Genomic DNA, 56934 nt, shown 5'->3' on the forward strand with positions numbered 1-56934 from the left:
TACAAGACCGCGTAGTCGTCCCAGGCCGGTGCTCCTCGGTGGCGTCCGGGCCGGTTCGGTGCCGCCCGGGCCGGTTCGGTGTCGCCCGCTGGGCGGCGGGGCGGCCGGACGGGCGCGGGCGGGCGGACACGTGGACAGCCGGCCGGGCGGCCGGGTGCGGTGAGAGCGGTGTGGGGGCGCGGGCGGTGCCGGTGGCGTGAGCGGAACTAGACTGCCGGAGACAAAAGCCGCCGTCCCCCGCCGCAGCTCCAGGAGTGTGTCCACGTGTCCGAGACCGCAGCCGATCTGACGAAGCCGGACAGCCCGGTGGAGAGCACGGCCGACGTCATCGTGGTCGGTGCGGGCCCGGCCGGCTCCACCACCGCGTACTACCTGGCCCAGGCCGGGCTGGACGTGCTGCTGCTGGAGAAGACCGCCTTCCCCCGCGAGAAGGTCTGCGGCGACGGCCTCACCCCGCGCGCCACCAAGCAACTGGTCGACATGGGCATCGACGTCTCCACCGAGAACGGCTGGCTGCACAACAAGGGCCTGCGCATCATCGGCGGCGGTGTCCGGCTGGAACTCGACTGGCCCGAGCTGTCCTCCTTCCCCGACTACGGCCTGGTCCGCAAGCGCGCCGACTTCGACGAACTGCTGGCGCGTCAGGCCGAGAAGGCCGGCGCGCGGCTCTACGAGCGCTGCAACGTCAGCGGGCCGGTCCTGGACGACCGCACCGGCCGGATCATCGGCGTCACCGCCAAGCTGGGCGACGAGAAGCGGCCGGTCACCTTCCGGGCCCCGCTGGTGGTCGCCGCGGACGGCAACTCGACCCGGCTCTCGCTCGCCATGGGCCTGCACCGGCGCGAGGACCGACCGATGGGCGTCGCCTACCGCACCTACTTCACCTCGCCGCGCCACGACGACGACTACCTGGAGTCCTGGCTGGAGCTGTGGGACACCCGGGACGGCCAGCGCAAGCTGCTGCCCGGCTACGGGTGGGTCTTCGGCATGGGCGACGGAACCTCCAACGTCGGCCTCGGCATCCTCAACTCCTCGCCGGCCTTCGGTGAACTGGACTGGCGCGAGGTGCTCAAGGCCTGGTGCGCCGGCATGCCGGAGGAGTGGGGCTACACCCCCGACAACATGACCGAGCCCATCCGCGGCGCCGCGCTGCCCATGGCCTTCAACCGGCAGCCGCACTACACCCGCGGCCTGCTGCTCGTCGGCGACGCGGGCGGCATGGTCAACCCGTTCAACGGCGAGGGCATCGCCTATGCGATGGAATCCGGCCAGATCGCCGCGGGCGTCATCGTGCAGGCGCTCGCCCGGGTCACCGACGGCGGCCGGGAGCGCGCCCTCCAGGCCTACCCGCGCACCCTCAAGGACGTGTACGGCGGCTACTACACGCTGGGCCGCGCCTTCGTGAAGCTCATCGGCAACCCGAAGGTGATGCAGATCGCCGCCCAGCGCGGCCTCACCCACCCGATGCTGATGCGCTTCACCCTCAAGCTGCTCGCGAACCTGACCGACCCGCAGGGCGGCGACGCGATGGACCGCGTCATCAACGGTCTCGCCAGGGTCGCGCCGAACGCCTAATCCGGGGCTGCCGCCGATTCCTTCGCGGCTTCCTTCCCCGCTCCCGGCGCCCCCTCCGGCCCCTCCGACCCCTCCACCTTCGGCGTCCCCTGCACTGCTTCCTCCTCCGCCGCCTCTTCCGCTTCCGGCCGACAGTCCTCGCGGCCGCTGCGGGAGGCGGCGGAGCGCTGTTCCACGTAGGCAAGGCGGTCGGCGAAGACCCGGGCCGCGTCGGGGGTCAGCGTCCGCAGCGCGACGAGGGCGGAGAAGACGACGTCGCACAGCTCGTGCTGGACGTCCTCCCAGGTGTGGGTGACCCCCTTGCGCGGGTTCTGGCCGGTGGCGCCGATCACGGCCGCGCCGACCTCGCCCACCTCCTCGGAGAGCTTGAGGATCCGCAGCAGCCGCTCCTCCTGGGGCGACTGGGTGCTCTGCCCGTCCAGCCAAGCGACCAGCTCGTCGACGCTCTCCCAGATGTGGCGGTCCATACGCGGCGCTGCTCCCGTGCGGTGTGGTTGGTGCTGCCACCGTACGGGAGCGGCGCGGCGTGTGGGGCGGGGCAGGGTGAGCGGCGGTCGGGCCGGGTGAGTGGCCGGGTGAGTGGCCGGCTGGGCGGTCGGGCTGGGTGAGTGGCCGGGTGGGTGGGCCGGTGGTCCGGGTGGCGGGGGCGGTCGGGCTGGGCTGGGCTCGGTCAGCGGGTGCTGATCTTCACCTGGCGGATGTTCACGGGGAGGTTGGGGAAGCCGTCTCCGGGGCTGTTCTGGTCGTCCTCGCCGCCGGCGGCGATCTTCTGCAGGACGTCCAGGCCGGCCGTGATCCGGCCGAACGGCGTGTAGGCGGGGGAGAGCTTGGTGTCCTTCCAGACGAAGAAGAACTGGCTGCCGTTGGTGTTCGGGCCGGCGTTGGCCATGGCCACGGTGCCGGCCGGATAGGTGGCGCCGGTCAGGTTCTCGTCCGGGAAGGAGTAGCCGGGGCCGCCGCTGCCCGTCCCGGTCGGATCGCCGCACTGCAGGACGTAGATCCGCTGGGTGGTCAGACGGTGGCAGTGACTGCGGTCGAAGTAGTCGTGCTCGGCGAGGAAGCGGAACGAGAAGGTGGTGCAGGGCGCCTTGTCGGTCAGTGCCTCGAAGGTGATCGGGCCCTGGCTGGTCCGCAGCGTCGCGCGGTAGGGCTGGGCCGCCTTCTTGGCGTTGAAGACCGGGATGCCCTTGAAGTTGTCCGCCGGTACGGCCGGTGTGTAGGCGCAGCCGGTGGCGGGGGTGGCCACCGCGGGGGCGGAGGTGTCCGCGATGGCGGTGCCGGTGCTCGCCATGAGTGGGAGGGCGGTGGCGGCGGCGACCAGCGCCCAATGCGTGCGCTTCACGTGACGGGCCTTCCGGGGGGTGGTGGACGGCTGGATTGTCATGGAGGCATCATCCACGCCCGGGTGGGGATGCGGAAGGGGCGGACGGGTGTGGTGCGCCGGTTCGGGATGTCACTGATGATCAGTCAGCTGCCGTCCGGGGTTCGGGAGTCCTGCGCTTCCGCCGGTCCGGGTGGAGCCGCTGTTTCCAGGGCGTCCTGTGCGGTGGATGTTGCGGACCTTGCGGATCTTGCCGGGGCTGCGGAGGTTTCCGGTGCGGTGGGGGATTCTGGGGTGGTGGTGAAGAGTCCGGCGCGGGCTGCCAGGGCAGCGGCGTCGGCGGCCCGCTCGGCGGTGCGGGCGTCCAACGGCTCGCCGGTGACGAACAGACGGTAGTAGAGCGGGGCCGTGGCGGATCGGACCACCTCGGCGCCGTCCGTTCCGGCGGGCAACTCGCTCCGGGTGATGGCTCGTTCGGCCACCTCGGCGGCCTGTCGGTGTCGGGCTGCGAAGAAGGCGCGCAGGGCGGCCGCGCCGATGTCCGAGCGCTGGGCGGCGGAGATCAACGCGGTGGGTGTGGGGCCCGTCTCCGGGTCGGTGAAGACGGTGAACACCTCCTGGGTGATCCGGCGAAGGTCCTGCCGGAGGTCTCCGGTGTCGGGCAGGGGCCATGGCTGGTCGGCGGAGGCGGTGAGGGCGTCCGCGATCAGGCCGTCCACGCCGCCCCACCGTCGGTAGAGGGTCGCCTTGTGGACGCCGGAGCGGGCGGCGACCGCCTCGACGGTGAGGCCGTCGTAACCCTTTTCGGTGACCTCGGCCAGCGTGGCGGTGACCACGTCCGCCCGAACCCGTGTACTGCGACCGCCCGGGCGGGGCGTGGGGGTGTGGGGTGGCTGCTGGGGGTGGACGGATACGGTCAAAGTCGACTCCAGTCGCTTTAAGGCTTGCTGTGGGGTGGTGGTCGTGCCATGCTCATACTAATGCGACTCAAGTCGCATTACGAGAGGAGCGTGAATGACCACCGCCGCCATCCCCGACCCCACCGTGCTCCACCCGCTCGCCGGCCACGATCGGGTCGTCCTGCTGCGCCCGCTCGTCACGGACCCGCGGATCGAGGTGGGCGAGTACACCTACTTCGACGACCCCGACGGTGCCACCCGGTTCGAGGAGCGCAACGTCCTCTACGCGTACGGCCCCGAGCGGCTGGTGATCGGAAAGTACTGCGCGATCGCCACCGGGACCCGCTTCCTGATGGCCGGAGCCGCCCACCCGGCCATCGGCGTCTCCACCTTCCCGTTCACGATGTTCGGCGGCAGTTGGACCGAGCGAACGCTCGACATCGTCTCGGGCCTGCCCAGTCGGGGTGACACGGTGATCGGCAACGACGTCTGGTTCGGCTTCGGGGCGACCGTGCTGCCCGGGGTCCGAATCGGCGACGGCGCGATCATTGCGGCCGGCGCGATGGTCACCGCCGATGTCGAGCCGTACACCGTCGTCGGTGGCAACCCCGCCCGCCCGATCCGCCGCCGCTTCGACGACGCCGACGTCGAGCGGCTGCTCCGCGCGGCCTGGTGGGACTGGCCGGTCGAGCTCGTCGCCGAGAACGTCCGCGCCGTCATGGCCGGCACCCCGGCCGACATCGAGGCGATCGCGGAGGCGAACGGCCTGCTCGCCTTCTGACAGTCCGGTGTCCGGACGGGCATTGATCACCGGCGCTCCGGTACGCGAGGATGGCGCCTCCCCGCCCCACGCCCCACGCTCCGCACCGTCCACCGCCGGGCCTTCCGCCCGGCCGCTGGGTCCGTCCGACGCCGTACGGAACTCGCGCCTGCCGGTTCCGTTCGCTCGGAGGGATTCTCCTCATGCCTGCCTCCCCGTCCAAGGGCCAGCCATCCTCGGCCCTTCGTGATCTTCCGGTGCTGCTCGTGGCGGTGGTGTGGGGGTCGAGCTTCCTTGCCGTCCAGCGGGTGGCCGAGCCCGGGACGGTCGTGGCGATGCTCGTACTGCGGTTCGGGCTGGTGCTGCCGCTGCTCGGGGTGGTCACCTGGCGGGCCCTGCGGGGGTTGAGCCGCGCCGAATGGCTCGGGGGCGCCGCACTCGGGCTGGTGCTCAGCGGGATCTTCCTACTGGAGACCTTCGGCGCCGTGCATACCTCCGCGACCAACGCCGGGCTGATCATCAGCCTCGCGATGGTGCTCACCCCGCTCGGAGAGAGCGCCCTCGGCCGGACCGCACCACCGCGGGCCTTCCTGGCGGCTGCGGGGACGGCCGTCCTCGGAGTCACCCTGCTCACCGGTGACGGCGGGCTGCGACCTCCCACGCTCGGCGACCTCCTGGTGCTGGGTGCGGCCCTGGTCCGCTCCGGATACGTCCTCGCGATGGCCCGCACCCGAGCCCTGCGCGACACCGACATGCTCGCCGTGACCTGGGTCCAACTCGCTACCGCCACTGCGGTCTTCTCCGTCGTCGCGCTGTCCGTGGGGCCTGCACCGTGGACGGTCGCCCGCTCGTACGGGCCCGGCCAGTGGGCCTGGCTGCTGCACCTGTCGCTGTTCTGCACCCTGTTCGCCTTCTTCGTCCAGATGTGGGCCGTCCGGGCCACATCGCCCTCCCGGGTGAGCCTGCTGCTCGGCACCGAGCCGCTGTGGGCCGCCGTTTTCGGCATCACCATGGCCGGGAACCGGATGGGCCCCCTCGCCCTGCTCGGCGGAGCGCTGGTGCTGGTCGCGACGGAGTGGGGCCGACGCACCGCCCCGGCGGCCGCTCCCTCGCCGCACCCCGGCGAGGCGACGGTCATCGAGCCGATAGCCGAGACCGCCACCGCCGGGACCGCCGGGACCGCCGGGACCGCCGATGCCGCCGATGCCGCCGAGACGGCCGGGACAGCCGGGGTGGCTGTCGGGGACCGGGATCCGCGGCCGGAGCCGGCGACGGCCTGAGCTGCCTGAGCAGCCTGAACCGCCACCGCGGGCCTCACCGGCGCCCCAGGGTGCGACGGGCGTAGTCGACGGTGACCGCACCGAGCAGTGGGCCCCAGGCCACCAGGGGCAGGTAGGCGAGAGTCATCACCACCATGGCGAAGCCGTGCGGGGAATCCGGCTCGGCCATGTTCCGGGCCCAGCCGCCGGCCAGCGCGGCCATGCCGAGGGCGGTGATGATCAGCGAGCCGAGGGCAGCGGGGACGATCGCGGCGAGGGGGCGGACCCTCCGGCCGCCTATCAGCGGGATCCAGGGCGGCGTCACCTGGCCCCAGGGCCGGACCAGGCCCAGGGTCAGGAAGGCGAGTGCCTCGGCCAGGACGCTCAGCGCCACGCAGTAGGCGGTGCCCCAACCCGGCTGGTGCGCGCCGTACGCCGCGGCGGTCGCGCCGGTGAAGCCGACCGGGACGCCGAAGCCGAAGGCGATCCGCCACAGACCCGAGGGGACGGTGGTGAGGACGGTGGCCCTGGCGGCGATCTCGGCCCAGCGGCGGGCGGGCGGTACGGCCGGGACGACGAGGGCGGCCGGGGCGGCCGGGGTGGCCCGGTGGGCGCCGTTGCGGACGGTGAGCATGAGCTTCGACATGATGGTGTTCTCCCTTCGGCCCGGCATCTTCGGCCGGTGCGATGGCTCAAGACTGGACGCCCACCAAGGGTTCGCGGCAGATGCCGATCGGGCTGTTCCACCTGGTCAACCTGCCTTTGAAATATGCCGATCGGCACAAGCGCACCCTCCGGACCGCGTCGTAATGTGACGGCAGTCGAAGAGAGGCGGTGACGATGAGTCAGCTCCTGTGCCTGGTTGTCCCGGTCCTGCTGTTGCCGGCCTGGGCGGTCCGCGGGCGGCACGGTGCGGCGGCCGCGACGACCGTGCTCGGTGCGGTGTCGGTGGCGGTCTCGGTCGCCGTCTGGTTCACCGGACGCTGGTCGGAGGCGGATCGCCGGCCCGGGGCGGTCGGGCTCGCCGAGGTGGCCGTGCTGCTGCTGGCGGTGGTGCTGAGCCTGCGAGCCGAGGACGGTCCGCGGTGCGCGTCGGCGGTGTGGACGGCGTGCGGAGCGGTCGCGCTCTGGCCGTCCCGCTTCCTGGTCGTCGAAGGCCCAGCGGACACGCTCACGCTCTTCGGCTTCGGATCGATGCTCTCCCTGCCGGCCGTGTTGACCGGGCTTTACCTGCGGGGCCTGGACGACGGCCGGGCCCGCGCGGTGGCCGAGGCCAAGCGGGCTCAGCGGCTCGAACTGGCCCACGATCTGCACGACTTCGTCGCGCACGACGTCAGCGGAATGGTCGCCCAGGCTCAGGCGGGGGCGTACCTGGCCGAGATCGACCCGGCACGGGCGGCCGAGATGTTCGAACGGATAGAGCAGGCCGGGCAGCGGGCGCTGGCCTCGCTGGACCGGACGGTGCAACTACTGCGCAGCGAGGAGGGCGGCAGCCGTGGCCCGCAGCCGGGTCTCGCCGAACTCGTGCAGGTGGCTGAGCAGTTCACGGCCGCTGGCGGCGCGGAGGTCCGGCTGGAGCTGCCGGAAGGGCCGGTGCCGCGCGAGGTGGAGGGCACCGTTCACCGGATCGTGGTGGAGTCCCTGACCAACGTCCGGCGGCACGCCCCAGGTGCGCGGAGGGTGGAGATCCGGGCGCGTCGCAGTGGCGGACGGCTGGAGTTGAGCGTCATCGACGACGGCGGGGCGTCGGCTCCGGGAGGGCTCCTGCGCCGCGGCGGCGGAAGCGGGCTCCCGGGGCTGGCTGCCCGGGTGGAGGCCCTCGGCGGCTCGCTGGAGGCGGGCCCATGCCGGAGCGAGGGCTGGCGGGTGAAGGCCGTGCTGCCGTTGGACGGAGCCGCGGAGGGGCCGGGACGATCGCGAGGGCCGACCCGGGTCGGCACCGGGGAGGTGCGGGGATGAACAGCGGTACGGGGCCGGTCCGGATCCTGATCGCGGACGATCAGGCGGACGTCCGCAGTGCGTTCCGGATGATCCTGGACGCCCAGCCGGACATGGCGGTGGTCGCGGAGGCGGTGGACGGAGCCGCGGCGATGGCGGAGGCCAGGAGGTTGCGGCCGGACGTGGTGCTCGCGGACATCCGGATGCCGAAGTTCGACGGCCTGGAGGTCACCCGGCAACTGGCCGGTCAGTACAAGGTGATCGTGGTGACCACCTTCGACCTCGACGAATACGTCCATACGGCGCTGCGGCACGGAGCGGCGGGCTTCCTGCTGAAGCGCTCGGGGCCTGCGCTGCTGATCGAGGCGGTCCGGGCGGCGATGGCGGGGGACGCGTTGATCAGCCCGCAGGTCACCGTGCGGCTGCTGCGGCACATGGCACTTCCCGGAGCAGGGCCGGAGCCGGGGCCGAGGTCGACGCCGAATCCGGGGGCGGGATCCGGACCGGGGGCGGCCTTCGGGTCGTCGGCGGCGGGGACGCTGGCAGCCGGACCACTGGAGGAACTGACCGCGAGGGAAAGGGAGATCGCCGAGCAGGTGGCGAACGGGGCGACCAACGCCGAGATCGGCGCCGGGCTGTTCATCTCACCAGGGACGGTGAAGAACCACCTCGCCAGCATCCAACGCAAGCTCGGTGCCCGTAACCGGGTGGGCATCGCGGCCTGGGTGTGGGAGCAGGCGGCCGGCGGCAAGCGATAACCGAACGACTTGCCCCCAGTACGCGGGGCCGGGAGCCCCGTGATGCGACGGCGCCGCAGGGGCCGGACGAGCGCCCCGCCGAGCACCGAGTTCGCGCGCTTGTGAACGAAGGGTCAAGCGAGCGTTCGGAGCCCGCCACCCCTGCGAGTGAGCCGCTATAACACGTCAACCTGGCGCCTCGAAATTTGCTTCGGTCGACGCATAGTTGATATAGGAGCACGCCTCTGACCAGCCGCTTCACAAGTAAATGCGACTGGTTGTGACCATTTGACTTCTTTGCGTTGGCAAGTCTGGGCATGTTCACATTCGCCACCATTCACATGGTGTCGTAGATCACAAAGATGGCGGTGAACTGCGTGTCGCAGATCACAAGCCGACGGGCATAGGATGCGCTCGTTCCAGGGTTTGTGAACTGCCTCACATGAGGTGGATCTCGGGAACTGGAACGCGGGTTCACCTCAGCGTGACCCGTCGGTTCCGATCTGCAGTCAAGGACGACTGGACGGAGGGAGCGGGGGCTATGAATGCCTACGCGCCGATCCTCGTACTCGGTGCCATCGCGGCGGCGTTCGCGGTCGGCTCCGTCGTGATGGCCTCACTCACCGGCCCCAAGCGCTACAACCGGGCCAAGTTGGAGGCGTACGAGTGCGGCATCGAGCCGACCCCGCAGCCCGTGGGCGGCGGTCGGTTCCCGATCAAGTACTACCTGACGGCGATGCTTTTCATCGTCTTCGACATCGAGATCGTCTTCCTCTACCCCTGGGCGGTGACCTTCGACGCCCTGGGGATCTTCGGGCTGGTCGAGATGCTGCTCTTCATCGCCACCGTCTTCGTCGCCTACGCCTACGTGTGGCGCCGCGGCGGCCTGGAGTGGGACTGAACCCGGGGTGGGGCCCGAGCCCGGGCGAGGGGCGGCCGCCGGCCTTGTGAACCGGCGGACAAGCCCCGACGGGCAGGACGTACCACAGGACTTGAGGGCATTGAGAGGGATCTGATGGGAATCGAGGAGAAGCTGCCGAGCGGCTTTCTGCTCACGACCGTGGAGACGGCCGCCGGCTGGGTGCGCAAGGCGTCACTCTTCCCGGCCACCTTCGGTCTGGCCTGCTGCGCGATCGAGATGATGACCACCGGCGCCGGCCGTTACGACCTGGCCCGGTTCGGCATGGAGGTCTTCCGGGGCTCCCCCCGGCAGGCCGATCTGATGATCGTGGCGGGCCGGGTGAGTCAGAAGATGGCCCCGGTGCTGCGCCAGGTGTACGACCAGATGGCCAACCCCAAGTGGGTCATCTCGATGGGCGTCTGCGCCTCCTCCGGCGGGATGTTCAACAACTACGCGATCGTGCAGGGCGTCGACCACATCGTCCCGGTGGACATCTACCTGCCCGGCTGCCCGCCCCGCCCGGAGATGCTGATGGACGCCATCCTGAAGCTGCACGACAAGATCCAGCACGAGCCGCTGGGCGCGAACCGGCGCCGGGCCGAGGAACTCGGCGAGGCGCTCGCCCTCCAGGCCACCCCGATCAGCGAGATGCGGGGGCAGCTGCGATGAACGAGCAGGTCCCCGAGACCCGCCGCGAGCGGCCGGTCCGCGAGATCCCGGTCGAGGTGGTCGACCGCCGCCAGGGCATGTTCGGCGCCAAGGGCAGCGGCGACACCTCCGGCTTCGGCGGCCTGAGCGCCCCGGTGGTGCTGCCCGGCCCGAGCGAGCGCCCGTACGGCGGCTGGTTCGACGAGGTCGCCGACGAACTGGAGGGCGCCCTGGAGGAGCAGGGCCTGGACCCGGCCGAGGTGATCGAGAAGACCGTGGTCGACCGCGGCGAGCTGACCTTCCAGATCGACCGCGCGCACCTGCTGCAGACCGTCCGCACCCTGCGGGACGACCCGGCACTGCGGTTCGAGCTGTGCCTGGGCGTGAGCGGCGTGCACTACCCCGGCGACAAGGGCCGCGAGTTGCACGCGGTCTACCACCTGCGCTCGATCACGCACGGCCGGCTGATCCGGCTGGAGGTCACCGCGCCGGACGCCGATCCGCGCGTGCCCTCGGTGGTGAGCGTCTACCCGACCAACGACTGGCACGAGCGCGAGGCCTACGACTTCTTCGGCCTGGTCTTCGAGGGCCACCCCGCGCTCACCCGGATCATGATGCCGGACGACTGGCTGGGCCACCCGCAGCGCAAGGACTACCCGCTCGGCGGCATCCCCGTCGAGTACAAGGGCGCCCAGATCCCGGCTCCCGACCAGCGGAGGTCGTACAGCTGATGGACACTCAGCACTACGGAAGCACCGGCGGACCGGCCCCGGAGGCGGAGGCCCGCGACACCACCGAGGGCCGGGTCTTCACCGTCACCGGCGGCGACTGGGGCGAGGTGGTCGAGGCGGTCGGCCGGGCCGACGACGAGCGCATCATCGTCAACATGGGCCCCCAGCACCCGTCCACCCACGGTGTGCTGCGGTTGATCCTGGAGATCGACGGCGAGACGGTGAAGGAGGCCCGCTGCGGCATCGGCTACCTCCACACCGGCATCGAGAAGAACATGGAGTTCCGCAGCTGGGTCCAGGGCACCACCTTCGTGACCCGCATGGACTACCTGACCCCGTTGTTCAACGAGGCCGCCTACTGCCTGGCGGTCGAGAAGCTGCTCGGCATCACCGACGACGTCCCGGACCGGGCCAGCGTCATCCGGGTGATGATGATGGAGCTCAACCGGATCGCCTCGCACCTGGTCTGCCTGGCCACCGGCGGCATGGAGATCGGGTCCACCACCCTGATGATCTACGGCTTCCGGGACCGCGAGCTGATCCTGGACGTCTTCGAGCTGGTCACCGGCCTGCGCATGAACCACGCGTACGTGCGCCCGGGAGGTCTCGCCCAGGACCTGCCGCCCGGCGCCGTCGACCAGATCCGCGAGGCCGTCAAGGTCTTCCGCTCCCGGATGCACGAGTACGACAAACTCGCCACCGGGAACCCGGTGTTCAAGGCCCGCCTGGTCGACGTCGGCTTCCTGGACCTGCCCGGCTGCCTGGCGCTCGGCGCCACCGGCCCGATCCTGCGCGCCACCGGCCTGCCGCACGACCTGCGCAAGACCGACCCGTACTGCGGCTACGAGGACTACGACTTCGAGGTCGCGATCGCCGACAGCGCCGACTCCTACGGCCGCTTCCTGATCCGCCTGGAGGAGATGAAGCAGTCGCTGCGGATCGTCGAGCAGTGCCTGGACCGGCTGCGCCCGGGCCCGGTCATGGTGGCGGACAAGAAGATCGCCTGGCCCGCCCAACTGGCCGTCGGCCCGGACGGGATGGGCAACTCGCTCGACCACATCCGCAAGATCATGGGCACCTCGATGGAGGCCCTGATCCACCACTTCAAGCTGGTCACCGAGGGCTTCCGGGTCCCGGTCGGCCAGGCGTACGCGGCGGTCGAGTCGCCGAAGGGCGAGCTGGGCGTGCACGTGGTCAGCGACGGCGGAACACGCCCGTACCGGGTCCACTTCCGGGATCCGTCGTTCACCAATCTGCAGACGATGGCGGCGATGTGCGAGGGCGGCCAGGTCGCCGACGTGATCGTCGCGGTGGCCGGGATCGACCCGGTGATGGGAGGCGTGGACCGGTGACCAACGTCGAACTCGGACTGCCGGCACTGCCGGCCGCACCCTACCCCGAGGAGGTGCACGCCCGGCTGGCCGCCGACGCCGCCGAGCTGATCGGCCGCTACCCGCAGCCCCGTTCGGCGCTGCTGCCGCTGCTGCACCTGGTGCAGGCCGAGGAGGGCTTCGTCAGCCCGACCGGGATCCGCTTCTGCGCCGAGCAGCTGGACCTCACCACCGCAGAGGTCACCGCCGTCGCGACGTTCTACACCATGTACCGGCGCCGCCCGGCCGGGAAGTACCACGTGGGGGTCTGCACCAACACCCTGTGCGCGGTGCTCGGCGGCGACCAGATCTTCGCCGAGCTCCAGGAGCACCTGGACCTCCGGAACAACGAGACCACCGAGGACGGTGAGATCTCGATCGAGCACATCGAGTGCAACGCGGCCTGCGACTACGCGCCCGTGGTGATGGTCAACTGGGAGTTCTTCGACAACCAGACCCCGGAGAGCGCCCGGCAGCTGGTCGACGACCTGCGCGCCGGCCGCGAGGTCCGGCCCACCCGGGGCGCCCGGCTGTGCGGCTTCAAGGAGACCGCCCGGATCCTGGCCGGCTTCCCGGACGAGCGCCCGGGCGCCAACGACGAGTCCGGCGCCGGTGGCGCCCCCTCCCTGGCCGGCCTGCGCCTGGCCCGCGGCGAGGCCCTGCCCGGGACCACCGGCACCAGGGTGGTCGCACCCCGCCACGAACCGCCCCGCCACGACGGCGACGGCCCGGAAGGGAGCGAGGCGTGATGACCGCCGCCGAGCCGGCCGAGAAGCTGCTCACCCCCGTCCTCTCCGACTCCTGGGACGACAGCCGCCCCTGGACGCTGGACACCTACCGCCGCCACCACGGCTACGAGGGTCTCAAGGCGGCCCTCGCCATGCCCCCGGACGACGTGATCGCCCTGGTCAAGGACGCCGGACTGCGCGGCCGCGGCGGCGCCGGCTTCCCGACCGGGATGAAGTGGCAGTTCATCCCGCAGAACGACGGCAAGCCGCACTACCTGGTGGTCAACGCGGACGAGTCCGAGCCGGGCACCTGCAAGGACATCCCGCTGCTGTTCGCCAACCCGCACTCGCTGATCGAGGGCATGGTCATCGCCTCCTACGCGATCCGCTGCGACCACGCGTTCATCTACCTGCGCGGCGAGGTCGTCCCGGTGCTGCGCCGGCTGCACGCGGCCGTCGCCGAGGCGTACCGGGCGGGCCTGCTCGGCCGGAACATCCTGGGCTCCGGCGTCGACCTCGACATCACCGTGCACGCCGGCGCCGGCGCGTACATCTGCGGTGAGGAGACGGCGCTGCTGGACTCGTTGGAGGGCCGCCGCGGCCAGCCCAGGCTGCGGCCCCCGTTCCCGGCGATCGCCGGCCTCTACGCCTGCCCGACGGTGGTCAACAACGTCGAGTCGATCGCCTCGGTGCCGCCGATCCTGGCCCGCGGCAAGGACTGGTTCAAGGGCCTGGGCACCGAGAAGTCCCCCGGCTTCACGCTCTACTCGCTCTCCGGCCACGTGACCAACCCGGGACAGTACGAGGCCCCACTGGGCGTGACGCTGCGTCAGCTGCTCGACCTCAGCGGCGGCATCCGCGCCGGACACCGGCTGAAGTTCTGGACGCCGGGCGGCTCCTCCACCCCGATGTTCACCGACGAGCACCTCGACGTCCCGCTGGACTACGAGGGCGTGGGCGCGGCCGGTTCGATGCTGGGCACCAAGGCACTGCAGGTCTTCGACGAGACCACCTGCGTGGTGCGGGCCGTCACCCGGTGGACCGAGTTCTACGCCCACGAGTCGTGCGGCAAGTGCACCCCCTGCCGGGAGGGCACCTACTGGCTGGTCCAACTGCTCAAGCGGATCGAGGCCGGTGCCGGCGTCGAGGGGGACCTGGAGAAGCTCCTCGACATCGCCGACAACATCAACGGCAAGTCCTTCTGCGCGCTGGGCGACGGCGCGGCGAGCCCGATCGTCTCCTCGCTCCAGCACTTCCGGGCCGAGTACGAGCAGCACCTGGCCGAGCGCCGCTGCCCGTTCGACCCGGCCGCCTCCACCGTCTGGGCCGACGGCCCCCGCCCCGGCCACCAGTCCGCCACCGAAAAGGAGGTGCACGCGTGACGATCACAGAGCCATCCACCTCCTCCAGCGGCGACACGGGCGACAAGCCCGCGATCGAACTGGTCACGCTCACCATCGACGGCGTCGAAGTGCAGGTCCCCAAGGGGACGTTGGTGATCCGGGCGGCCGAGGCCATCGGCACCCAGATCCCCCGCTTCTGCGACCACCCGCTGCTCGACCCGGCCGGCGCCTGCCGGCAGTGCATCGTCGAGGTCGAGGGCCAGCGCAAGCCGGTCGCGTCCTGCACCATCCCGGTGGCCGAGGGCATGGTGGTGCGCACCCAGCTCAGCTCGCCGGTGGCGGAGAAGGCGCAGCGCGGCGTGATGGAGCTGCTGCTGATCAACCACCCGCTGGACTGCCCGGTCTGCGACAAGGGCGGCGAGTGCCCGCTGCAGAACCAGGCGATGTCCAACGGGGCCGCCGACTCCCGCTTCGAGGGCATGAAGCGCACCTACGAGAAGCCGGTGCCGATCAGCAGCCAGGTGCTGCTGGACCGGGAGCGCTGCGTGCTGTGCGCCCGCTGCACCCGCTTCTCGCAGCAGATCGCGGGAGACCCGTTCATCGACCTGGTGGAGCGCGGGGCGCTGCAGCAGGTCGGCACCGGCGAGGGGGACGACTTCGCCTCGTACTTCTCCGGGAACACCATCCAGATCTGCCCGGTGGGCGCGCTGACCTCGGCGGCCTACCGGTTCCGCTCGCGCCCCTTCGACCTCGTCTCCTCGCCGAGCGTGTGCGAGCACTGCTCGGCGGGCTGCGCGCAGCGCACCGACCACCGGCGCGGCAAGGTGCTGCGCCGACTGGCCGGCGACGACCCGGCGGTGAACGAGGAGTGGAACTGCGACAAGGGCCGCTTCGCCTTCCGCTACGCCCAGCAGCGGGACCGGCTGGCCACCCCGTTGGTGCGGGTGGACGGCGAACTGGTGCCGGCGTCGTGGCCGGAGGCGCTGGCCCGGGCCGCCGAGGGGTTGCGCGGGGCCCGGGCGGGCGTGCTGGCCGGCGGCCGGGTGACGGTCGAGGACGCGTACGCGTACGCGAAGTTCGCCCGGGTGGTGCTGGGCACCAACGACGTGGACTTCCGGGCCCGCCCGCACAGCGGAGAGGAGGCGGACTTCCTGGCCGCGGCGGTCGCCGGGCGCGGGGTGGACGTGGACGGCTCCGGCGTGACCTACGAGCGGTTGGAGCAGGCGCCGGCGGTGCTGCTGGCGGGCCTGGAGCCCGAGGAGGAGTCGCCGATCGTCTTCCTGCGGCTGCGCAAGGCGGTCCGCGGCCGTGGCCAGAAGGTGTTCTCGGTGGCCCCGTTCGCCTCCCGGGGCCTGGCCAAGCTGCGCGGGGCGCTGCTGCCGGCCGCGACGGGCACCGAGCCGGAGTGGTTCGCGGCGCTCGCGGCGGACGAGCCGCTGAACGACGAGGCGGCCCGGGCGGCGGAACGGCTGCGGGCGCCGGGCTCGGTGATCCTGGCGGGCGAGCGGCTGGCCGCCGTCCCGGGCGCGCTGACGGCGGTGCTGCGGCTGGCGCACGCGACCGGTGCCCGGTTGGCGTGGGTGCCGCGCCGGGCGGGTGAGCGCGGGGCGGTCGAGGCCGGTGCGCTGCCGGGCCTGCTGCCCGGTGGCCGGCCGGTGGCCGCTGCGGCGGCGCGGGCGGAGGCGGCCGCGGCGTGGGGCGTGGCGGAGCTGCCGTCCCGGCCGGGCCGGGACACCGGCGGGATCCTGGCGGCGGCCGCGCAGGGCGAGTTGGACGCGCTGGTGGTCGGCGGCGTCGACCCGGACGACCTGCCGGATCCGGCGCTGGCCGACGAGGCGCTGGCGGCGGTGCCGTTCGTGGTGTCGCTGGAGCTGCGGCCCTCCGGGGTGACGGCGCACGCGGACGTGGTGCTGCCGGTGGCGGCGGTGGCGGAGAAGGCCGGCACCTTCCTGGACTGGGAGGGCCGGGTGCGGATGTTCGACGCGGCGCTCAAGCCGGACCAGCACATGGGCCGCCACCTGCAGTCGGACCTGCGGGTGCTGACCATGCTGGCGGACGCGCTGGGCCACCGGCTGGGTCTGCCGGACGTCCGGGCGGCGCGGCTGGAGCTGGACGCCTTCACCCCGTGGGAGGGCGACCGCCCGGCCGCCCCGGCGGCGCACCCCGGGGTGCTGCCCCGCCCGGCCACCGGCCAGGCCGTGCTGGCGGGTTGGCGCCAGCTGCTGGACAACGGCGTGCTGCAGCAGGGCGATCCGCACCTGGCGGGCACCCGGCACGAGGCGGTGGCCCGGATCTCCGCGGAGACGGCGAAGGAGATCGGCGCCGAGGCGGCCGCCGCGCTGCGGCTGACCGGCCCGGCCGGCTCGCTGACCCTGCCGCTGGAGGTCACCGACTCGATCCCGGACCGCACGGTCTGGATCCCGCTCAACTCCACGCCCGGCGGCGCCCACCGCGCGCTCGGCACCACCGTCGGCCACCTGGTCACGATCGCCGCTGCCGGGGCCGAGCCGGCCGCGCAGACCGCGCAGGCCCCGGCCGGGGCGGCCGCGGGAGAAGGGGAGGACCGATGATGACTCCGCAGCCGTACGAGACGCTCCACTTCTTCGGCCAGGACCCGTGGTGGCTGGTCCTGTTGAAGGCGGTGTTCTGCTTCGCCTTCCTGCTCCTGACGGTGCTGGTCGCGATCGTCTGGGAGCGCAAGGTGGTGGCCTGGATGCAGCTGCGCATCGGGCCGAACCGGCACGGGCCGTGGGGCCTGCTGCAGTCGCTGGCCGACGGCGTGAAGCTGGCGCTGAAGGAAGACCTGGTGGTCAAGGGCTCGGACAAGGCGGTCTACATCCTGGCCCCGATCGTCTGTGCCATCCCGGCGTTCATGGCCTTCGCGGTCATCCCGTTCGGGCCGGCCGGCGACGAGGTGTCGATCTTCGGCACCCGGACGCCGCTGCAGCTGACCGACTTCCCGGTGGCGCTGCTGTACATCCTGGCGACGGCCTCGGTGGGCATCTACGGCATCGTGCTGGCCGGCTGGTCCTCCGGCTCGACCTACCCGCTGCTGGGCGGCCTGCGCTCCTCCGCGCAGATGATCAGCTACGAGATCGCGATGGGCCTGTCCTTCGCGGCGGTGTTCATCTACTCGGGCTCGATGTCGACCTCGGAGATCGTGGCGCACCAGCAGCCGACCTGGTTCGCGGCCCTGTTGCCGGTTTCCTTCATCGTCTACGTCATCGCGATGGTCGGTGAGACCAACCGGGCGCCGTTCGACCTGCCGGAGGCCGAGGGCGAGTTGGTCGGCGGCTTCAACACCGAGTACTCCTCGCTGAAGTTCGCGATGTTCATGCTGGCCGAGTACGTGAACATGGTGACGGTCTCGGCGGTGGCCTCGACCCTCTTCCTGGGTGGCTGGCGGGCCCCGTGGCCGGTGTCGACCTTCTGGGAGGGCGCCAACCACGGCTGGTGGCCGATGCTGTGGATCACGCTGAAGATCCAGCTGCTGCTGTTCCTCTTCATCTGGCTGCGCGGCACGCTGCCCCGGTTCCGCTACGACCAGTTCATGAAGCTGGGCTGGAAGGTGCTGATCCCGGTCTCGCTGGTGTGGCTGGTGCTGATCGCGAGCGTGAGGGCGCTGCGCAACGAGGGCTACGGCTTCGGCGAGGTGGTCCTGTACGTGGGCGCCCCGGTCGGGGCGGTGCTGCTGCTGGCGCTCGTACGGGACTTCCTGAAGAAGCAGCCCGAGGCCGAGGAGGCCCCGCCCCGGCGCGAGTTCGATCCGATGGCGGGCGGCTACCCCGTTCCGCCGCTGCCCGGCCAGGAGCTTCCGCCGGTGCCGCGCAGGCGCAGCCGCGCCCCGAAGCAACTCCAGGACGCCCTCAACGGGGCCGACCATTCCGAAGGGAGCTGAACCGAGATGTCGTCTGACCAGTCCGACCGGCCCGACCGAACCGACCGTACGGACCGGCCCGAGCGGGCCGACCGGCCGTCGATCCTCGGCCCGGCCGCCGGCTTCGGCGTGACCTTCAAGGCCATGTTCAAGAAGCGGCTCACCGAGCAGTACCCGGAGCAGAAGAAGCCCACCGCTCCGCGCTTCCACGGCCGCCACCAGCTGAACCGGCACCCGGACGGCCTGGAGAAGTGCGTCGGCTGCGAGCTGTGCGCGTGGGCGTGCCCGGCCGACGCGATCTACGTGGAGGGTGCGGACAACCGGGACGAGGAGCGCTACTCGCCGGGCGAGCGCTACGGCGCGGTGTACCAGATCAACTACGCCCGCTGCATCCTGTGCGGGCTGTGCATCGAGGCCTGCCCGACCAGGGCGCTGACCATGACCAACGAGTACGAGCTGGCCGACTCCTCCCGCCGGGACCTCATCTTCACCAAGGAACAGCTGCTGGTGGGCCTGTCCGAGGAGATGGTCGACACCCCGCACGCGATCTTCCCGGGCGCCGACGAGGGCGCGTACTACCGGGGCGAGATCACCGCGGCGGCGCCGGGGACGGTCCAGCAGGAGCGCACCGACCGCGAGAAGGAGGTGCGGCAGTGACGGGCCTCCTCCTGGAAGGCGGCAGGAACCTCGCCGCGACCGGGACGACCTCCACGGGTGAGGCCGTCCAGTTCTGGGTGCTCGCGGTGGTCGCGGTCGGCGGTGCGCTCGGCATGCTGCTGATGAAGAAGGCGGTGCACAGCGCGCTGTGCCTGGCGGCCACCATGCTGGCGCTGGCGGTCTGTTACATGGCGCAGGGCGCGGTGTTCCTGGGTGTGGTGCAGATCGTGGTCTACACCGGCGCGATCATGATGCTCTTCCTCTTCGTGGTGATGCTGGTCGGTGTCACCAGCGAGGACTCCCTCAAGGAGCAGTTGAAGGGCCAGCGGATCGCCGCGGTGCTGTGCGGGCTGGGCTTCGGCGTGCTGCTGATCGCCGGGATCGCCAACGCGAAGCTGGACCACTTCACCGGGCTGTCCGAGGCGAACGCCGAGGGCAACGTGCCGGGCCTGGCCCGGCTGATCTTCACCCGGTACGTGTGGGCCTTCGAGGTCACCGGCGCGCTGCTGATCACCGCGGCGATCGGGGCGATGGTGCTGACCCACCGCGAGCACGTGAAGGCGCCGAAGACGCAGCGCGAGCTGGCGGCGCAGCGGGTCAAGGACAACATCCAGCTGCCGCCGCTGCCGGCGCCGGGCGTGTACGCGCGGCACAACGCGGTGGACGTGCCGGGCCTGCTGCCGGACGGCACGATCGCCGAGGAGTCGGTGATGGCGACGTTGCGCGAGCGCGGCCAGGTCCGGGACGTCAGCCAGGCGATGCTGCAGCGGATGGCGGAGCTGGAGAACGCCACGGCGGACTGGCTGGGCCGTCCGTCCTCGGAGCGGCCGGCGGTGACGGGGCCGCGCAAGTCGCTGGAGCCGGTGCCCGACCGCGAGGCGGGCCGGCCCAGCCACGCGGACCAGCCGAACCACACGAACCACACGAACCACACGAACCACGTGAACCACGGGGCGAACCACGGGGCGAGCCACCCGGCGGCCGGCGAGGAGGGCGCGGAGTGAACCCGGTCAACTACCTCTACCTGTCGGCCCTGTTGTTCACCATCGGTGCGTCCGGGGTGCTGATCCGGCGCAACGCGATCGTGCTGTTCATGTGCGTGGAGCTGATGCTGAACGCCTCGAACCTCGCGCTGGTGACCTTCTCCCGGATGCACGGGACCTTGGACGGCCAGATCATCGCGTTCTTCACGATGGTGGTCGCGGCGGCCGAGGTCGTGGTCGGCCTCGCCATCATCGTCTCCATCTTCCGGACCAGGCACTCCGCCTCGGTCGACGACAGCAACCTGATGAAGCTGTAGGCGGAGGACCTTCGGTGAACTCTCTCATTCCGCTGCTGGTGGCGGCCCCACTGGCCGGCGCCGCCCTGCTGCTGCTCGGCGGCCGGGCGCTGGACCGCTTCGGCCACTGGCTGGCCACCGCGCTCGCGGCGCTCTCGTTCGGCTTCGGCCTGGCGCTCTTCTCGGACATGCTCGGCCGTGACGCCGAGCACCGGGCGGTCACCAAGCACCTGTTCAGCTGGATCCCGGTGAACGGCTTCCAGGCCGACTTCACCTTCCGGCTCGACCAGCTCTCGATGACCTTCGTCCTGCTGATCACCGGCGTCGGCACGCTGATCCACCTCTACTCGGTCGGCTACATGGCGCACGACGAGCGCCGCCGACGCTTCTTCGCGTACCTGAACCTGTTCCTGGCCGCCATGCTGCTGCTGGTGGTCGCCGACAACTACCTGCTGCTGTACTTCGGCTGGGAGGGCGTGGGCCTGGCCTCGTACCTCCTGATCGGCTTCTGGCAGCACAAGCCGAGTGCGGCGACGGCGGCGAAGAAGGCGTTCATCGTCAACCGGGTCGGCGACATGGGCCTGTCCATCGCGATCATGCTGATGTTCGCGGAGTTCGGCTCCTTCGCCTTCGGCCCGGTCTTCGACGGCGCGCACCAGGCGAGCGAGGGCAAGCTGACGGCGATCGGCCTGATGCTGCTGCTGGCAGCCTGCGGCAAGTCGGCGCAGGTGCCGCTGCAGTCCTGGCTCGGGGACGCCATGGAGGGCCCGACCCCGGTGTCGGCGCTGATCCACGCGGCCACCATGGTGACGGCGGGCGTCTACCTGATCACCCGTTCCTCGGCGATCTTCGACCTCGCGCCGGACGCGCAGACCGCCGTGGTGGTGGTCGGCGCGGTCACGCTGCTGTTCGGTGCGATCGTCGGTTGCGCCAAGGACGACATCAAGAAGGCGCTGGCCGGCTCGACCATGTCGCAGATCGGCTACATGGTGCTGGCCGCGGGGCTCGGCCCGATCGGTTACGCCTTCGCGATCATGCACCTGGTGACCCACGGCTTCTTCAAGGCCGGGCTGTTCCTCGGCGCCGGGTCGGTCATGCACGGCATGAACGACGAGGTGAACATGCGTCACTACGGCGGCCTGCGCACGTACATGCCGTGGACCTTCGCCACCTTCTTCGCGGGCTACCTGGCGATCATCGGCTTCCCGGGCCTGTCGGGCTTCTTCTCCAAGGACAAGATCATCGAGGCGGCCTTCGCCAAGGGCGGCACCGAGGGCTGGATCCTCGGCCTGTGCGCGCTGGTCGGCGCGGCGGTCACCGCGTTCTACATGACGCGGGTGGTGCTGCTCACCTTCTTCGGCGAGAAGCGCTGGCAGCCTGACGCCCAGGGCAACGCCCCGCACCCGCACGAGTCGCCGAAGACCATGACGGTCCCGATGGTGCTGCTGGCCTTCGGCTCGGTCTTCGCGGGCGGGCTGTTCGCCTACAACGACTCCTTCCTGAAGTGGCTGGAGCCGGTCACGGGTTACAGCGAGGGGGACTCCCCGCTCGCCCCGGTCGTCGTCACCGGGCTGACCATGGCCTGCATGCTGGCCGGCATCGGCCTCGCGTACCTGATGTACGGGCGCTCGCCCGTGCCGGTGGTGCCGCCGGTCGGCTCCCCGCTCACCCGGGCGGCCCGCCGCGACCTGCTCCAGGACGACTTCAACCACGCCGTGCTGGTGCGGCCGGGCTCGGCGCTCACCGCGACGCTGGTCTTCTTCGACAGCCGAGGGCTGGACGGCTTCGTCAACGGACTGGCCGCCACGATCGGGGGCCTGTCCGGTCGGGTGCGGCGCGTCCAGAACGGCTTCGTCCGCTCGTACGCGCTCTCCATGTTCGGCGGCACGCTGGTGCTGGTCGCCATGACTCTCCTGATGAGGTCCGTGTGATGGACAAGGAATCCACAACCCGCGGGGGAGGAGCGGCATGAGTGTGTTGCTGACCGTCACCTGCGCCGTCCCGGCGGCCGGAGCGGTGCTGACCGCCGCCCTGCCCGCCGGATCGACCGCGGCCCGGCGCAGGGCCACCAAGGCCGTCGCCCTGGGCGTCTCGGCCGTCACCCTGGTGCTGGCCGCCGTGGTGGCGACGCGGTTCGACCCGCACGGCGCCCGCTACCAGCTGACCGAGTCGTACAGTTGGATCCGCTCCTTCGGGATCACCTTCTCGCTCGGCGTGGACGGCATCGGCGCCGTGCTCGCCCTGCTCACCGCCGTCCTGGTGCCGATGGTGATGCTCGCCTCCTGGCACGACGCCGACCCGGGCCCGGCGGCCCCTGACGGGACCTTCGAGAACAGGAGGCGGACCCAGGCCTTCTTCGCCCTGATCCTGGCGGTGGAGGCGATGGTGATCGTCTCCTTCTACGCCACCGACGTCTTCCTGTTCTACGTGTTCTTCGAAGCCATGCTGATCCCGATGTACTTCCTGATCGGCGGCTTCGGCGACCGCGCGGGCGGCCCCGAGTCGGCACGTCAGCGCTCCTACGCGGCCGTGAAGTTCCTGCTCTACAACCTGCTCGGCGGTCTGGTCATGCTGGCCGCGGTGGTCGGCCTGTACGTGGTCGCGCAGGACCAGGGCCTCGGCACCTTCGACCTGCCGACCCTGGCCTCGGCCGTCGCCGACGGGAAGCTGCAACTGACCGGCACAGCCGAGAAGGCGCTGTTCCTGGGCTTCTTCTTCGCCTTCGCGGTGAAGGCCCCGCTGTGGCCGCTGCACACCTGGCTGCCGAACGCGATGGGCGAGGCCACCGCCGGCACGGCGGTGCTGATCACCGCCGTGGTGGACAAGGTCGGCACCTTCGCGATGCTGCGCTTCTGCCTCGGGCTGTTCCCGCACGCCTCGAAGACCTTCGCCCCGGCGATCCTGGTCCTCTCGCTGATCGGGATCGTCTACGGCGCGCTGCTGGCGATCGGCCAGAAGGACATCAAGCGCCTGGTCGCCTACGCCTCGATCTCGCACTTCGGCTTCATCATCATGGGCATCTTCGCCCTGACCAGCCAGGGCCAGAGCGGCGCCACCCTCTACATGGTCAACCACGGCCTCTCGACGGCCGCGTGGATGCTGGTGGCCGGCTTCCTGATCTCCCGCCGGGGCTCGCGGCTGATCGCCGACTACGGCGGTGTGCAGAAGGTCGCCCCGGTGCTCGCCGGGACGTTCCTGATCGGCAGCCTGGCCACCCTGTCGCTGCCCGGCCTGGCCCCGTTCGTCAGCGAGTTCCTGGTGCTGGTGGGCACCTTCACCCGCTACCCGGCGATCGGGATCGTCGCGACCTTCGGGATCGTGCTGGCCGCGCTGTACGCCCTGCTGCTGTACCAGCGCACCATGACCGGCCCGGTGAAGGAGGGCGTGCACGCGATGCCCGACCTCAAGGCCCGCGAACTCGCCGTGGTGGCCCCGCTGGTGGCGCTGACCATCCTGCTCGGCGTCTATCCCAAGCCGCTCACCGACCTGGTCAACCCCTCGGTGAACGCGACGCTGTCGCAGGTCCACGAGACCGACCCGGCGCCGGCCCACCCGGTCGCCGCCACCTCAGGAGGTGAGCAGAAGTGAGCGCCACCGCAGTGCTCGCCGCCGCCGGGGGCAACACCCCCAGCATTCCGGCACCGCACATCGAGTACGGCCAACTCTCCCCGATGCTCGTGGTGTTCGGCGCCGCCGTGGCCGGCATCCTGGTGGAGGCCTTCGTGCCCCGCCGGTACCGGCACTGGACGCAGGTGACGCTCGCCCTGGCCGGGCTGGTCGGCGCCTTCGTCGCCGTGGTGGTGCTGGCCGTGCAGAGCCACGGCTTCACCCGGATCGACCTGCTGGCGATGGAGTCGGTCGCGCTGGACGGCCCGGCGCTGTTCCTCCAGGGCGTGATCCTGCTGGCCTCGGTGGTCGCGGTGCTCACCTACGCCGAGCGGAAGCTGGAGCCCAAGGCCGGCGGCCTGCCCGCCGACGCCTTCGCCGCCCAGGCCGCCGCCACCCCCGGCGGCGAGCAGGAGCGGGCCGCGCTCCGGGCGGGCTTCGCCACCAGCGAGGTGTTCCCGCTGACCATGTTCGCGGTCGGCGGCATGCTGCTGTTCCCCGCCGCCAACGACCTGCTGACCATGTTCGTGGCGCTGGAGGTCTTCTCCCTGCCGCTGTACCTGCTGTGCGCCCTGGCCCGGCGCCGCCGGCTGCTCTCCCAGGAGGCGGCGGTCAAGTACTTCCTGCTCGGCGCGTTCGCCTCGGCGTTCTTCCTGTTCGGCACCGCCCTGCTGTACGGCTACGCGGGCAGCGTGAAGCTCGGCGACATCGGGGACGTCATCTCCGGCAAGGCGATGACCACCCCCGCGCAGCTGAGCAGCACCCGGAGCGACGTGCTGGTGCTCACCGGCCTGGCGATGCTGTCGGTCGGCCTGCTGTTCAAGGTCGCCGCGGTGCCCTTCCACTCCTGGACCCCGGACGTGTACCAGGGCGCGCCGACCCCGGTGACCGGCTTCATGGCGGCGGCCACCAAGGTCGCGGCCTTCGGGGCCTTCCTGCGGCTGTTCTACGTGGCCTTCCCTGGCCTGCGGCTGGACTGGCGGCCGGTGATGTGGGGCGTTGCGATCCTCACCATGGTGGTGGGCGCGGTGCTGGCGGTGACCCAGCAGGACGTGAAGCGGCTGCTGGCGTACTCCTCGATCGCGCACGCCGGGTTCATCCTGACCGGCGTGATCGCCGTCAACAAGCAGGGCATCTCCTCGGTGCTGTTCTACCTGCTGGCGTACTCCTTCGTGACGCTCGGCGCGTTCGCCGTGGTCACCCTGGTGCGCGACTCCAAGGGCGAGGCGACCCACCTGTCCAACTGGGCCGGGCTGGGGCGGCGCTCGCCGCTGGTGGCGGCGGTGTTCGCACTGTTCCTGCTGGCCTTCGCCGGGATCCCGCTGACCTCCGGCTTCACCGGGAAGTTCGCGGTCTTCCAGGCGGCGGCGAGCGGCGGGGCGACACCGCTGGTGATCGTCGGCGTGCTGAGCTCGGCGGTGGCCGCGTTCTTCTACATCCGGGTCATCGTGCTGATGTTCTTCTCGGATCCCCAGCCGGGTGGCCCCACGGTGGCGATCCCGAGCGCCTTCACGGCCACCGCGATCGGGTTGGGCGTGGTGGTCACACTCGGTCTCGGCCTGCTGCCGCAGTACTTCCTCGACCTCGCGTCCAAGGCCTCGCTGTTCGTGCGCTGACCTTTCCGCCGGTCGCTGCCGACCAGGGCCCGTCCGGGCCGCGCCTCATCCGCGCGGCCCGGGCGGGTCCTTGTCCGGATCCGGGGGCAGGGAGTTCCGGGGGAGCTCCCGCCCTTGTTTCCCACCGAATTCGCCGCCCACCGCCGCACGGCCCGCGCAGCCGCCCTGACCAGGGCGTCCGGCCCGATCATGACAGGATCCGCACGCCCGTGCAGTGATCCACTCGCGACCGGATACCCTGCCTGTATGGCCAGCGGCGGCACTCAGGGACCAGGCCGCTAGATCGACCAGGGACAGAGGAGTGGTCTTCGTGACCGTCGTGGAACCCTTCGGGCTCAGCGTGCAGGACCGCGACCTGACCCGGGACGTCCAGGCCGGACTGGAGGCCGTGGAGGCGGCGCTCGGGGAGGCCGTCAAGAGCGACGTCCCCTTCATCACCGTCACCGCCAGTCACCTCCTCGAAGCCGGCGGCAAGCGCTTCCGTCCGCTGCTCCTGCTGCTGGCCGCGCAGTTCGGCGACCCGGGCGCGCCCGGCGTGGTGCCCGCCGCGGTCGTCGTCGAGCTGACCCACCTGGCCACGCTGTACCACGACGACGTCATGGACGAGGCCCCGGTGCGCCGCGGCGCCCCCAGCGCCAACTCCCGCTGGGACAACTCGGTCGCCATCCTCACCGGCGACTTCCTGTTCTCCCGGGCCTCCCAGGTGCTGGCCGACCTCGGCCCGGAGGCCGTGCGGATGCAGGCCGAGGCCTTCGAGCGGCTGGTCACCGGCCAGATCCTGGAGACCCGCGGCCCCGGCCCGGAGATGGACCCGCTGCTGCACTACCTGGACGTGCTGGAGGGCAAGACCGGTTCGCTGATCGCCGTCTCCTGCCGGATAGGAGCGCTGATGGCCGGTGCCGAGCCCGAGCTGGTGGACGCCCTCGGCGAGTTCGGCGAGCGGATCGGCATCGCCTTCCAGCTGGCCGACGACGTGCTCGACATCGCCAGCGACGGCCACGAGTCCGGCAAGACCCCCGGCACCGACCTGCGCGAGGGCGTGCCGACCCTGCCGACCCTGCTGCTGCAGCAGATGCCGGCCGACCCGGCGGACCCGGACGACACCCGACTGCGCGAACTGGTCGCCCAGGACCTCTCGGACGACGCGCTGCACGCCGAGGCGCTGCGCCTGATGCGTGCCCACCCCGCCCTGGAGCGCGCCCGCGCGGAGACCCTGCGCCGGGCCGAGGAGGCCCGGGCACTGCTCGCCCCGCTGCCGGCCTGCCCGGCGAAGGCCGCCCTGGAGGGACTCTGCGACGCGGTGGCCATCCGCACGATGTGACCCGGGCCGGGGCCGGCCACGCCGGGCCCGGGCCAGGGGGCGGACCACCCGGACGGACGGAACCAGGACCTCGCGGGGGGGGCACCGACTCCCGTGATGGGGGGAGACCGGCCCCCGCGATGGGGGAGACTGACTCCGTCAGCTCACCCCAGCCGGAAGGTCGCCATGCGTCGCGTCGTCATCGCCGAAGACTCCGTACTGCTGCGGGAGGGACTGACCCGGCTGCTCACCGATCGCGGCCTGGAGGTCGTCGCCGGGGTGGGGGACGGCGAAGCGCTGGTGAAGACCATCCACGACCTGGCCGCGGCCGACGAGCTGCCCGACGTCGTGGTCTCCGACGTGCGGATGCCCCCCACGCACACCGACGAGGGCCTGCGTGCCTGCGTCGAGCTGCGCGGCCGCTACCCGCAGCTGAACGTGCTGGTGCTGTCGCAGTTCGTGGAGGAGCGTTACGCCTCGGAGCTGCTGGCCGGGTCCACCCGGGGAGTCGGCTACCTGCTCAAGGACCGGGTCGCCGAGGTGCGCGAGTTCGCGGACGCGGTGGTCCGGGTCGCCGACGGCGGCACCGCGCTGGACCCGGAGGTGGTGCAGCAGCTGCTCAGCCGCAGCCGCAAGGGTGACGTTCTGACCAGTCTCACGCCGCGCGAGCGCGAAGTGCTCGCACTGATGGCGGAGGGCCGGACCAATGCCGCGGTGGCCAAGCAGCTGGTGGTCTCCGACGGCGCGGTGGAGAAGCACGTGAGCAACATATTCCTGAAGCTGGGCCTGGCCCAGAGCCCGGAGGACCACCGCCGGGTGCTGGCCGTGCTGACGTACCTCAACTCCTAGCCTCCGCCCGGCACCGGGCCAAGGGCAGCCGGCGGCCGCCGGATCCGGAATGGTCTCCGGCGGCCGGACGTTCTCCCTAGGTGCAGTGCGGTGCAGCCCAGTGCGGTGCAGTAGTGCGGCGCGGTGCGGTGCAGGCAGCGCACCGTGCAACGCAACGCAGTGCGGTACGGACGGCGCGGGCCGGTGATTTTCCGCCGCATGCGGGAGTTCCGTCCCAGGCCGAGCCCTCGCGCATAGGATGCGGGAGGTGCACCAGGCGGACGGGGCACGGGGCCGCGCCCGCGGTGGTGCGCCCTGGAGGAGGTCCGCGGCAGTGACCAGTCAGGTCGATCAGTCAGAGGCAGTGGATGGCCCCGACGGCGACGAGGCCCGTGCCGTGCGCGGCCACGCCGGCCCCGGCCCGGACACGCCTCCCGGGCCGCCTGCCCCGGGCGCCCCGCCACCGGGCCGTGCCAAGCCGATCCGCAGACTCGACCGCGTGATCATCCGTTTCGCCGGCGACTCCGGTGACGGCATGCAGCTCACCGGTGACCGGTTCACCTCGGAGACCGCGTCCTTCGGCAACGACCTGTCCACGCTGCCGAACTTCCCCGCCGAGATCCGCGCCCCCGCCGGCACCCTGCCGGGCGTCTCCTCCTTCCAACTGCACTTCGCCGACCACGACATCCTGACCCCGGGCGACGCCCCCAACGTGCTGGTCGCGATGAACCCGGCCGCGTTGAAGGCGAACCTGCCGGACCTGCCGCGCGGCGCGGAGATCATCGTCGACACCGACGAGTTCACCAAGCGCGCACTGGCGAAGGTCGGCTACCCGGCGGACCCGCTGACCGACGGATCCCTGGACGGCTTCCACCTGCACAAGGTGCCGCTGACCACGCTGACGCTGGAGGCGCTCAAGGAGAGCGGCCTCGCCCGCAAGGACGCGGAACGGGCGAAGAACATGTTCGCCCTGGGCCTGCTGTCCTGGATGTACCACCGCCCCACCCACGGGACCGAGGCGTTCCTGCGCACCAAGTTCGCCAAGAAGCCGCAGATCGCCGAGGCGAACGTGCAGGCCTTCCGGGCGGGCTGGAACTTCGGCGAGACCACGGAGACCTTCGCGGTCTCCTACGAGGTGCCCCCGGCCAAGCTCCCGGCCGGCCGCTACCGCAACATCTCCGGCAACCTCGCGCTGTCCTACGGGCTGATCGCCGCCGCCCAGCGCTCCGGCCTGCCGCTGTACCTGGGCTCGTACCCGATCACCCCGGCCTCGGACATCCTGCACGAGCTGAGCAAGCACAAGAACTTCGGCGTGCGCACCTTCCAGGCCGAGGACGAGATCGCCGGCATCGGCGCGGCCCTCGGCGCGGCCTTCGGCGGGGCGCTCGGCGTGACCACCACCTCCGGGCCCGGTGTGGCGCTCAAGAGCGAGACGATCGGCCTGGCCGTCTCGCTCGAACTGCCCCTGCTGGTCGTGGACATCCAGCGCGGCGGTCCGTCCACCGGGCTGCCGACCAAGACCGAGCAGGCGGACCTGCTGCAGGCGATGTTCGGCCGCAACGGCGAGGCCCCGGTGCCGATCGTCGCCCCGGCCACGCCGGCGGAGTGCTTCGACGCGGCCCTGGAGGCGGCCCGGATCGCGGTCACCTACCGCACCCCGGTCTTCCTGCTCTCCGACGGCTACCTGGCCAACGGCTCCGAGCCGTGGCGGATCCCCGCCGTCGACGAACTGCCGCGGATCGAACCGCGGTTCGCGACCGGCCCGAACCGCGAGGACGGCGCCTTCTGGCCGTACCTGCGGGATCCGCACACGCTGGCCAGGCCCTGGGCGGTGCCTGGCACCCCCGGCCTGGAGCACCGGATCGGCGGCATCGAGAAGCAGGACGGCACCGGGAACATCTCCTACGACCCGGCCAACCACGACTTCATGGTCCGCACCCGCCAGGCCAAGGTCGACGGCATCACCGTGAGGCCGGTCGAGGTGGACGACCCGACCGGCGACGCCCGGGTCCTGGTCCTCGGCTGGGGCTCGACGTACGGGCCGATCACCGCGGCGGTGCGCCGGGTGCGCGCGGACGGCGGCGAGGTCGCCCAGGCGCACCTGCGCAACCTCAACCCGTTCCCGGCCAACCTGGGTGCGGTGCTGAGGAGTTACGAGAAGGTCATCGTGCCCGAGATGAACCTCGGACAGCTCGCCCTGCTGCTGCGGGCGAAGTACCTGGTGGACGCCGAGTCCTACAACCAGGTGCGCGGACTGCCCTTCAAGGCCGCGCAGTTGGCCGATGTGCTGTGGGCCGCGATCGGCACCCTGGACGAGGAGGACCACCGATGAGCGAGCGCCCGGGCGAGCACGCCTTCCCGTCCCTGCGGCTGGTGCCGAAGGCCGAAGCGCCGCAGAGCGCACGGGACTTCAAGACCGATCAGGAGGTTCGCTGGTGCCCCGGCTGCGGGGACTACGCGATCCTGGCGGCGGTGCAGTCCTTCATGCCGGAGCTGGGCATCAAGCGCGAGAACACCGTGTTCGTCTCCGGCATCGGCTGCTCGTCGCGCTTCCCGTACTACATGAACACCTACGGGGTGCACTCGATCCACGGGCGGGCGCCGGCGATCGCGACCGGGCTCGCCGGCTCGCGGCCCGACCTCAGCGTCTGGGTGGTGACCGGTGACGGCGACGCGCTGTCGATCGGCGGCAACCACCTGATCCACGCCCTGCGGCGCAACGTCAACCTGAAGATCCTGCTGTTCAACAACCGGATCTACGGCCTCACCAAGGGCCAGTACTCGCCGACCAGTGAGCTCGGCAAGATCACCAAGTCCACGCCGATGGGCTCGCTGGACGCTCCGTTCAACCCGCTCTCGCTGGCGATCGGCGCCGAGGCCACCTTCGTCGCGCGCACCATCGACTCCGACCGCCAGCACCTGCAGTCGGTGCTGCGGGCGGCGGCCGAGCACGAGGGCACGGCGCTGGTGGAGATCTACCAGAACTGCAACATCTTCAACGACGGCGCCTTCGAGGTGCTGAAGGAGCCCGGCACCCGGGACGAGGCGCTGATCCGGCTGGAGCACGGGCAGCCGATCCGCTTCGGCGCGGACGGCGGCAACGGTGTCTTCCGGGGCCCGGACGGCGAGTTGTCCACCGGGCCGGTCACCGCGGCGAACGAGGCCGACGTGCTGGTCCACGACGCGCACGCGGCCAGTCCGACCACGGCCTTCGCGCTCTCCCGGATCGCTGACGCGGACACCCTGCACCACACGCCGATCGGCGTGCTGCGCAGTGTCGAGCGGCCCGTCTACGACGAGTTGATGGCCGGCCAGCTAGCCACCGCCGTCGCCCACCGCGGCCCGGGCGACCTGGCCGTGCTGCTCGCGGGCAACGACACCTGGACGGTGGACTGACCGCCCCGGTCGGCTGTTCGGCGCCCCTCGTCCCGGCCGGGACGAGGGGCGCCCGGCGTTCGGGGCCGCCTCCGGACGTCCGCCGCCGGGGCTACTGCTGATCGGCCCACTCGACCAGCTCGATCACGACCCCGTTCGGGTCGGTGACCTGGAACAGCTTCTCGCCCCACGGCTCCTCGCGCAGCGACAGGGTGATCGTGACCCCTTCACCGCGCAGCCGCCGTTCCTCGGCGGCGATGTCCTCGACGACGAACGCCAGGATCACGCCGTCCGCGGTCCGGTGCCGCTGCTCCTCCGGCAGGACTTCGAGGCCGCGTCGCAGGTAGACGACGCCGACCCCGCCTCCCGGGTGGGTGAGGGAGACGAAGCCGTCGGCCGACATCTGCTCGGAGTAGCCGAAGTGCCGCTGGAGGAAGGCGGCGGAGGTGGTGACGTCCTCGACGGTCAGGGACACGGCGGTGTTGGTGATCTGCAAGGAGAAGGACCCTCTCGTCAGCGCGGGACCGATTATCCCGTACGCAGTACACTATACATAGTACGGAGAAATTGGCCAGGGGTCCGCCCGACATGCCTGAGGGGGCTCCCGGCGGGAGCCCCCTCAGAGGGTCGGTTCGGTGCGGGCGTCAGTAGACGCAGGGGATCCCGCCGTCGGACTGGGCGTCGACGCCCGGGCCCTGCATGGGCAGGTTGGCGCTCGGATCGGACGGCGCACCGGACGGGGCGGCGGCCTTGTCGGCGGCGACACCGGTGAAGGAAGTGCCGAGGGTGACGACCACGCGGTCCGCGCCCACGGAGGCGGACTCGGCGGCGGTCACGCCGTAACGGGCGGCGATCTGATCGGCGGCGTCCTTGGCGCCCTTGCCGTACGTGACCGTGGTGGTCTTCGGCTTGGTGCCGGCCGGTCCCGTCCGGCCCTCCTTGAAGCCCATGGCGACCAGGGCCTTGGACTCGGCGGTGGAGGAGACCCCGGTGGCCGACGAGGCGTTGAAGACGTCCACGGTGGCCGGCTTGGCGGCGGTCGGCGGCGGCGTCGAGGACGCGGGCGGGGGCGGCGCCGGGGTGTCGCCCGGCTGGCCCGGTGCGGCGGAGGCTCCCGCGGGGTCGGCCGGTGCGGGGGCGGCGTCGGCGTAGCCGAAGAGCTGCTTGACCACCTTCTGGATCTTCGACGGGGTGACCAGGTTGACGTCCTGGCCGTTGCGCGTACCGAAGCCGTCGAAGGTCAGGGTGTTGAACTCGACGTTGCCGCCGGTCAGGGCCGGTGCCTGCTGCGCGAAGTCGAGGATGTTCCACTGGTTGTCGATGACGAGGTCCTTCTGGATCACGCTCATCAACTCCTGCATCCTGCCGAGGTCGCCGACGATGCCCTTCTGCTTGAGGTTGTGCACGACGGCGGATATGAAGGCCTGCTGGCGGTGGGTGCGGGCGAAGTCGCCGGAGTTGCCGTCGGGGCCGTCGAGGTTGTGGCGCTGGCGGACGAAGGAGAGGGCCTGGGAGGCGTTGAGGGTGTTGATGCCCTTCTTGAAGTCGGCGCCCGAGCCCTGGCCCTCCATGGCCGGGTCCTTGGTGTCGTGGGTGAGGCAGACCTGGATCGGCTCGACCGCCTTGGCGATGTCGTAGAAGCCCATCAGGTTGACCTCGGCGATGTGGTCGATGGGCTGGTCCAGGAACTTCTGCACGGTGCGGATGGTGGCGGCGCGGCCGATGTCGCGGCCGGCCTTCTCCAGGTCCGCGCCCTTGAGGCCCTTGGCGCGCAGGCCCGCGTCGGCCTTGTCCTTGGCGTTGCCGTACGCCTCCTTGATCTTGGCCATGCCCAGCTGGGAGCCGTCGGCGTTGTAGGTCATGACGTAGTCGTCGCGGGGGACGGACACCGCCTGCACCTTGCCGCCGCCCGCCGGTATGTGCAGCAGGATCAGGGAGTTGGTGTTGTAGCCGCCGATGTCGGAGCTGTGGCCGGCGTGCAGCTCGTCCTGGACGAACTGCGGCGGGAGGTCCGTGCCGTCCATGTTCTTGCGGCTGTCCAGGCCGATCAGCAGCAGGTTGACCGAGTTGTCGAGGTGCTTGGGGGCGTCCTTCTTGGTGTCGGCGATGACGTTGGAGGTGGTCATCCCGTCGGTGAGCTGCTTGTACTCGTACCAGACCACGCCGCTGGCGGCGAAGACCGCCAGACCGGCGGTGCAGGCCACCACCCGGCCCGCGATCAGCAGCGGCGGCCGGGTCCGGGCCGGGGTCCGGGCCGTCCTGCGGGCGGCCGCGCGGCCGCCCTCCTGCTGCTCGCCGTTCCCGCCGTTCCGGCTGGCGTTCGCGCTGTTCGCGCCGTTCCGGCCGTTCGTGCCGTTCGCGCTGTTCTCAGCCACGGGTCCTCCTCCGGTCCCGGACCACCCGGACCACGATCACCACGAGGGCCGCCGCCGCGGCCTCAGCCATCACGGGAAAGCCGTGCACCACCCACTTCGCGGCGCCGGTGGCCAGGCCCTTGCCCTGGTAGAGGTCGCGGTTGGCCAGCAGCTCGGCGGCGGCCGTCACGCCCAGGACGATCAGCGGGGAGGCGGCGAGCACCCACCACCAGCCGTTGCGGGTGCTCAGCGCGGCGGCCAGGCCGGTGCCGAGCACGGCGGTCACCGCGAACGCCAGCCCCATGCCGGGGCCGGAGAGTTCACTGATCGCCGCGCCCACCGCCGGCAGCCCGACGGCGGCCACTGCCGGGAGGGCGGGCCCGCCGGAGAAGGGGCGCTTCGGGCGGTCTGCCGGCCGGTTCGTCGGCCTGGCTGTGGGCCTGACTGTGGGCCGGTTCGTCGGCCTGCCCGCTGACGGCCCGTCCGCCGCCCGCCGCCGTTGATCCTGGTCGGACGACCGTCCCCGCTCGGGCGACCGTCCTCGCTGCCCCGCCACGCACTCACCCCCGGTGTTCCCGTGTTCCGGGCGCCACGGCGGCGCCCGCGCCGGTTGCCCGTCCGTAAGTCCGTTCGGGGCGCTGCCAGTTCTGGACGCCGATGGCGGTCGGCTGGTTCCGTGCGCGGTCGGCTGGTCCCGTGCGCGGCCGGCTGCTCCGTGGCCGGAGGCAGGCGCTTCCCCATTGCCTCTACGCGGGTCCAGGGATCCTAGGCAGCATAGATCACGTGCTTTCAGCCGTACCTTCGGGTCCGCCGGGGTGGGCCCGGCGGCGATCCCGTGAAGCCCGGCGACCCGGTGAAGCCCGGCGACCCGGTGAAGCCCGGCGACCCGGTGAAGCCTGGCGACGCCGTGACGCCCGGCGGGCAGGTGCCGGGACGGTCAGGTGCTGGGAGGGGCGGCTGCGGGGCCGACGGGTGAGAGGAGCGCGCCGCGGGGCGGTGTTCGGGCGCGACGGCCGCGTGGCGGCCGGTAAGGGTGTGCCAACGGCGACGCCGGGCGGGGGCGGCGCACTGCCGTCCCCGCCCGGCGTCCGGGTGGGTCACTTCCAGTTGACGCCCTTGCCGAGGGTGTAGGGGTCGCCCCAGTACTCGGCGCCCGCCACCTTCGACGCCTCCGGGGACATCGCCACCGAGCAGGACTCGGCCGACTGACCGTTGGTGAAGCCCTTGGGCAGCGAATCGCCCTTGCACTTGGGGAAGGACCCGATGATCATCAGGTCCTGCGCCTCGGTGCCGTCCGCCAGCAGGCCCTTCATGTGGGTGACGCTGGTGAAGGACAGGTCGGTGCTGCCGGCGTTGGTGATCTTGTAGTGGATGTAGTACGGCACCAGGCCCTTGGCCTTGTCGCCCAGGTTGAGCGAGGTGAGGTCGGCCGGGTCGCCCTTCTCGATCGAGGTGACCGCCAGCGCGATGGTGCCCTTGGTGCTGCCCGAGCTGAACGGGATGGTGACCGCGTCGCCGACCTTGACCGTGGTGCCGGGCGCCGGGGTGGAGCCGGCCGGCGCCGGAGCGGCGGCAGAGCCGGAGGCCGCGCCGCCCGCCGGGGCGGAGGTCGGGGCTGCCGGGGTGATCGCGCCGCCGCTGGGCGACGTCGCGGCGGCGGTGGGCGCGGCCGGCGGGGTCGTCGCGGTGTCGGACGACGACGCGTCGTCGTTGCAGGCGGTCATGGTGAGCGTGCCGACCGCGGCCAGCGCGGCCAGGGCCACGGCGCGACGACTGCTGCGGATGGGCTTCATGTGACGTCCCCCGTTATTGCGGACCGCCAGGCGGCGGCCCTCCTGAGGGACGTTCATAGCGCAGTCCGCACAGCGGGCGCCATGATTTTGGTGCCGTTTTGACCGGGCCGTGACGAGTCTCTCGCGAGTCCGTGACAAGGGATATCGAGTCGTGATCAGCCGCGCGCCGGCCGTCGGGCCACCGGGCGCGGATCACGGCGTCCGCTCCCGGGCCGTCTCAGCCCTCCGGAGTGAGGGACACCAGCGGCACCGTGACCCGGCTCTCCCAGGCCTGCTCCAGGGCCCGGGTGAACGTTTCCGCGGGCTGGGCGCCCGAGACGCCGAGACGCCGGTCCAGGACGAAGAACGGCACGCCCGTCGCCCCCATCGCGCTCGCCGTCGTCTCGTCCTCGCGGACCGCGTCCGCGTACGCCTCCGGGTCGGCCAGCACGGCGGCCGCGGCCTCGCCGTCCAGCCCCGCCTCGACGGCCAGCTCGACCAGCCGGCCCGCCTCGAACGCCGAGCGCTCGTCGGCGAAGTTCGCCCGGTAGAGGGCGTCCAGCAGCTGTGCCTGCCGGCCGTGCTCCTTGGCGAAGTGCAGCAGCCGGTGCATGTCGAAGGAGTTCGCGGCGTCGCGTCCCTCGCTCAGGTACGGCAGGCCCTCGCCGCGCGCGTTCTCGGCGATCCGCGCCTCCGCCGCCTCGGCCTGCTCCAGGCTCATCCCGTACTTGGCGGCGAGCAGCGGCAGGAGGGGGCGGGCCTCGTGCGGTGCGCGCGGGTCCAGCTCGAAGGAGCGGTGGACGACCTCGACCTCCTCGCGGTGCTCGAAGCCCTCCAGAGCCCGATCGAACCGCGCCTTGCCGATGTAGCACCACGGGCAGTTGATGTCACTCCAGATCTCGACGCGCACGGCGCTGCACTCCTTCTCTCGCGTTCTCTCGCGCGCAGGCCTTTTGCGCGCCGACTGCCGAGGTCAACGCGGCCGCCGGCCTGAATATTTCTCGTGCTGAAATATTCAGGTCCGGGGACCTCAGGGCGCGGCGACCCAGCCCGGGAGGGTGGGCATCACCGTCTCGGCGACCCGGGCCAGGGCCGCGTCGTCGGGAGCCTGGCCGTCCTGGCGGAACACCGCGATCTCGACGGCCCGGCCGCCGGGAGCCTTGGGGTCCTGAGCGACGACGAGGTTCCGGGTGCCGGGGCCGGCCTTTCCGCCGGGGGCGAGCACCATCGTGCTGGACGAGTAGGTCGCGGCGGGGTGGCCGAGCAGGGTGGTCGGCTTCGCGAAGAACTGCGGCATGCCGAGCATGTCCTCGACCGACGGGGAGTCGTCCATCAGGGTCACGACCGTCCGCATGAGGCGCACCTCCACCATGACGTCCTTCCCCAGGGCGAGGGGCGCCGGGTGCGCGGTGGAGACGTGATCGTCCGGGGTGCCCAGCAGGGCGGGCAGGTCGGGGCGGTTGAGCGCGGCACACATCGCCGGGTACCCGGGCGGGTCCGTGGGCCGGGGCTCGACGCACTCGACCGGCTTGCCGGCCGGCTTCGGGGCGTCGTCGAGGACGCCCAGCTTCCACAGGCCGGCCAGGAGGGCGACGGTCAGCGCCACCACCGCGGTCAGCTTGATGCCCGTCCGGCCGTTGCCGGTGCCCGCACCCTTCGCGCCCTCGGTGGCGCCCTCGGTGGCGCCGTCGCCGGCGCTGTCGGCCTCGTCCGTCGCGCCCGCCGTACCGCTCGCGCCCGCAGCGCCAGTCGTGTCGGTGTCCATTCCGGGCTCCCCCCGTCAAGAAGCTCGCCCCCAGTCATCCGAGGGCCCATGAGCCGGGCTGATCGTAGCCGCGGCCCGCTGGCGGGCGATGGGCGCGGTCACGCGCGTGACCTGCGCAGACGGGGGAGTCCAGAACCAGGGGTCTCGACCGTGTCGGGATCGTGCAGCAGGTCGATGTGCGGGGTGCGGCCGTCGGGATCCGTACCCGCCGGAGGCCTGAACCGCTCGTACGGGTCGTATCCGATTGAGGAGTTGGCCGGAACCGCGCGCGGGGCCGTCGCCGGGTCGTCGGGCGCACCGGATAGCCTCGTGCGGAGCGAGACGGTGCAACCGGGGGGTCAGGGCATGGGTGGTCACACCGACGACGCGGGCGACGAGCGGCTGGCCGCCGAGGGGGAGGTCGCGGTCGCCCGGCTCGCGATCGACTCCGGCGACCTCCCGCACGCCGCCGAGCACCTCTCCGACGCGATCCTCGCCGACCCCCAGCTGCCCGAACTGCACGAGGCGCTGGCCGAGTTGTGCGCTGCGGCGGGTGGCCCCGCGGCCGCGCGCGAGCTGTTCCGGCTGGACGGCGAGGTGTACCTCGGCACGGTCGCCTGCCGGGCCCACGTCGAGGCCGCCGCGGGGGACTGGGACACCGCCGTCGGCCTGCTCGCCTCCGCCGTCCAGTACGAGCCGGGCCGCCCCTGGGCGCACGCGGCTTGGCTCGCCCGCGAGGACCTGCCCGGCCTGGTCGACCCGGACGCCCTCGCCCAGGCGGTGGCCCGCGCGGCCGGCGCCCTGCCGGACCCGCTCCCCGCCGAACTGGCCGAAGCCGTAAGGCCCTTCGACACCTTCGTGCAAGCCGTGCTGGCCCGCCACGGCGACCACGCGCTCCTGCTGGCGATGGCCTCCGGCCTGACCCGCCGCCTGGGCGCGACCGCCCGCGCCGTCGAACTCGCCGAACTGGCCTACCGGTTGGCCCCCGGCTACCTGCCCGCTGTGATGCTCGGCAACGCCCTGCGCTCGGACGGCCAGCCGGAACGGGCGCTCGCCGTCTGGGAGGCCGAACTGGCGCGGGTCGCACCGGGCCGGGACAACCCCAGCAGCCACCTCGCCGTGGACGTCGCCGAGCTGTACGGCGCCCTCGGCCGCCCCGCCGAAGGCCTGCCCTGGCTGGACCGGGTGCTCGCCGCCGAGCCCGACCACCCCAAGGCGGCCCCGGCCCGGTACGGGCTGCGCCACGCGGTGGACGGCGACCCGGCCCACCTGCTCGGCCTGGCCGACCACCACCGCGCCCACCCCGACCACGAGTACGCCCAGGACCTGCTGGCCCGGCTGAGCCACCGCGAGCCGTGGCTCGGCATGGTCCCCGGCACCTCCGAGGCCACCGTCAACCTGCTGCACCAGGTGCTCGCGGCATCCGACACCAACCGCGACACCGACATCGAGTGCACCGTCTCCACCCTCGAACCGCCCAGCTCGCGGCTGGCACTGCACCTCGCCCTGCCCCGGTGCACCCTCGTCTACCAGTCCGTGGGCGACCCCGACCCCCGGCTGCCGCTGACCGGCACCACGACCCGGATCTGGACCTGGGACGGCACCGACCCGAGGCCCGCCGTCGCCCCGCCCGCGCCGCAGAGCGCCGAACTCGTCCGCGCCATCACCGGGATCGTCTGGCCGAGCATCCCGGCCGTCTACGACGAGGCCGTCCGCCTCGCCGGACTGCCGCTCGCCGACCTGCTCGGCGTCCTGGCCCACCCGCCGCAGCCGCGTGAGGACGAACTCGGCCGCGCCCTGCTCGCCCACCAGCCCGAACTGTGGGTCCGCGCCGTCCAGTCCTTCGCCTGCCTCGGCATCGCCCACCACCGCACCGACCAGCCGTGGGACGGCTCCGAGCGCCGCCGCGTCCTGCGCGACCTGCTGCTCGGGCCCGAGGACTGGGTCGCCGAGGCGGCCGGCCTGGCGCTCGTCGCCATCGGCTGGACCCACCCGGAGACCCGCGCCGACATCGCCGCCCAGCTCCGGACGCTGATGAACCACTGCGTCGACGCCCGGCACACGCGGGTGGTGACGGTCCTGCGCTCGGTGTGCCGCCTGGTGCTCGCCGCGCCCTGGATGCCACCGGCTGACCTCGCCCTCGCCCGGGCGGCCATCCGCGCCGAGGAGGCGGTCGACTCGGCCGACGAGCCCGAACCGGAGCAGGCGTCGGCACCGGCTCCGGCACCCGCCTCGGCACCATCGCCATCGCCATCGCCATCGCCATCGCCGGCACCGGCGTCGGCACCCGTACCGGCCCGTGAGCCGCAGCGCTGGGGCTTCCTCGGACGGCTCCTCGGCCGCGGCTGACGCCCGCGGTGCTCCCGTGCCCCGGCACGCCCAGGCCCCGGCACGGCCCGCTGCCCGGCGCCCCGCTACCCGACGCCCCGCTACCCGACGCCCGGCAACGGGTCCTGGTCGACGTCGAACCGCGCGACCCGCTCCGCCGGGTCGCGGCACTCCGGCCCCAGTCGCAGCATCCGCGACTCTGGGTCGTGCAGCGGCCGGTGGCAGCGGCGGCAGGTCACCCGGGAAGGGAGGGTCCGCGCGGTGTCCGTACCGGGGAGCGGCTCAGGGCTGGTCATGGGGAGACGGTAGTCGCCGGGGCCGGGAAAGACCCCTGTCGATACGTGGACCGGTGCGTGACACGATGGCTCCCATGGCCAGCGACCGCAGCAGCGCAGGAGACCCGGCGCGCACCCTCGCCCTGCTCTGGGGGCTCACCACGGAGGAGAAGCCCGGCCGGCGCGGCCCCAGGCAGGCCCGTTCGACCGGGGAGATCGCCGCCGCGGCCGTCGCCCTCGCCGACGCCGAAGGCGTGGACGCCGTCACCATGCGCCGGGTGGCGCAGGAACTCGGGGTCTCCCCGATGGCGCTCTACACCTACGTGCCCGGCAAGGCCGAACTGCTCGACCTGATGCTGGACACCGTCTACGCCACGATGCCCCGCAGCGCCCCCGCCGGCGAGGACTGGCGGGCCAGGGTCACCGCCGTCGCGGACGACAACCGCGCGCTCCACCGCGCCCACCCGTGGGTCGCCGCCGTCTCCACCAGCCGCCCGCCGCTCGGGCCCGGGCTGATGGCCAAGTACGAGTACGAGCTGCGCGCCTTCGAGGGCACGGGCCTGCCCGACGTCGACCTGGACGCCGCACTGACCCACCTGCTCGGCTTCGTCCAGACCTGCGCCCGGATGGCCGCCGACGAGCGCGCCGCACGCCAGGACAGCGCGATGACCGACGAGCAGTGGTGGGCCGCCAACGCCGAACTGCTCGCCCGGGTCTTCGACCCCGAGCGCTACCCGGTGGCCGCCCGGGTCGGAGCCGCGGCCGGGGAGGCGCACGGCGGTGCGTACGACCCGGACCACGCGTACGCCTTCGGCCTGGCCCGCGTCCTGGACGGGCTCGAAGCCCTCATCCGACGGCGGTAGCAGCCCGCCCGTCGTACTCCTCGCGGGCCGTGATGACGGCCGGCACCCGCTGCTCCGTCCAGTGCGCCAGCGCGGCGACCAGCTCGGCCGCCTCCCGGCCGAGCGGGGTGAGGCTGTAGTCGACCCGGGGCGGGATGACGGGGTGCGCCTCGCGCAGTACGAAGCCGTCCCGCTCCAGTGTCTGCAGGGTCTGGGCGAGCATCTTCTCGCTGACCCCCGAGACCTGCCGCCGCAGCTCGCTGAACCGGTAGCCCCGCTCGTACAGCGCGCCGAGGACGAGGACCCCCCAGCGGCTGGTGACGTGCTCCAGCACGCCGCGGGACGGGCACATCCGGTCGAAGACGTTGGCGGGCGGGAGCCCGCCCGTCTCTGCGCCGACCGGCTGGCGGACCTGCTCGCTCGCGTTCATGATCCGCTCTCCCTCACGGCTGCTCCCCGCATTGATGCTTACCCGCATACCAGTACCGTACTTCGAAGTGCGTACTTTCGAAAGGTTAGTGCCACCCCTAGGGTGAGTTCCGAGGTCAGAACCCCACCGAAGGAGCCATCGCCATGTACGTCGTCACCGGTGCCACCGGCCAGCTCGGCCGTCTCGTCGTCGAGGGCCTGCTGGCCGCGGTCCCCGCGAGCGAGGTGGCGGTCGCCGTCCGCTCCGCCGAGAAGGCCGCCGACCTGGCCGCGCGCGGCGTCGCCGTCCGCGTGGTCGACTACGACCGGCCGGAGACCCTGGAGGGCGCCTTCGCCGCCGGCGACCGGGTGCTGCTGGTCTCGGGCAGTGAGGTGGGCCGCCGGATCCCGCAGCACCGGGCCGTGGTGGAGGCCGCCAAGGCCGCCGGGGTCGCGCTGCTCGCCTACACCAGCGCGCCCGGTGCGGCCACCTTCCGGCTGGCCGACGAGCACAAGGCGACCGAGGAGCTGATCCTGGCCTCCGGCCTGCCGTACGCGCTCCTGCGCAACGGCTGGTACACCGAGAACTACCTGGGCGACGCGGCCGGCACGGTGGCCCGCGGCGTGGTGCTCGGCAGTGCCGGGGAGGGCCGGATCGCCACCGCTCCGCGCCGGGACTACGCCGACGCGGCGGTCGCGGTGCTCCTGGGCAAGGGAGAGGGCAAGGGCGAGGGCAAGGGTGCGGGCGGAAGCCGCGAGAACGCGGTGTACGAGCTGAGCGGCGACGCCGCGTGGAGCCTGCCGGAGCTGGCCGCCGAGTTGGCGGCGGCCTCCGGCGCGCCGGTCGAGCACCGGGACGTCACCCCGGCCGAGCACCTGGCCGCCCTGGTCGGCGCGGGCCTGCCGGAGGGTTTCGCCGAGGTCCTGGTCGACGTGGACGCCGGCATCGCCCGCGGCGAGCTGGCCGGCACCCCGGGCGACCTGGCCCGGCTGATCGGCCGCCCGACCGTCCCGCTGGCCGAGTCGGTCCGCGAGGCGCTGAAGGGCTGAACGCCCAGGTGGGACGCCCGGACGTCCAGCATGCAAGCACTGTCATGACCAAAATCCGGAAACGGAGATGACAGTCTGCCCTCCCGCCCGCTACGGTCGCCTCGACCACACGCGCGCGGGAGGGCACTCGGCCATGCCACACACAGACCAGCAGGACAACGGCCGGGGGCTCTGGTACGGCTTCGCGGCCTACGGCATCTGGGGGCTCTTCCCCCTGTTCTGGCCCCTGCTGGAGCCCGGCGCCGCCGACGACATCCTGGCCAACCGGATGGTCTGGTCCCTGGTCGCCGTGGTGCTGCTGCTGACCGCCCAGCGGCACTGGAGCTGGATACGCACGCTGCTGCGCCAGCCCCGCCGGCTCGCCATGCTGGCCGGCGCCGCCGCCGTCATCTCCGTCAACTGGGGCGTCTACATCTGGGGCGTCAACGCCGGGCACGTCGTCGAGACCAGCCTCGGCTACTTCATCAACCCCCTGGTCACCATCGGCTTCGGCGTCCTGGTGCTCAAGGAGCGGCTGCGGACCGCGCAGTGGACGGCGGTCGGCATCGGCGCCCTCGCCGTCGCGGTGCTCACCGCCGCCTACGGGCGGCTGCCGTGGATCGCGCTGACCCTGGCGCTCTCCTTCGCCACCTACGGCCTGCTGAAGAAGAAGGTCGGGCTGAGCGGTGTGGAGAGCCTGGCGGCGGAGAGCGCCTTCATGTTCCCCTTCGCCCTCGGCTACCTGGTCTACCTGGAGGTCACCGGGCGCGGCACCTTCGGGCACACGGTGGCCGGCTCGTACGGCTGGGGGCACTCCGCGCTGCTGCTGCTCAGCGGGGTGATCACCGCGATCCCGCTGCTGTTCTTCGGCGCGGCGGCCGTACGCGTGCCGCTCACCGTGCTCGGGCTGCTGCAGTACCTGGCGCCGGTGTTCCAGTTCCTGATCGGCGTCGCGGTCTTCCACGAGTCGATGCCGCCCGCCCGCTGGGCCGGCTTCGGCCTGGTCTGGGCCGCGCTCGCGGTGCTCACCTGGGACGCGCTGCGCCAGGTGCGGGCCGACCGCGCGGCGCGGGCCGCGGCGGTGCCGCGGCCCGTACCGGCGCAGGCGCCCGGAGCGGGCGTCACGCGCTGATGTCCCGGCTGGTGAAGCGCGCCCAGGCCGCCGAGCCGAACACGGCGACGTAGGCGGCCTGCAGCCCGAGGTCCTTGAGCACGCCGTCCCAGTACATCGGCTCGCGCAGCAGGTCCGAGAAGCTGAGCCAGTAGTGCGTGAACAGGAACGGCCGGATCGCGTCCAGCTGCGGGAAGGCGTCCAGGATCTGGACGGTGATCACCAGGCCGACGGTGGCGGCCATCGCCGCGATGCCGCTGCCGGTGAGCGTCGAGACGAACAGGCCGATCGCCACCAGCCCGGCCAGCGAGGCCGCGACCACCCCGGCGACCAGCACCGCGCGCAGCAGCGCGTCGGCGAAGCCGATGGTGTCCCCGGAGATCAGGGTGACCTCGCCGAGCGGGAACAGCGCGGCGCCCGCGGCCAGCGCCGCCCCCGCGACCGCCGCCGTGGCGGTCAGGCAGAACATCAGCCCGGCGGTGAACTTGGCGGCCAGCAGCCTCGTCCGCCCGGCCGGGGCGACCAGCAGGTACCGCAGCGTCCCGGTGGCCGCCTCACCCGCCACCGCGTCCCCGGCGACCACGCCGACCGTCATCGGCAGGAAGACGGGCAGCGCGACGGCCAGCGCCGTGAACACCAGGAACAGCCCGTTCTGGGTGGTCTGCGCGATGAAGCTCGGGCCGCCGCCCTCGCGCGGGCCGTCCGTGTTGAGCTTGACGATCACCCCGATCAGGACCGGCAGCACCGCCAGGATCCCCAGCAGCACCTTGGTGCGCAGCCGGCGGAAGGTCAGGTGCAGCTCGCTGCGGAACAGCGCCAGGAACCCGGCCGCCGTCTGCGGCCGTCGGCCGCCGACGTCGACGGTCTCAGCCTGCGACATCGAAGCCCTCCCCGGTCAGCGCCACGAAGGCGTCCTCCAACGTTCCCCGCTCGAGCCCGAAGCCCTGCACCCGCACCCCGGCCTCGACCAGGGCCGCGCACAGCTTGGGCAGCGCCTCGTCGTCCCGGTCCCCCAGCGAGCCGTCCACCCGGCCCTCGCCGGGCACCAGGCCGGTGACGCCGTGGGCGGCCAGCACCTCGGCGGCCCGCGCCGCGTCCGGGGTGCGGACCACCAGCCGGCCCTGGGCCCGGGCGGCCAGTTCGGCGACGGTGCCCTGCACGACCAGCCGGCCCCGGGACATCACCGCCGCATGGCTGCAGACCTGCTCGATCTCGTCCAGCAGGTGCGACGAGAGGAACACCGTGGTGCCCTCCGCCGCGACCTCCCTGACCAGCGCCCGGATCTCCCGCATGCCCTGCGGGTCCAGCCCGTTGGTCGGTTCGTCCAGCACCAGCAGCTCGCGCGGCTGCAGCAGCGCGGAGGCCAGACCCAGGCGCTGCTTCATGCCCAGGGAGTACGCGCGGGCCTTCTTGCCCGCCGCGGCGCTCAGGCCGACCCGCTCCAGCGCCGTGTCGACCCGCTGCCGGCGGGTGCGCGGGTCGGCGGTCGGGTCGGCGGAGTCGAAGCGCACCAGGTTGTCCCGCCCGGAGAGGTAGCCGTACAGCGCCGGGCCCTCGATCAGCGCGCCCACCCGGGGCAGCACGGTGGCGACGGACTGCGGCATGGGCTCGCCGAGGACGGCGGCCGCGCCCGAGGTGGGGGCGATCAGGCCCATCAGCATCCGGATGGTGGTGGTCTTGCCGGAGCCGTTGGGGCCGAGGAAGCCGAAGACGGAGCCGCGCGGCACGGTGAGGTCCAGGCCGTCCACGGCGAGTTGGCCGCCCCGGAAGCGCTTGGTCAGGCCGCGGGTCCTGATCACGTCGTCGGACGGGGCCGCGCGGGAGGCCGTGGACGCCGCGGACGAGCCGGAGACCGCGGAGGCCGAGGACGGGGCCGCGGCGGAGGAGGGGGGAGCAGCGGAAGCCGGGGAAGCGGAAGGAGCGGGAACGGGCACGGGGGCCGGGCGCCGCTCGGCGCCCGCACCCCCGGCCGACTCCGTAACGTCCCCCGTTACGGGAGTCTCGGGCATCCGTCAGTTCACCCCGGCGGCGTGCTGCAGGACCGGCAGGGTGACCGCGCCGGCGAAGACCCGGCCGTCGTCGGTGAGCAGCACGTTGACGACCTTGGTGCCGATCAGGGTGCCGCCGTCGACCGGCTTGCCGAGCGACTTGATCAGCCCCTGCGGGTTCACCGGCCCGTGACCGCCGTGCTTGCCGCCGCTCTTGCCGGCACCGCCGCCGTCGCCCTTCGGCGCCTCGACCGGCCCGCTGGGCAGCTTCGCGGTGAGCACGGCCGTCCAGCCCTCGCCGATCACGTTCACGCCCTCGTGCGCCCCGGTGGCAGGGCCGGTGCCGCCCGCCCGGGCCCCGGCGTCCTTGGCCGCGTCGTCCGCCTTCTTCTCCGTCACCTTGGCGCCCTTGGGCACGGTGAAGTCGAAGGTCTTGGCGGCCGGTGCGGCGAAGGAGACGTCGGTGAAGTGGACGTCCAGCACGGTGCTGCCGTCGGTGGACTTCGCCACCACCGCGAGCGGCACGCCGTTCTCGGCGGCCACCGCGATCCGGACCTCCGCGACGGTCGAGCCCTGCTGGGTCGGCTTCACGCTCAGCTGGTACGCCTTCTGCCCGGCCACGTCGGCCGTCCCGGCGACGGTGACCGAGGTGGTGCCGGCGCTCCCGGCCAGGAACTGCCGGGCGGCGTCCTGCGGGGTGGTCGGCAGCTCGGACAGCGGCGCCTTCGGGTGCCGGTCGCCGGCCCGGCCGGTCAGGTGCACGGCGCTGTTGGTCGAGCTGTCCCAGGCCCAGGACTGGTCGCCGTTGCGGACCACGGTGTAGCCGGCCATGTTCTCCATCACGTCCACCCGCTGGCGGTCCGGGCCGTCCACCGCGACCCGCAGCGTCTGGTCGCCGCCGAGCAGGCCGAGCAGCTTGGCCTGCGGGTCCGCCGAGGAGTCCGCGCCCTGCCCGCCGTGCCCGGCCGCCGCGCCGAGCCCGCCGACCGCACCCAGCAGTTGGCCGGGCACGCCGAGGTCGGTGGTGACGGACACCGTGCCCGACAGGGTCTGGGTCCGGGAGCCGAGCACCTTCGCGACGACCTGCTCCGCCGTCAGCGACGGCAGGTCGGGCGGGGAACCGGCGGCCAGCGCGGGCACCAGCCCGACCCCCGCGGCGATCACCGCGGCCACCGCCACCGGCACGCCGGCGCGCACCAGGACGCGCCGTCGCGAGCGGTACGGCACGCCGCCGTCCAGGTCGTCCCCCGTCGCCGTCTCATTGGTCATGGCGTCCTCAACTCCTCTGCGAACACGTGCGCTTGTTCCTGCCCCTCCATTAGAGGATGCCGGGCCCGCGCCGTCATCGCCCTGCAGGGCCAGATCGGGTTGGCCTTCTTGGGTATGCCGACCCTGAGACGGCCTCAGGGTTGCTCCTCCCGGAGTACCCCCCTGACATAGGGTCGCGCCATGGACGGAACCGCCATGGATGCGAGCACCCCCCCGACCGCGAACGCGATGCGCCGCGCCCTGCGCCGCGCCCGGGACGGCGTCGCCCTCGACGTGACCGAGGCCGCCGTACTGCTGCAAGCCAGAGGCGAGGACCTGCGCGACCTCTGTTCCGGTGCCGCCCGGCTGCGCGACGCCGGCCTCGAAGCGGCCGGCCGGCCCGGCGTCATCACCTACTCCAAGAGCGTCTTCATCCCGCTCACCCGGCTGTGCCGCGACAAGTGCCACTACTGCACCTTCGCGACCGTCCCCGGCAAGCTGCGCCGCGCCGGCCACGGGGCGTTCATGTCCCCGGACGAAGTGCTGGAGGTGGCCCGCCGCGGGGCCGAACTCGGCTGCAAGGAGGCCCTGATCACGCTCGGGGACAAGCCCGAGGACCGCTGGCCCGAGGCCCGCGAGTGGCTGGACGCGCACGGCTACGACGACACCATCGCCTACGTGCGGGCGATGTCGATCCGCATCCTGGAGGAGACCGGCCTCCTGCCGCACCTCAACCCCGGGGTGCTGGGCTGGACGGACTTCCAGCGGCTCAAGCCGGTCTCCGCCTCGATGGGCATGATGCTGGAGACCACCGCCACCCGGCTGTGGAGCGAGCCCGGCGGCCCGCACTTCGGCTCCCCCGACAAGGAGCCGGCCGTGCGCCTGCGGGTGCTGGAGGACGCCGGGCGCAGCTCCGTCCCGTTCACCAGCGGCCTGCTGATCGGCATCGGCGAGACATACGAGGAGCGCGCCGAGTCCCTGTTCGCGCTGCGCAAGGTCTCCCGCGCCTACCACGGCATCCAGGAGCTGATCCTGCAGAACTTCCGTGCCAAGCCGGACACGGCGATGCGCGGCATGCCGGACGCCGAACTGGACGAACTGGTGGCGACCGTGGCGGTGGCCCGGCACCTGCTGGGCCCGACCGCCTGCCTGCAGGCGCCGCCGAACCTGGTGGACGGCGAGTACGAGCGGCTGATCGCCGCCGGCATCGACGACTGGGGCGGGGTCTCCCCGCTCACCCCGGACCACGTCAACCCCGAGCGCCCCTGGCCGCAGATCGAGCGACTGGCCGAGCGCTCGGCGGCGGCCGGCTTCGAACTGCGCGAGCGCCTCGCCGTCTACCCCGAGTACGTGCGCCACGGCGAGCCCTGGCTGGACCCGCGGGTGCTGCCGCACGTCCGCGCCCTGGCCGACCCGCGGACGGGGCTGGCCGACCCGGACGCCGTGGTCCGCGGCCTGCCCTGGCAGGAGCCCGAGGACCTGCCCGAGGCGTACGGGCGGACCGACCTGCACACCGCCATCGACACCGAGGGGCGCACCGGCGACCGCCGGGCCGACTTCGAGGACGTCTACGGCGACTGGGAGGTGCTGCGCGAGCAGGTGCTCGCCGCCGGCGCGCCCGAGCGCCTCGCCGGCGACCTCCGCGAGGCCCTGGCGGTGGCCGCCGACGACCCGACCCGGCTGACCGACGACCAGGCGCTCGCCCTCTTCCACGCGGACGGCCCGGCCCTGGACGCGCTCTGCCGGATCGCCGACGACGTGCGCCGCTCCGCCGTCGGGGACGAGGTCACCTACTGCGTCACCCGGAACATCAACTTCACCAACGTCTGCTACACCGGCTGCCGCTTCTGCGCCTTCGCCCAGCGGCGCACCGACGCGGACGCCTACACCCTGTCGCTGGAGCAGGTGGCCGACCGGGCCGCGCAGGCCTGGGACGTCGGCGCCACCGAGGTCTGCATGCAGGGCGGCATCCACCCGGACCTGCCCGGCACCGCCTACTTCGACATCGCCCGCGCGGTGAAGGAGCGGGTGCCCGGCATCCACGTGCACGCCTTCTCGCCGATGGAGGTGGTCAACGGCGCGTCCCGCACCGGCTTGTCGATCGGCGACTGGCTGCAGCGGGCCAAGGAGTCGGGCCTGGACACCATCCCCGGCACGGCCGCCGAGATCCTGGACGACGAGGTCCGCTGGGTGCTCACCAAGGGCAAGCTGCCGGCCGCGACCTGGGTCGAGGTGGTCACCACCGCGCACGAACTGGGCATCCGCTCCTCGTCCACGATGATGTACGGGCACGTGGACACCCCGCGGCACTGGCTCGGCCACCTGCGGCTGCTCGCGGAGATCCAGCAACGGACGGGCGGCTTCACCGAGTTCGTCACCCTGCCGTTCATCCACACCAACGCCCCGGTCTACCTGGCCGGCATCTCCCGGCCGGGCCCCACCGCCCGGGACAACCGCGCGGTGGTCGCCATGGCCCGGCTGCTGCTGCACCCGCACATCCCCAACATCCAGACCAGCTGGGTCAAGCTGGGCGCCGAGGGCGCGGCCGAGATGCTCCGTTCCGGCGCCAACGACCTGGGCGGCACCCTGATGGAGGAGACCATCTCCCGGATGGCCGGCTCGGCGTACGGGAGCTACAAGTCCGTGCGCGACCTGCAGGCGATCGCCGACCGGGCGGGCCGCCCGCACCGCCAGCGCACCACCACCTACGGCGAGGTGCCGGCCGAGCGCCAGGCCGCGGCCAAGGCCTCGGACGGGCACCTGCCGGAGCTGCTGCCCGTCCTGGAGTGACCACGCGGTGACCGCGGGGGGCCCGGCCGCCGCCGTGCGGGCGGCGGCCGGGGCGTGGGCACCGCAGTTCGAGGGATGCCGTCGATCCGCACGGGTGGCCGAAGTACAGTGCGAGGGCGCGCGACCGGCCGATCGTCGTGCGGTCCCCCACCCCGACGAAAGGCGCCCCGTCGTGATGCCACTGTGGTCACGCGCCCAGCAGCAGGACTACCGCAGCCGGGTGCGGGGCTGCCTGCTCGGCGGGGCCATCGGCGACGCGCTCGGCGCCGGCGTCGAGTTCGAGGCGCTGGAGAAGATCCGGGCCCAGCACGGCCCGCAGGGCGTCACCGGCTACGTCCCCGCGTACGGACGCACCGGCGCCGTCACCGACGACACCCAGCTCAGCCTGTTCACCGTCGACGGACTGATCCGCGCCCACATCCGGCGCGACACCGGAAGCTGGCACCCGCCCACCGACCTGCACCTGTCCTACCTGCGCTGGGCCGCCACCCAGCGCGACTGGGGCCCGGACGAACGCCGCCCCGACCTCGGCTGGCTCGGCCGCGAGGAGTGGCTGTACGCCGAGCGTGCCCCCGGCCAGGGCTGCCTGTCCGGTCTCACCGGGCCGAACGCCGACCGCCTCGGCACCCTGGAACTGCCCAAGAACCCGCACTCCAAGGCCTGCGGCACCGTCGTGCGGGCGGCACCGTTCGGGTTGCTCACCACCTGGGAGCCGGCCCTGGTGTTCCAACTCGCGGTGGAGTGCTCGGTGCTCACCCACGGCCACCCGACCGGCTACCTCGCGGCGGCAGCCTTCGCGGTGATCGTCCAGTCCGTCGCCCGCGGCGGCACCCTGGAGGAGGGCGTCCACCTCGCGCTCGCCCTGCTCTCCGAACGGCACGCGCACGAGGAGACGACCGCCGCGCTGCGGGCCGCGCTGGACGCCGTCCGGGCCGGCGAGCCCTCCGCGGACCGGGTCGAGGCGCTGGGGGAGGGCTGGGTCGCCGAGGAGGCACTGGCGATCGGGGTCTACTGCGCGCTGGTCGCCCACGACGTCCGGTCGGGCCTGCTGCTCGCCGTCAACCACTCCGGGGACAGCGACTCCACCGGGTCGATCTGCGGCAACCTGCTCGGTGCGCTGCACGGGGACACCGCGCTGCCGCCCGGCCTGGTGGCCGGGGTCGAGGGGCGCGCCGCGATCCTCGAACTCGCCGACGACTTCGTGCTGGAGCTGATGCACGGCAGCGAACTGCACGACCGGCGGACCCCGGAGGGCGCCAACTGGTCCGCCCGGTACCCGGTGGTGGGCTGAGAACGGGCCGGGAACGGGCGCGGGAACGGGCACGGGGACGAGCCGGGGACGAGCCGGGGGAAGGGGCTGGGAAGGGCCGGACCAGGGGTGGGCGGGCACTGGGCACGGCGCGGTCGCCCGTAGCGCCGACCGCCCCCGACAGGGGCGGCGGACACCGCTACGGGCAACCGGTCCGAGGACGGCTCCCGCGCCGGCGTCAGGGTCTGCCGAAGTCGCCCGCGGCCGCCGCCGAGGCGAAGGCGTTCCAGGCCTCGGTCGAGAAGCGCAGCTGCGGGCCGAGGGGGTCCTTGGAGTCCCGGACCGCGACCGCTCCGCCGACTGGCCGGGCGATCTCCACGCAGGCGCCCTGCCCCCCGCTGTGACTGCTCTTGCGCCATCGGGTTCCGTGCTCGGACGGGGTGATCATTCGTTGAATCCCTTTTCGATGTCGGCTATCAGCGACCGGCTCTCCGCGACACCGAGTGCGGCCGCCCTCAGGTAGTCGTAGAGACCGGTATAGCGGCGCACATCAGCCTCCTTCTCCAGGTAGAGATCACTCGTCACACCTTCGAAGTAGACAACCGTGGAATCGGCTGACTCGGGGAACTCCAGCAGGGAGAATGTCCCGGTCATGCCGGGGTGGGCGCCGTGCGAGAACGGGATCACCTGGATGGTGATGTTCGGGCGATGGCTCAACTCCAGCATCTGCCGCAGCTGGGCGGCCATCACCTCCTTGCTGCCGACCTCGCGGCGCAGCACCGCCTCGTCTATCACGGTCCACAGGCTGCCCAGCTGGTTCTCGCCGTGGACGCGCTCCTGACGCTTCATCCGGACCTGCACCCGGCGCTGCACGGCCACGGCGTCGGTGTCCGGCTGGGTGCCCTCCACCACGGCCTGGGCGTACCGCTCGGTCTGCAGCAGGCCCGGCACGAAGGAGGACTCGTACGCGCGGATCGAGGAGGCCTCGGCCTCCAGTCCGATGTAGACGCTGTATGGGGTCGGCATGTCGTTGAAGTCGTGCCACCAGCCGCGCTGACGCGACTCCTTGGCCATCTCCATGAGGCTGGCGCGCATCTGGTCGTCGGGCACGCCGTACACGTCGCAGAGGTCGCGCACGTCCCGCTGGCTGATGCTGCGGCGGCCGTTCTCCAGTCGGCTGATCTTCGACTGGGAGACCATCAGGCGGCCGGCGACCTCTTCCGCGGTCATGCCGAGGCCCTCGCGGAGCTTGCGCAGCTCCGAACCCAGGCGTCGGCGACGCACGGTGGGATTGACGTTGGCGGACACTTCGACCTCCGGCCGGACCTCTGGTGATCGTTGGAGCGGCAGTCCTCGGAACACTTCGGACATTGGGACCAACCCCCCTGACTCGGAGCAGCATGACACCTCGGCGCAGGTCGGCGCCGGGGAATCCCTGCAGCGCGGTAGCACAGATCATCGGAAAAGCGCTTCCGTGAGACAGCGAAAGCCCCCAGGTGGTAATGCGGCTCGGTGACTCGGACGACTACAGGCGACTCATGACAACTCTGACGACTCTGACAAGTGGTGCTGCGGGCGCCCCCGGGCTGCCGCGCATGTGCCCCGGGCACGTTCGGGGGCGGGCCGCTGCGGCGTCCGGGGACGGCAGAGGGGCGGTCGCCGGGCGACTTGCGTCGCGGGGCGACCGCCCCTGGGTGCTGCTGGCGGTGCCGGTGGAGCTGGTACTGCTGGTGTTGCGGGTACTGCGGGTGCGGGTCCTGCTGGTGCTGGTGCTGGCGGTGCTTCCCCGGCGAGCCTTGGTGGGCTTCAGGGTTCTTCGGTGCGCGGTCCGGCTCCGGTCACCGGACGCCGACCCGGGAGTCGGGAACCCGTCCGCCCGAACCCCGGCCCGCCGTACGGGTGCCGGAGCGGCCGGTGGCGGGCCCAGGACTCTGGGAAGAACGGTTCTGCTGCGTCGGCAGGCCGTTCTGCACGTCCATCACGGCGTGCGCGACCATCCCACCGAGCGGGTCGTACCGGATCAGGTCGCGCAGCCGCGACCGCGAGGACCGGCCCTCGTTGCCCGGGTACAGGTGCTTGCCCAGCCCGACCGAGTGGGCGAGCGCGGCGAGCGCGGCCGTCCGCGGATCCGGCGGCACACCGGTGCGGATCGCGGTGTCCAGCCGCTGCTTGATCGCGGCGTTGGTGCAGTCGTCGGACGCCTGGTACCGGATCGTCGGCAGCACCCCGCACACCTGGCCCGGCACGGCCGTGACCATGCCGCAGCGTTCCAGGTGCGCCAGGTAGGTCTGCCGCAGCCCCAGCCGGGGCCCGCCGATCCAGTGCGCCGCGCGGACCGGACTGCCGCGTCGGCGCAGCAGTTCCAGTGCGTGGTCAAGGGTCGGGTCACCGGTCGGCCGTGCCAGTACGACAGCGATCCGGTCTCCCTCCGGTACGATCCGTCCGGCCAGGGACAGCTCGACGAGCTGCGCCCCGGCGAGTCCGAGGTCGAGGGTCTGCGGCTGCGCCGTGGTACCCGTGGTCGGGTCCAAAGCGAGCAGCAAGAGTTCCTCGGGAACAGTTCTGCGGCTCTTGCCCATCCAAGCCTCCCCGCGTGGATGAGAGACAGGGTGACGCCTCTCACACGGGCTTGTCGAGTACGCCTCCGAATCGTGACCTTGCGGTGAAGGCGCGGAACCGGCGGCCGCGGGCCCGGCGTCTGACCGGTGAACAGGCCGTGGTGCGTCCGTGCGATCGCAATAAGCGCCGGTCGGGCGGGGTGTGCGCGGTGGGATCGGCCATCGGTGCCGGAGACTGTACAGGTACACGGGGCGGGGCGTCGGCTTCCCGAAATCGGGTTCGCCGGTGCCCCGCCGGGCGTTGAGGAGGCTGGGATACGTGGGCGAGTCCCCCGACAGGGTGCTGAGGGACGGCGGACGGGAGCGCGACCAGGAACGCGAACGGACCGGCTCGACGGCGAGCGCGGCGGCCGACCCGGCAGCCGGTACCGCCGAATCCCCGGAGCGCGGCTCCGGTGCGGCTGCTGCCGGGGCGTCAGCCGCGGCCGACGCCGAGGCGACCGCCGCCGACGAGGACTCCTCGGACACCGCTGCGGGGCCCTCCCCGGACGGCTCCGCGGAGGGCTCTGCGGAGAGCTCCGCGGAGACCGCGAGCAAGACCGCGGGCAGGGCCGGGGGCAAGACCTCCGGCGGAACGCCCGCGAAGGCATCCGCCGACGCTCCGGCGGCGGGGGCCAAGGGCGGCTCCACGGTCCAACTGCGCGTCCGGGATGTGGACAGCAAGACGACGATGCTGCGGCTGCCGGTGGACAACAAGACCACCGCGCTTCGGCTGCCCGAAGGGCTCGTGAAGGGTGCTGACTCCGGCAGTTCGGCTGATCAGGGGGACGAGCGGAAGTCCTCGTCGGCGTCCGGCGGGGTGAAGACGTCCGCCGAGCGCCCCTCCGGCGCCGACCCTCGTCTCGCCATCCGGACGACCGAAGACGTCGACGCCGAAGCCGCCCAAGCCGCCGAAGCCGCCCGGAAGACGGGCGCAGCGGCCGCGAAGACCGACCCGGCGCGGAAGGTCGAGAAGGCCGGGGACAGCAAGGGCCCCGGGGACAGCAAGGACAGCAAGGAAACCGGGGACAGCAAGGACACCGAAGACACCGAGGCGGCCTCCGCCGAGGCTGCTCCCGCCGACTCCGAGCCCGCCACGCTGACCACGACCGGGCAGCCTGGTCAGAAGCCGGGCCCGACCGGGAAGTTGGAGAAGCCCGAGCCGCCGCGCCCGGCCGCCGCCCCCACGGCCGGCACCGTGCCCGAGCCCCCGGCGCCCCGGCCCCTCCCCGAGCCCGAGCCGGCCCCCGGGCCCGAGCCGCTGCCGAAGCCGGCCCCCAAGCCCGAACCGGGCCCGGCGCCGGCCCCCGAGCCGCTGCCCGAGCCCGACCCGCGGCCGGTGCCGCCGGTCCCGCCGCTGCCCCGGCCCGAGCCGATGCCGATGCCGGAGCCGGAGCCGGAGTCGCCGCCCTCGCCCGAGAACACGGCCGAGGCGATGGAGGTCCTGGCCTCCCTCAACGCCCGTCCGGTGTCGCCGCTGCGCCGCGCCCTCAAGCGGGTGACCATCTGGACGGTCTTCCTCGCCGTCGTGCTCGGCGCGGTCGTGGTGGCCCAACTGCTGCGCCCGCTGCCGGACGCCACCGTGAAGATGACCGCCACGGGCAGCTACACCTTCAGCGGTGACCAGCTCGACCTCGCCTGGCCGGCCAAGGGCCAGTCCGTGGCCGAGGTGGTGGGCGTCGGCAGTCTCGGCAGCTCGGGCCAGGAGGCGCCGGCGCCGATCGCCAGCGTCACCAAGGTGATGAACGCCTACCTGATCCTGCAGAAGTTCCCGCTGAAGAAGGGGGAGAGCGGCCCCAAGATCACCGTCGACCCGCAGGCCGCGCAGGAGTCCGGCAACGGCGACGAGTCCCGGGTCGCGCTCACCGCGGGTCAGGTCCTCACCGAGTACCAGGCCCTGGAACTGCTGATGCTGCCCTCGGCCAACAACGTGGCCCGGCTGCTCGCCCGGTACCACTCCGGCTCCGAGGAGGCGTTCGTCAAGCTGATGAACGACACCGCGGCCAAGTTCGGCATGACCAACACCATCTACGCGGACCCGGCGGGCTACAGCCCGGACACCAAGTCCACCGCCAAGGACCAGCTGAAGCTGGGCGAGCAGGTCATGCAGGACGAGATCTTCCGGCAGATCGTCTCCACCCCGGAGACCAACTTCAACAATGCGAAGATCCGCAACACCAACACCCTGATCAACCCGAAGACCGGCGTCATCGGCGTCAAGACCGGCTCCAGCACCCCGGCCGGCGGGTGCCTGATGTGGGCCGCGTACAAGGAGATCGGCGGTGTGAAGCGGCTGATCCTCGGCGTCACCCTGGGCCAGCCGGCCACCTCGCCCCGGGAGGGTGACGGCATCCTGGACACCGTGCTGAAGGTCAGCGGCAAGCAGATCCAGGCCGCACAGAACGGCGTGACCGGCCAGACCGTGGTGAAGAAGGGCGATGTCGTCGGCTCGGTGGACGACGGGCTCGGCGGCAAGGTCCGGGTCGTCGCGACCCAGGACCTGGTGGTGGCCGGGTTCCCCGGCATCTCCGGCACGGTCAGCCTGGACGCGGCGAAGATCCGCCACAACGAGCAGGCCGGCAAGGAGGTCGGCGTGCTGCGGGTGGGCGCGGGGGAGAACAAGGTGGAGGTCCCGGTGGCCCTCCAGTCCGACCTCAAGCCGCCGTCCATCCAGTCCCGGCTGCTGCGCACGCTGTGAACCGGTGAACGCCTGAACGCCTGAGCCTCTGAACTGAGGAACTTGAGGAACTGCGGGACTGCGGAAATGCGGAACCGCTGAATGCCGAAGGGGAGCCGGTACCAACCGGCTCCCCTTCGGCATTCGCGCACGCCCGTGCCGACGCGCCCAGGTGCCTACGTGTCGCGGTCGAGCAGCGCGAGCGTGAAGCCGCCGAGGGGGGTCACCCGGTCCGGGTCGCCGTACTGGGCCCGGAGCACCTGCGCCTGGCCCGTGGGCATGGCGGCCAGCGGGTCCGCGGTGTCACCGAGGACCAGCAGCCAGACCCGTGACCCCGCGCCCACGCAGGCCTGCGGCTGCGGGCAGGGAGCCGGTGACAGGTCCTCCGCGTCATCGGCGCTCTGCGCGACGAACACCGGGTACGGGCGGACGTCGGACGGCAGGTAGTAGCTGACGCCCGGCCAGACCATCGCCCAGGACTCGTCGCCCAGCGGGGCCGCCATCCCGTCCCCGGAGCGGTAGCCGGAGGCGATCGCCCGGGCGGCGGCCTTGAACGGCTCCTCGGAGCCGTTGTGCGCGCCCACGTACCGCACCGCAGGCTGCTCGGGCAGCGCCGCCACGGCCGGGACGGCGAGCAGCGCCACCGCCAGCAGGCCGGTCGCCGCGAGGGCCCTGCGCGGCGCCCGGCCGCGGCGTGCCAGGGCCGTGACCGCGCCGTACACCGCCCCGACGCCACCTCCGGCCAGCACCGCCCAGGCCGGCACCGTGAACAGCAGGTACCGGGCGAGGAAGTACGAGGTGCCGCCCAGACGGGACACCAGCCAGACGCCGACCACCGGCAGCTCTGCGAGCAGCAGCACCTGCCAGGCCTGCAGCCGTCGGCCGGGCAGCGCCAGCGCCGGGAGCGCCAGCAGGGCGAGGGCGTAGAACACCTGGTCCGAGCCGACCAGGTGCTCGCCGAAGCGGAGCAGGCCGCGAAGGGACGGGGCGGGGATCCAGCCCAGCTGCCGGTCCGACTGCCTGCTGCCCATCAGCACCACCGGCAGCACCGGCACCGCCGCCACCGCGACCGCGAGCGGGTACTGCCACAGCAGCCGGCGGTCCGCCGCAGGCCTGGTGCGCCACAGGTGCAGCGCCACCAGGGCGGCCTGCCCGGCCACCGTACTGAACGACACCAGGTGCCCGGCGCCGGCCAGCGTCATGGCCACGCAGTACGGCGCCCAGCGGCGCCAGGTCGGCTTCTCCAGCGCCCGCAGCAGGAAGAGCGTGGCGGCCGCGATCGCACAGGTCACCAGCGCGTACGAGCGCGCCTCCTGGGCGTACCGGGAGACCTCCGGCGGCACCGCGAACAGCAGGCCCGCGCCGATCGCCGCCACCCGGTTGCCGAACAGCCGCCGGGCGGTCAGCGCCACGAACGCGGCCGCCCCCGCCATGGCCAGCACGGACGGTATTCGCAGGGACACCGCCGAGTCGCCGAACACCGAGGTCCAGACGTGCATCAGCAGGTAGTACGCGCCGTTGCTGGCGTCCACGTGCTGGAGCAGCCGCAGCAGATCGCCCAGCGAGCGGGTGGCCACCGTCGCGGTCGCGATCTCGTCCCGCCACAGGTCCGGCGTGCCCAGCCGGTACCCGCCGACCGCCAGCATCACCACCGCGGGCCACCACCACACCTGCCCCGACAGTCGGACGACCGGGCGTATAGCAGGTCTCATCGGGTCCTTCGTCTCCTTCTCGCAGCGTGCGGGGCGCGGCGTGCGGGGCGCGGGGCGCAGGT

Annotated in this window: 49 protein-coding genes and 1 pseudogene (1 of these 50 cut by a window edge); 31 read left to right on the forward strand and 19 right to left on the reverse strand. The window is 72.4% G+C overall.

Features of this window, described 5'->3' with window-relative positions:
* Both IF30_RS0110575 and IF30_RS0110580 read left to right on the forward strand, forming a co-directional pair.
* Window positions 1–15: the 3' end of a demethylmenaquinone methyltransferase gene (locus IF30_RS0110575; protein WP_030235330.1), read on the forward strand. Its footprint begins 681 nt before the window's first position; 15 of the gene's 696 nt are visible here — the last part of the coding sequence; its start codon lies off the left edge, out of view; the stop codon is at window positions 13–15.
* Between the two features lie 249 nt (window positions 16–264).
* Window positions 265–1575, forward strand: a complete 1311-nt coding sequence (locus IF30_RS0110580; RefSeq protein ID WP_107054368.1) for a geranylgeranyl reductase family protein — start codon at window positions 265–267, stop codon at window positions 1573–1575.
* Here the strand turns inward: IF30_RS0110580 and IF30_RS50775 are convergent.
* The 3 genes from IF30_RS50775 to IF30_RS0110595 form a co-directional block, all read right to left on the reverse strand.
* On the reverse strand, window positions 1572–2042 hold the full coding sequence (locus IF30_RS50775) for a MazG-like family protein (RefSeq protein WP_063752567.1): 471 nt from the start codon (window positions 2040–2042) through the stop codon (window positions 1572–1574). The genes IF30_RS0110580 and IF30_RS50775 overlap by 4 nt on opposite strands.
* A 203-nt stretch (window positions 2043–2245) precedes the next feature.
* Window positions 2246–2959, reverse strand: a complete 714-nt coding sequence (locus IF30_RS0110590) for a peptidylprolyl isomerase (protein WP_107054369.1) — start codon at window positions 2957–2959, stop codon at window positions 2246–2248.
* Between the two features lie 83 nt (window positions 2960–3042).
* Window positions 3043–3732 carry a TetR/AcrR family transcriptional regulator gene (locus tag IF30_RS0110595; RefSeq protein WP_063752569.1) on the reverse strand — a complete coding sequence of 230 codons (690 nt, stop codon included), beginning with the start codon at window positions 3730–3732 and terminating at the stop codon, window positions 3043–3045.
* Between the two features lie 178 nt (window positions 3733–3910).
* On the opposite strand from IF30_RS0110595, the gene IF30_RS0110600 reads away from it, so the two are divergent.
* Both IF30_RS0110600 and IF30_RS0110605 read left to right on the forward strand, forming a co-directional pair.
* Complete coding sequence (locus IF30_RS0110600; RefSeq protein WP_030235349.1) at window positions 3911–4576, forward strand: CatB-related O-acetyltransferase; 666 nt, start codon at window positions 3911–3913, stop codon at window positions 4574–4576.
* 182 nt (window positions 4577–4758) lie between these two features.
* Complete coding sequence (locus tag IF30_RS0110605) at window positions 4759–5835, forward strand: DMT family transporter (RefSeq protein WP_078891292.1); 1077 nt, start codon at window positions 4759–4761, stop codon at window positions 5833–5835.
* A 34-nt stretch (window positions 5836–5869) separates the two neighbouring features.
* On the opposite strand, the gene IF30_RS0110610 is transcribed toward IF30_RS0110605, so the two are convergent.
* Window positions 5870–6460, reverse strand: a complete 591-nt coding sequence (locus IF30_RS0110610) for a hypothetical protein (protein WP_234322662.1) — start codon at window positions 6458–6460, stop codon at window positions 5870–5872.
* 194 nt (window positions 6461–6654) lie between these two features.
* Here IF30_RS0110610 and IF30_RS0110615 point away from each other — a divergent pair, with 194 nt between their 5' ends.
* The 20 genes and pseudogenes from IF30_RS0110615 to IF30_RS0110710 all read left to right on the forward strand — a co-directional run bounded on the left by IF30_RS0110615 (window position 6655) and on the right by IF30_RS0110710 (window position 30769).
* Entirely contained in the window at window positions 6655–7773 is a 1119-nt protein-coding gene (locus IF30_RS0110615; RefSeq protein WP_158834923.1) for a sensor histidine kinase, read from the forward strand.
* The gene (locus IF30_RS0110620; protein ID WP_030235363.1) at window positions 7770–8510 is read left to right on the forward strand and encodes a response regulator transcription factor; all 741 of its coding nucleotides are present in this window, start codon (window positions 7770–7772) and stop codon (window positions 8508–8510) included. Before IF30_RS0110615 ends, IF30_RS0110620 begins: the two co-directional genes overlap by 4 nt.
* A 520-nt stretch (window positions 8511–9030) precedes the next feature.
* Window positions 9031–9390 carry an NADH-quinone oxidoreductase subunit A gene (locus IF30_RS0110625; protein ID WP_030060100.1) on the forward strand — a complete coding sequence of 120 codons (360 nt, stop codon included), beginning with the start codon at window positions 9031–9033 and terminating at the stop codon, window positions 9388–9390.
* Window positions 9391–9504: 114 nt separating this feature from the next.
* A complete protein-coding gene (locus IF30_RS0110630; RefSeq protein ID WP_030235367.1) occupies window positions 9505–10059 on the forward strand; it encodes a NuoB/complex I 20 kDa subunit family protein in 555 nt (184 codons plus the stop codon).
* Window positions 10056–10754, forward strand: a pseudogene (locus IF30_RS0110635) (NADH-quinone oxidoreductase subunit C); the annotation flags it as partial. The gene IF30_RS0110630 and the pseudogene IF30_RS0110635, both read left to right, overlap by 4 nt.
* A gap of 14 nt (window positions 10755–10768) precedes the next feature.
* A complete protein-coding gene (locus IF30_RS0110640) occupies window positions 10769–12121 on the forward strand; it encodes an NADH-quinone oxidoreductase subunit D (protein ID WP_030235372.1) in 1353 nt (450 codons plus the stop codon).
* A complete protein-coding gene (gene nuoE, locus IF30_RS0110645; RefSeq protein WP_051709751.1) occupies window positions 12118–12888 on the forward strand; it encodes an NADH-quinone oxidoreductase subunit NuoE in 771 nt (256 codons plus the stop codon). Before IF30_RS0110640 ends, nuoE begins: the two co-directional genes overlap by 4 nt.
* A complete protein-coding gene (gene nuoF, locus IF30_RS0110650; protein WP_030235378.1) occupies window positions 12888–14249 on the forward strand; it encodes an NADH-quinone oxidoreductase subunit NuoF in 1362 nt (453 codons plus the stop codon). Before nuoE ends, nuoF begins: the two co-directional genes overlap by 1 nt.
* A complete protein-coding gene (locus IF30_RS0110655; RefSeq protein ID WP_037899574.1) occupies window positions 14246–16780 on the forward strand; it encodes an NADH-quinone oxidoreductase subunit G in 2535 nt (844 codons plus the stop codon). Before nuoF ends, IF30_RS0110655 begins: the two co-directional genes overlap by 4 nt.
* The gene (gene nuoH / locus IF30_RS0110660) at window positions 16777–18108 is read left to right on the forward strand and encodes an NADH-quinone oxidoreductase subunit NuoH (RefSeq protein ID WP_030235383.1); all 1332 of its coding nucleotides are present in this window, start codon (window positions 16777–16779) and stop codon (window positions 18106–18108) included. Before IF30_RS0110655 ends, nuoH begins: the two co-directional genes overlap by 4 nt.
* Before the next feature lie 6 nt (window positions 18109–18114).
* Window positions 18115–18744: an NADH-quinone oxidoreductase subunit NuoI gene (nuoI, locus tag IF30_RS0110665; RefSeq protein ID WP_051709756.1), complete on the forward strand. Its 630-nt coding sequence runs from the start codon at window positions 18115–18117 to the stop codon at window positions 18742–18744.
* Window positions 18741–19748, forward strand: coding sequence for an NADH-quinone oxidoreductase subunit J (locus IF30_RS0110670; RefSeq protein WP_078891293.1), 1008 nt, complete (start codon window positions 18741–18743; stop codon window positions 19746–19748). The genes nuoI and IF30_RS0110670 overlap by 4 nt, the downstream gene beginning before the upstream one ends.
* Window positions 19745–20044: an NADH-quinone oxidoreductase subunit NuoK gene (gene nuoK / locus IF30_RS0110675; protein ID WP_030235394.1), complete on the forward strand. Its 300-nt coding sequence runs from the start codon at window positions 19745–19747 to the stop codon at window positions 20042–20044. Before IF30_RS0110670 ends, nuoK begins: the two co-directional genes overlap by 4 nt.
* Before the next feature lie 14 nt (window positions 20045–20058).
* Window positions 20059–21954 carry an NADH-quinone oxidoreductase subunit L gene (nuoL, locus tag IF30_RS0110680; RefSeq protein WP_030235397.1) on the forward strand — a complete coding sequence of 632 codons (1896 nt, stop codon included), beginning with the start codon at window positions 20059–20061 and terminating at the stop codon, window positions 21952–21954.
* A 37-nt stretch (window positions 21955–21991) separates the two neighbouring features.
* Window positions 21992–23611: an NADH-quinone oxidoreductase subunit M gene (locus tag IF30_RS0110685; protein WP_030235401.1), complete on the forward strand. Its 1620-nt coding sequence runs from the start codon at window positions 21992–21994 to the stop codon at window positions 23609–23611.
* The gene (gene nuoN / locus IF30_RS0110690) at window positions 23608–25245 is read left to right on the forward strand and encodes an NADH-quinone oxidoreductase subunit NuoN (RefSeq protein WP_051709759.1); all 1638 of its coding nucleotides are present in this window, start codon (window positions 23608–23610) and stop codon (window positions 25243–25245) included. Before IF30_RS0110685 ends, nuoN begins: the two co-directional genes overlap by 4 nt.
* Before the next feature lie 310 nt (window positions 25246–25555).
* A complete protein-coding gene (locus IF30_RS0110695; RefSeq protein WP_030235406.1) occupies window positions 25556–26566 on the forward strand; it encodes a polyprenyl synthetase family protein in 1011 nt (336 codons plus the stop codon).
* A gap of 165 nt (window positions 26567–26731) precedes the next feature.
* Window positions 26732–27394: a response regulator transcription factor gene (locus IF30_RS0110700; protein ID WP_030235409.1), complete on the forward strand. Its 663-nt coding sequence runs from the start codon at window positions 26732–26734 to the stop codon at window positions 27392–27394.
* 313 nt (window positions 27395–27707) lie between these two features.
* Entirely contained in the window at window positions 27708–29705 is a 1998-nt protein-coding gene (locus tag IF30_RS0110705; RefSeq protein ID WP_030235412.1) for a 2-oxoacid:acceptor oxidoreductase subunit alpha, read from the forward strand.
* The gene (locus tag IF30_RS0110710; protein WP_030235415.1) at window positions 29702–30769 is read left to right on the forward strand and encodes a 2-oxoacid:ferredoxin oxidoreductase subunit beta; all 1068 of its coding nucleotides are present in this window, start codon (window positions 29702–29704) and stop codon (window positions 30767–30769) included. The genes IF30_RS0110705 and IF30_RS0110710 overlap by 4 nt, the downstream gene beginning before the upstream one ends.
* A 91-nt stretch (window positions 30770–30860) precedes the next feature.
* On the opposite strand, the gene IF30_RS0110715 is transcribed toward IF30_RS0110710, so the two are convergent.
* The 6 genes from IF30_RS0110715 to IF30_RS43405 form a co-directional block, all read right to left on the reverse strand.
* Window positions 30861–31244: a VOC family protein gene (locus tag IF30_RS0110715; RefSeq protein WP_030235418.1), complete on the reverse strand. Its 384-nt coding sequence runs from the start codon at window positions 31242–31244 to the stop codon at window positions 30861–30863.
* A 148-nt stretch (window positions 31245–31392) separates the two neighbouring features.
* A complete protein-coding gene (locus tag IF30_RS0110720) occupies window positions 31393–33123 on the reverse strand; it encodes an LCP family protein (RefSeq protein WP_051709763.1) in 1731 nt (576 codons plus the stop codon).
* Window positions 33116–33466, reverse strand: a complete 351-nt coding sequence (locus IF30_RS41270; protein ID WP_051709766.1) for a DUF6542 domain-containing protein — start codon at window positions 33464–33466, stop codon at window positions 33116–33118. Before IF30_RS41270 ends, IF30_RS0110720 begins: the two co-directional genes overlap by 8 nt.
* Window positions 33467–34199: 733 nt before the next feature.
* A complete protein-coding gene (locus IF30_RS0110730; RefSeq protein WP_030235426.1) occupies window positions 34200–34895 on the reverse strand; it encodes a hypothetical protein in 696 nt (231 codons plus the stop codon).
* A gap of 217 nt (window positions 34896–35112) precedes the next feature.
* Window positions 35113–35784 (reverse strand): DsbA family oxidoreductase, encoded by a 672-nt coding sequence (locus tag IF30_RS0110735; RefSeq protein WP_030235429.1) that lies wholly within the window; start codon window positions 35782–35784, stop codon window positions 35113–35115.
* A gap of 120 nt (window positions 35785–35904) precedes the next feature.
* Window positions 35905–36639 (reverse strand): DUF6215 domain-containing protein, encoded by a 735-nt coding sequence (locus IF30_RS43405; protein ID WP_051709772.1) that lies wholly within the window; start codon window positions 36637–36639, stop codon window positions 35905–35907.
* 345 nt (window positions 36640–36984) lie between these two features.
* Here IF30_RS43405 and IF30_RS48605 point away from each other — a divergent pair, with 345 nt between their 5' ends.
* Window positions 36985–38967, forward strand: a complete 1983-nt coding sequence (locus IF30_RS48605; RefSeq protein ID WP_051709774.1) for a hypothetical protein — start codon at window positions 36985–36987, stop codon at window positions 38965–38967.
* A gap of 80 nt (window positions 38968–39047) precedes the next feature.
* On the opposite strand, the gene IF30_RS46520 is transcribed toward IF30_RS48605, so the two are convergent.
* On the reverse strand, window positions 39048–39242 hold the full coding sequence (locus tag IF30_RS46520) for a DUF6011 domain-containing protein (protein WP_037899578.1): 195 nt from the start codon (window positions 39240–39242) through the stop codon (window positions 39048–39050).
* A 74-nt stretch (window positions 39243–39316) separates the two neighbouring features.
* Here IF30_RS46520 and IF30_RS0110755 point away from each other — a divergent pair, with 74 nt between their 5' ends.
* Window positions 39317–40084 (forward strand): TetR/AcrR family transcriptional regulator, encoded by a 768-nt coding sequence (locus tag IF30_RS0110755; protein WP_030235438.1) that lies wholly within the window; start codon window positions 39317–39319, stop codon window positions 40082–40084.
* On the opposite strand, the gene IF30_RS0110760 is transcribed toward IF30_RS0110755, so the two are convergent.
* Entirely contained in the window at window positions 40068–40493 is a 426-nt protein-coding gene (locus tag IF30_RS0110760; RefSeq protein WP_037899580.1) for a winged helix-turn-helix transcriptional regulator, read from the reverse strand. The genes IF30_RS0110755 and IF30_RS0110760 overlap by 17 nt on opposite strands.
* A 143-nt stretch (window positions 40494–40636) precedes the next feature.
* Here IF30_RS0110760 and IF30_RS0110765 point away from each other — a divergent pair, with 143 nt between their 5' ends.
* Entirely contained in the window at window positions 40637–41521 is an 885-nt protein-coding gene (locus IF30_RS0110765; protein ID WP_030235444.1) for an SDR family oxidoreductase, read from the forward strand.
* A 133-nt stretch (window positions 41522–41654) separates the two neighbouring features.
* Entirely contained in the window at window positions 41655–42632 is a 978-nt protein-coding gene (gene rarD, locus IF30_RS0110770; RefSeq protein WP_037899582.1) for an EamA family transporter RarD, read from the forward strand.
* On the opposite strand, the gene IF30_RS0110775 is transcribed toward rarD, so the two are convergent.
* The 3 genes from IF30_RS0110775 to IF30_RS0110785 are packed head-to-tail and all read right to left on the reverse strand — an operon-like array spanning window position 42622 to window position 45868.
* Window positions 42622–43491 (reverse strand): ABC transporter permease, encoded by an 870-nt coding sequence (locus tag IF30_RS0110775; RefSeq protein ID WP_030235448.1) that lies wholly within the window; start codon window positions 43489–43491, stop codon window positions 42622–42624. The genes rarD and IF30_RS0110775 overlap by 11 nt on opposite strands.
* The gene (locus tag IF30_RS0110780) at window positions 43478–44620 is read right to left on the reverse strand and encodes an ABC transporter ATP-binding protein (protein ID WP_078891295.1); all 1143 of its coding nucleotides are present in this window, start codon (window positions 44618–44620) and stop codon (window positions 43478–43480) included. Before IF30_RS0110780 ends, IF30_RS0110775 begins: the two co-directional genes overlap by 14 nt.
* 3 nt (window positions 44621–44623) lie before the next feature.
* Complete coding sequence (locus IF30_RS0110785) at window positions 44624–45868, reverse strand: LolA family protein (protein ID WP_051709777.1); 1245 nt, start codon at window positions 45866–45868, stop codon at window positions 44624–44626.
* 180 nt (window positions 45869–46048) lie between these two features.
* Here IF30_RS0110785 and IF30_RS0110790 point away from each other — a divergent pair, with 180 nt between their 5' ends.
* Window positions 46049–48637 (forward strand): bifunctional FO biosynthesis protein CofGH, encoded by a 2589-nt coding sequence (locus IF30_RS0110790; RefSeq protein WP_030235454.1) that lies wholly within the window; start codon window positions 46049–46051, stop codon window positions 48635–48637.
* Between the two features lie 175 nt (window positions 48638–48812).
* A complete protein-coding gene (locus IF30_RS0110795; RefSeq protein ID WP_030235456.1) occupies window positions 48813–49928 on the forward strand; it encodes an ADP-ribosylglycohydrolase family protein in 1116 nt (371 codons plus the stop codon).
* Between the two features lie 196 nt (window positions 49929–50124).
* Here the strand turns inward: IF30_RS0110795 and IF30_RS0110800 are convergent, their stop codons facing one another.
* The 3 genes from IF30_RS0110800 to IF30_RS0110810 form a co-directional block, all read right to left on the reverse strand.
* Window positions 50125–50334 (reverse strand): DUF397 domain-containing protein, encoded by a 210-nt coding sequence (locus tag IF30_RS0110800; protein ID WP_030235458.1) that lies wholly within the window; start codon window positions 50332–50334, stop codon window positions 50125–50127.
* Window positions 50331–51194, reverse strand: a complete 864-nt coding sequence (locus IF30_RS0110805) for a helix-turn-helix domain-containing protein (RefSeq protein ID WP_030235460.1) — start codon at window positions 51192–51194, stop codon at window positions 50331–50333. The genes IF30_RS0110800 and IF30_RS0110805 overlap by 4 nt, the downstream gene beginning before the upstream one ends.
* 530 nt (window positions 51195–51724) lie before the next feature.
* Entirely contained in the window at window positions 51725–52465 is a 741-nt protein-coding gene (locus IF30_RS0110810; RefSeq protein WP_030235462.1) for a GOLPH3/VPS74 family protein, read from the reverse strand.
* Between the two features lie 298 nt (window positions 52466–52763).
* On the opposite strand from IF30_RS0110810, the gene IF30_RS43410 reads away from it, so the two are divergent.
* Window positions 52764–55181 (forward strand): D-alanyl-D-alanine carboxypeptidase, encoded by a 2418-nt coding sequence (locus IF30_RS43410; protein WP_051709780.1) that lies wholly within the window; start codon window positions 52764–52766, stop codon window positions 55179–55181.
* Window positions 55182–55336: 155 nt separating this feature from the next.
* Here IF30_RS43410 and IF30_RS0110820 read toward each other — a convergent pair whose 3' ends face one another.
* Window positions 55337–56872: a glycosyltransferase family 39 protein gene (locus IF30_RS0110820; RefSeq protein ID WP_158834926.1), complete on the reverse strand. Its 1536-nt coding sequence runs from the start codon at window positions 56870–56872 to the stop codon at window positions 55337–55339.
* Window positions 56873–56934 lie beyond the last annotated feature (62 nt).

The organism is Streptomyces sp. NRRL S-350 (assembly GCF_000719705.1).
Classification (GTDB): domain Bacteria; phylum Actinomycetota; class Actinomycetes; order Streptomycetales; family Streptomycetaceae; genus Kitasatospora.

What these genes read in the sequence shown, in the direction of transcription:
- IF30_RS0110785 (WP_051709777.1), bottom strand. Translation starts at nt 45,868, where the DNA reads ATGACCAATGAGACGGCGACGGGGGACGACCTGGACGGCGGCGTGCCG.
- IF30_RS48605 (WP_051709774.1), top strand. Translation starts at nt 36,985, where the DNA reads ATGGGTGGTCACACCGACGACGCGGGCGACGAGCGGCTGGCCGCCGAG.
- IF30_RS0110820 (WP_158834926.1), bottom strand. Translation starts at nt 56,872, where the DNA reads ATGAGACCTGCTATACGCCCGGTCGTCCGACTGTCGGGGCAGGTGTGG.
- IF30_RS0110625 (WP_030060100.1), top strand. Translation starts at nt 9,031, where the DNA reads ATGAATGCCTACGCGCCGATCCTCGTACTCGGTGCCATCGCGGCGGCG.
- IF30_RS0110620 (WP_030235363.1), top strand. Translation starts at nt 7,770, where the DNA reads ATGAACAGCGGTACGGGGCCGGTCCGGATCCTGATCGCGGACGATCAG.
- IF30_RS0110610 (WP_234322662.1), bottom strand. Translation starts at nt 6,460, where the DNA reads ATGTCGAAGCTCATGCTCACCGTCCGCAACGGCGCCCACCGGGCCACC.
- IF30_RS0110590 (WP_107054369.1), bottom strand. Translation starts at nt 2,959, where the DNA reads ATGACAATCCAGCCGTCCACCACCCCCCGGAAGGCCCGTCACGTGAAG.
- IF30_RS0110790 (WP_030235454.1), top strand. Translation starts at nt 46,049, where the DNA reads ATGGACGGAACCGCCATGGATGCGAGCACCCCCCCGACCGCGAACGCG.
- IF30_RS0110755 (WP_030235438.1), top strand. Translation starts at nt 39,317, where the DNA reads ATGGCCAGCGACCGCAGCAGCGCAGGAGACCCGGCGCGCACCCTCGCC.
- IF30_RS46520 (WP_037899578.1), bottom strand. Translation starts at nt 39,242, where the DNA reads ATGACCAGCCCTGAGCCGCTCCCCGGTACGGACACCGCGCGGACCCTC.
- IF30_RS0110710 (WP_030235415.1), top strand. Translation starts at nt 29,702, where the DNA reads ATGAGCGAGCGCCCGGGCGAGCACGCCTTCCCGTCCCTGCGGCTGGTG.
- IF30_RS43405 (WP_051709772.1), bottom strand. Translation starts at nt 36,639, where the DNA reads ATGGACACCGACACGACTGGCGCTGCGGGCGCGAGCGGTACGGCGGGC.
- IF30_RS0110810 (WP_030235462.1), bottom strand. Translation starts at nt 52,465, where the DNA reads ATGGGCAAGAGCCGCAGAACTGTTCCCGAGGAACTCTTGCTGCTCGCT.
- IF30_RS0110700 (WP_030235409.1), top strand. Translation starts at nt 26,732, where the DNA reads ATGCGTCGCGTCGTCATCGCCGAAGACTCCGTACTGCTGCGGGAGGGA.
- nuoF (WP_030235378.1), top strand. Translation starts at nt 12,888, where the DNA reads ATGACCGCCGCCGAGCCGGCCGAGAAGCTGCTCACCCCCGTCCTCTCC.
- IF30_RS0110605 (WP_078891292.1), top strand. Translation starts at nt 4,759, where the DNA reads ATGCCTGCCTCCCCGTCCAAGGGCCAGCCATCCTCGGCCCTTCGTGAT.
- IF30_RS50775 (WP_063752567.1), bottom strand. Translation starts at nt 2,042, where the DNA reads ATGGACCGCCACATCTGGGAGAGCGTCGACGAGCTGGTCGCTTGGCTG.
- IF30_RS0110760 (WP_037899580.1), bottom strand. Translation starts at nt 40,493, where the DNA reads ATGAACGCGAGCGAGCAGGTCCGCCAGCCGGTCGGCGCAGAGACGGGC.
- IF30_RS0110780 (WP_078891295.1), bottom strand. Translation starts at nt 44,620, where the DNA reads ATGCCCGAGACTCCCGTAACGGGGGACGTTACGGAGTCGGCCGGGGGT.
- IF30_RS0110765 (WP_030235444.1), top strand. Translation starts at nt 40,637, where the DNA reads ATGTACGTCGTCACCGGTGCCACCGGCCAGCTCGGCCGTCTCGTCGTC.
- IF30_RS0110615 (WP_158834923.1), top strand. Translation starts at nt 6,655, where the DNA reads ATGAGTCAGCTCCTGTGCCTGGTTGTCCCGGTCCTGCTGTTGCCGGCC.
- IF30_RS0110685 (WP_030235401.1), top strand. Translation starts at nt 21,992, where the DNA reads ATGAGTGTGTTGCTGACCGTCACCTGCGCCGTCCCGGCGGCCGGAGCG.
- IF30_RS0110730 (WP_030235426.1), bottom strand. Translation starts at nt 34,895, where the DNA reads ATGAAGCCCATCCGCAGCAGTCGTCGCGCCGTGGCCCTGGCCGCGCTG.
- IF30_RS0110600 (WP_030235349.1), top strand. Translation starts at nt 3,911, where the DNA reads ATGACCACCGCCGCCATCCCCGACCCCACCGTGCTCCACCCGCTCGCC.
- IF30_RS0110640 (WP_030235372.1), top strand. Translation starts at nt 10,769, where the DNA reads ATGGACACTCAGCACTACGGAAGCACCGGCGGACCGGCCCCGGAGGCG.
- IF30_RS0110800 (WP_030235458.1), bottom strand. Translation starts at nt 50,334, where the DNA reads ATGATCACCCCGTCCGAGCACGGAACCCGATGGCGCAAGAGCAGTCAC.
- IF30_RS0110775 (WP_030235448.1), bottom strand. Translation starts at nt 43,491, where the DNA reads ATGTCGCAGGCTGAGACCGTCGACGTCGGCGGCCGACGGCCGCAGACG.
- nuoI (WP_051709756.1), top strand. Translation starts at nt 18,115, where the DNA reads ATGTCGTCTGACCAGTCCGACCGGCCCGACCGAACCGACCGTACGGAC.
- IF30_RS0110630 (WP_030235367.1), top strand. Translation starts at nt 9,505, where the DNA reads ATGGGAATCGAGGAGAAGCTGCCGAGCGGCTTTCTGCTCACGACCGTG.
- IF30_RS0110795 (WP_030235456.1), top strand. Translation starts at nt 48,813, where the DNA reads ATGCCACTGTGGTCACGCGCCCAGCAGCAGGACTACCGCAGCCGGGTG.
- rarD (WP_037899582.1), top strand. Translation starts at nt 41,655, where the DNA reads ATGCCACACACAGACCAGCAGGACAACGGCCGGGGGCTCTGGTACGGC.
- nuoH (WP_030235383.1), top strand. Translation starts at nt 16,777, where the DNA reads ATGATGACTCCGCAGCCGTACGAGACGCTCCACTTCTTCGGCCAGGAC.